66 protein-coding genes (2 of these 66 running past the window's edge) are annotated in these 53748 nt (G+C 66.2%); 19 read left to right on the top strand and 47 right to left on the bottom strand.

Features of this window, described 5'->3' with window-relative positions:
- From AC5JBD_RS06940 to AC5JBD_RS06930, 3 genes are all read left to right on the top strand, one after another.
- Nucleotides 1-1193 carry the 3' portion of an acetyl-CoA carboxylase biotin carboxylase subunit gene (locus AC5JBD_RS06940; RefSeq protein WP_495721021.1) on the top strand. The gene continues 805 nt to the left of window position 1, outside the view, so 1193 of the gene's 1998 nt are visible here — the last part of the coding sequence; its start codon lies off the left edge, out of view; it ends in the stop codon at nt 1191-1193.
- A 119-nt stretch (nt 1194-1312) separates the two neighbouring features.
- A complete protein-coding gene (locus AC5JBD_RS06935; protein WP_495721020.1) occupies nt 1313-1891 on the top strand; it encodes an LOG family protein in 579 nt (192 codons plus the stop codon).
- Between the two features lie 71 nt (nt 1892-1962).
- Nucleotides 1963-2193, top strand: coding sequence for a DUF6894 family protein (locus tag AC5JBD_RS06930; protein ID WP_495721019.1), 231 nt, complete (start codon nt 1963-1965; stop codon nt 2191-2193).
- On the opposite strand, the gene AC5JBD_RS06925 is transcribed toward AC5JBD_RS06930, so the two are convergent.
- The 34 genes from AC5JBD_RS06925 to AC5JBD_RS06760 all read right to left on the bottom strand — a co-directional run bounded on the left by AC5JBD_RS06925 (nt 2190) and on the right by AC5JBD_RS06760 (nt 25036).
- The gene (locus AC5JBD_RS06925; protein WP_495721018.1) at nt 2190-3407 is read right to left on the bottom strand and encodes a glycosyltransferase family 39 protein; all 1218 of its coding nucleotides are present in this window, start codon (nt 3405-3407) and stop codon (nt 2190-2192) included. The two genes, AC5JBD_RS06930 and AC5JBD_RS06925, sit on opposite strands and share 4 nt — an antisense overlap.
- 62 nt (nt 3408-3469) lie before the next feature.
- On the bottom strand, nt 3470-4828 hold the full coding sequence (gene gdhA / locus AC5JBD_RS06920; RefSeq protein ID WP_495721017.1) for an NADP-specific glutamate dehydrogenase: 1359 nt from the start codon (nt 4826-4828) through the stop codon (nt 3470-3472).
- 243 nt (nt 4829-5071) lie between these two features.
- On the bottom strand, nt 5072-5335 hold the full coding sequence (locus AC5JBD_RS06915) for a hypothetical protein (RefSeq protein ID WP_495721016.1): 264 nt from the start codon (nt 5333-5335) through the stop codon (nt 5072-5074).
- Between the two features lie 43 nt (nt 5336-5378).
- Nucleotides 5379-5636 carry a hypothetical protein gene (locus AC5JBD_RS06910; RefSeq protein ID WP_495721015.1) on the bottom strand — a complete coding sequence of 86 codons (258 nt, stop codon included), beginning with the start codon at nt 5634-5636 and terminating at the stop codon, nt 5379-5381.
- A gap of 80 nt (nt 5637-5716) precedes the next feature.
- Entirely contained in the window at nt 5717-6367 is a 651-nt protein-coding gene (locus tag AC5JBD_RS06905) for an adenylate kinase (protein ID WP_495721202.1), read from the bottom strand.
- Between the two features lie 32 nt (nt 6368-6399).
- The gene (gene secY, locus AC5JBD_RS06900; protein WP_495721014.1) at nt 6400-7767 is read right to left on the bottom strand and encodes a preprotein translocase subunit SecY; all 1368 of its coding nucleotides are present in this window, start codon (nt 7765-7767) and stop codon (nt 6400-6402) included.
- 111 nt (nt 7768-7878) lie between these two features.
- Nucleotides 7879-8409 (bottom strand): 50S ribosomal protein L15, encoded by a 531-nt coding sequence (gene rplO, locus AC5JBD_RS06895; protein ID WP_495721013.1) that lies wholly within the window; start codon nt 8407-8409, stop codon nt 7879-7881.
- Between the two features lie 46 nt (nt 8410-8455).
- Nucleotides 8456-8632 carry a 50S ribosomal protein L30 gene (gene rpmD / locus AC5JBD_RS06890; RefSeq protein ID WP_495721012.1) on the bottom strand — a complete coding sequence of 59 codons (177 nt, stop codon included), beginning with the start codon at nt 8630-8632 and terminating at the stop codon, nt 8456-8458.
- A gap of 5 nt (nt 8633-8637) precedes the next feature.
- Entirely contained in the window at nt 8638-9390 is a 753-nt protein-coding gene (rpsE, locus tag AC5JBD_RS06885; RefSeq protein WP_495721011.1) for a 30S ribosomal protein S5, read from the bottom strand.
- Between the two features lie 3 nt (nt 9391-9393).
- The gene (gene rplR / locus AC5JBD_RS06880) at nt 9394-9747 is read right to left on the bottom strand and encodes a 50S ribosomal protein L18 (protein ID WP_495721010.1); all 354 of its coding nucleotides are present in this window, start codon (nt 9745-9747) and stop codon (nt 9394-9396) included.
- A 3-nt stretch (nt 9748-9750) separates the two neighbouring features.
- Nucleotides 9751-10284 carry a 50S ribosomal protein L6 gene (gene rplF / locus AC5JBD_RS06875; RefSeq protein WP_495721009.1) on the bottom strand — a complete coding sequence of 178 codons (534 nt, stop codon included), beginning with the start codon at nt 10282-10284 and terminating at the stop codon, nt 9751-9753.
- Nucleotides 10284-10679 carry a 30S ribosomal protein S8 gene (gene rpsH / locus AC5JBD_RS06870; protein ID WP_495721008.1) on the bottom strand — a complete coding sequence of 132 codons (396 nt, stop codon included), beginning with the start codon at nt 10677-10679 and terminating at the stop codon, nt 10284-10286. The genes rplF and rpsH overlap by 1 nt, the downstream gene beginning before the upstream one ends.
- A gap of 9 nt (nt 10680-10688) precedes the next feature.
- Complete coding sequence (gene rpsN, locus AC5JBD_RS06865) at nt 10689-10994, bottom strand: 30S ribosomal protein S14 (protein ID WP_495721007.1); 306 nt, start codon at nt 10992-10994, stop codon at nt 10689-10691.
- A 39-nt stretch (nt 10995-11033) separates the two neighbouring features.
- On the bottom strand, nt 11034-11618 hold the full coding sequence (gene rplE / locus AC5JBD_RS06860; protein WP_495721006.1) for a 50S ribosomal protein L5: 585 nt from the start codon (nt 11616-11618) through the stop codon (nt 11034-11036).
- Nucleotides 11611-11931 (bottom strand): 50S ribosomal protein L24, encoded by a 321-nt coding sequence (gene rplX / locus AC5JBD_RS06855; protein ID WP_495721005.1) that lies wholly within the window; start codon nt 11929-11931, stop codon nt 11611-11613. Before rplX ends, rplE begins: the two co-directional genes overlap by 8 nt.
- Nucleotides 11931-12299, bottom strand: coding sequence for a 50S ribosomal protein L14 (gene rplN, locus AC5JBD_RS06850; protein WP_044450113.1), 369 nt, complete (start codon nt 12297-12299; stop codon nt 11931-11933). Before rplN ends, rplX begins: the two co-directional genes overlap by 1 nt.
- Before the next feature lie 69 nt (nt 12300-12368).
- Nucleotides 12369-12638, bottom strand: coding sequence for a 30S ribosomal protein S17 (gene rpsQ / locus AC5JBD_RS06845; protein WP_495721004.1), 270 nt, complete (start codon nt 12636-12638; stop codon nt 12369-12371).
- Between the two features lie 11 nt (nt 12639-12649).
- The gene (gene rpmC / locus AC5JBD_RS06840) at nt 12650-12859 is read right to left on the bottom strand and encodes a 50S ribosomal protein L29 (RefSeq protein WP_495721003.1); all 210 of its coding nucleotides are present in this window, start codon (nt 12857-12859) and stop codon (nt 12650-12652) included.
- 1 nt (nt 12860) lies between these two features.
- Nucleotides 12861-13292 (bottom strand): 50S ribosomal protein L16, encoded by a 432-nt coding sequence (gene rplP, locus AC5JBD_RS06835; protein ID WP_495721002.1) that lies wholly within the window; start codon nt 13290-13292, stop codon nt 12861-12863.
- Nucleotides 13293-13317: 25 nt separating this feature from the next.
- Entirely contained in the window at nt 13318-14025 is a 708-nt protein-coding gene (gene rpsC / locus AC5JBD_RS06830) for a 30S ribosomal protein S3 (RefSeq protein ID WP_495721001.1), read from the bottom strand.
- Nucleotides 14026-14029: 4 nt separating this feature from the next.
- On the bottom strand, nt 14030-14407 hold the full coding sequence (rplV, locus tag AC5JBD_RS06825; protein WP_495721000.1) for a 50S ribosomal protein L22: 378 nt from the start codon (nt 14405-14407) through the stop codon (nt 14030-14032).
- A 3-nt stretch (nt 14408-14410) separates the two neighbouring features.
- Nucleotides 14411-14686, bottom strand: a complete 276-nt coding sequence (gene rpsS / locus AC5JBD_RS06820) for a 30S ribosomal protein S19 (protein ID WP_295370812.1) — start codon at nt 14684-14686, stop codon at nt 14411-14413.
- A gap of 2 nt (nt 14687-14688) precedes the next feature.
- Entirely contained in the window at nt 14689-15525 is an 837-nt protein-coding gene (gene rplB, locus AC5JBD_RS06815) for a 50S ribosomal protein L2 (protein WP_495720999.1), read from the bottom strand.
- Between the two features lie 12 nt (nt 15526-15537).
- Nucleotides 15538-15855 carry a 50S ribosomal protein L23 gene (locus AC5JBD_RS06810; protein ID WP_495720998.1) on the bottom strand — a complete coding sequence of 106 codons (318 nt, stop codon included), beginning with the start codon at nt 15853-15855 and terminating at the stop codon, nt 15538-15540.
- A complete protein-coding gene (gene rplD / locus AC5JBD_RS06805; RefSeq protein WP_495720997.1) occupies nt 15848-16477 on the bottom strand; it encodes a 50S ribosomal protein L4 in 630 nt (209 codons plus the stop codon). Before rplD ends, AC5JBD_RS06810 begins: the two co-directional genes overlap by 8 nt.
- A gap of 2 nt (nt 16478-16479) precedes the next feature.
- Nucleotides 16480-17358 carry a 50S ribosomal protein L3 gene (rplC, locus tag AC5JBD_RS06800; RefSeq protein WP_495720996.1) on the bottom strand — a complete coding sequence of 293 codons (879 nt, stop codon included), beginning with the start codon at nt 17356-17358 and terminating at the stop codon, nt 16480-16482.
- Nucleotides 17359-17590: 232 nt separating this feature from the next.
- Nucleotides 17591-17902 (bottom strand): 30S ribosomal protein S10, encoded by a 312-nt coding sequence (rpsJ, locus tag AC5JBD_RS06795; protein ID WP_028969184.1) that lies wholly within the window; start codon nt 17900-17902, stop codon nt 17591-17593.
- Between the two features lie 150 nt (nt 17903-18052).
- Complete coding sequence (gene tuf, locus AC5JBD_RS06790; RefSeq protein ID WP_495720995.1) at nt 18053-19243, bottom strand: elongation factor Tu; 1191 nt, start codon at nt 19241-19243, stop codon at nt 18053-18055.
- Nucleotides 19244-19280: 37 nt separating this feature from the next.
- The gene (gene fusA / locus AC5JBD_RS06785; protein WP_495720994.1) at nt 19281-21377 is read right to left on the bottom strand and encodes an elongation factor G; all 2097 of its coding nucleotides are present in this window, start codon (nt 21375-21377) and stop codon (nt 19281-19283) included.
- A gap of 63 nt (nt 21378-21440) precedes the next feature.
- A complete protein-coding gene (gene rpsG / locus AC5JBD_RS06780) occupies nt 21441-21911 on the bottom strand; it encodes a 30S ribosomal protein S7 (RefSeq protein WP_495720993.1) in 471 nt (156 codons plus the stop codon).
- A gap of 58 nt (nt 21912-21969) precedes the next feature.
- Nucleotides 21970-22341 (bottom strand): 30S ribosomal protein S12, encoded by a 372-nt coding sequence (gene rpsL, locus AC5JBD_RS06775; RefSeq protein ID WP_028969180.1) that lies wholly within the window; start codon nt 22339-22341, stop codon nt 21970-21972.
- 614 nt (nt 22342-22955) lie between these two features.
- Nucleotides 22956-23384, bottom strand: coding sequence for a cupin domain-containing protein (locus AC5JBD_RS06770; RefSeq protein WP_495720992.1), 429 nt, complete (start codon nt 23382-23384; stop codon nt 22956-22958).
- A 57-nt stretch (nt 23385-23441) separates the two neighbouring features.
- Nucleotides 23442-23771: a DUF3140 domain-containing protein gene (locus AC5JBD_RS06765; protein WP_495720991.1), complete on the bottom strand. Its 330-nt coding sequence runs from the start codon at nt 23769-23771 to the stop codon at nt 23442-23444.
- On the bottom strand, nt 23771-25036 hold the full coding sequence (locus tag AC5JBD_RS06760) for a NupC/NupG family nucleoside CNT transporter (RefSeq protein ID WP_495720990.1): 1266 nt from the start codon (nt 25034-25036) through the stop codon (nt 23771-23773). Before AC5JBD_RS06760 ends, AC5JBD_RS06765 begins: the two co-directional genes overlap by 1 nt.
- Before the next feature lie 100 nt (nt 25037-25136).
- Here AC5JBD_RS06760 and AC5JBD_RS06755 point away from each other — a divergent pair, with 100 nt between their 5' ends.
- From AC5JBD_RS06755 to AC5JBD_RS06735, 5 genes are all read left to right on the top strand, one after another.
- On the top strand, nt 25137-25796 hold the full coding sequence (locus tag AC5JBD_RS06755; protein ID WP_495720989.1) for a queuosine precursor transporter: 660 nt from the start codon (nt 25137-25139) through the stop codon (nt 25794-25796).
- A gap of 59 nt (nt 25797-25855) precedes the next feature.
- Nucleotides 25856-26149, top strand: a complete 294-nt coding sequence (locus tag AC5JBD_RS06750) for a YggT family protein (RefSeq protein WP_495720988.1) — start codon at nt 25856-25858, stop codon at nt 26147-26149.
- Between the two features lie 8 nt (nt 26150-26157).
- Entirely contained in the window at nt 26158-27051 is an 894-nt protein-coding gene (folD, locus tag AC5JBD_RS06745; protein WP_495720987.1) for a bifunctional methylenetetrahydrofolate dehydrogenase/methenyltetrahydrofolate cyclohydrolase FolD, read from the top strand.
- 116 nt (nt 27052-27167) lie between these two features.
- The gene (locus tag AC5JBD_RS06740) at nt 27168-27755 is read left to right on the top strand and encodes a Cif family virulence factor (protein WP_495720986.1); all 588 of its coding nucleotides are present in this window, start codon (nt 27168-27170) and stop codon (nt 27753-27755) included.
- Entirely contained in the window at nt 27752-28381 is a 630-nt protein-coding gene (locus AC5JBD_RS06735; RefSeq protein ID WP_495720985.1) for a MarC family protein, read from the top strand. Before AC5JBD_RS06740 ends, AC5JBD_RS06735 begins: the two co-directional genes overlap by 4 nt.
- On the opposite strand, the gene AC5JBD_RS06730 is transcribed toward AC5JBD_RS06735, so the two are convergent.
- Nucleotides 28353-30152, bottom strand: coding sequence for an AcrB/AcrD/AcrF family protein (locus AC5JBD_RS06730; RefSeq protein ID WP_495720984.1), 1800 nt, complete (start codon nt 30150-30152; stop codon nt 28353-28355). The two genes, AC5JBD_RS06735 and AC5JBD_RS06730, sit on opposite strands and share 29 nt — an antisense overlap.
- Before the next feature lie 254 nt (nt 30153-30406).
- Here AC5JBD_RS06730 and AC5JBD_RS06725 point away from each other — a divergent pair, with 254 nt between their 5' ends.
- From AC5JBD_RS06725 to AC5JBD_RS06715, 3 genes are read left to right on the top strand one after another with little or no spacing between them, the layout of a single operon-like run.
- Nucleotides 30407-30817: a GtrA family protein gene (locus AC5JBD_RS06725; RefSeq protein ID WP_495720983.1), complete on the top strand. Its 411-nt coding sequence runs from the start codon at nt 30407-30409 to the stop codon at nt 30815-30817.
- 49 nt (nt 30818-30866) lie between these two features.
- Nucleotides 30867-31883 (top strand): glycosyltransferase family 2 protein, encoded by a 1017-nt coding sequence (locus AC5JBD_RS06720; RefSeq protein ID WP_495720982.1) that lies wholly within the window; start codon nt 30867-30869, stop codon nt 31881-31883.
- Complete coding sequence (locus AC5JBD_RS06715) at nt 31883-32617, top strand: class I SAM-dependent methyltransferase (RefSeq protein ID WP_495720981.1); 735 nt, start codon at nt 31883-31885, stop codon at nt 32615-32617. The genes AC5JBD_RS06720 and AC5JBD_RS06715 overlap by 1 nt, the downstream gene beginning before the upstream one ends.
- Here the strand turns inward: AC5JBD_RS06715 and AC5JBD_RS06710 are convergent.
- Together AC5JBD_RS06710 and AC5JBD_RS06705 are read right to left on the bottom strand one after the other, a co-directional pair.
- On the bottom strand, nt 32545-34152 hold the full coding sequence (locus tag AC5JBD_RS06710) for a hypothetical protein (protein WP_495720980.1): 1608 nt from the start codon (nt 34150-34152) through the stop codon (nt 32545-32547). The genes AC5JBD_RS06715 and AC5JBD_RS06710 overlap by 73 nt on opposite strands.
- Before the next feature lie 32 nt (nt 34153-34184).
- A complete protein-coding gene (locus AC5JBD_RS06705; protein ID WP_495720979.1) occupies nt 34185-35504 on the bottom strand; it encodes a sulfatase-like hydrolase/transferase in 1320 nt (439 codons plus the stop codon).
- 110 nt (nt 35505-35614) lie between these two features.
- Here AC5JBD_RS06705 and AC5JBD_RS06700 point away from each other — a divergent pair, with 110 nt between their 5' ends.
- Complete coding sequence (locus tag AC5JBD_RS06700; RefSeq protein WP_495720978.1) at nt 35615-36283, top strand: nitroreductase; 669 nt, start codon at nt 35615-35617, stop codon at nt 36281-36283.
- Here the strand turns inward: AC5JBD_RS06700 and AC5JBD_RS06695 are convergent.
- From AC5JBD_RS06695 to AC5JBD_RS06675, 5 genes are all read right to left on the bottom strand, one after another.
- A complete protein-coding gene (locus AC5JBD_RS06695; protein ID WP_495720977.1) occupies nt 36280-36645 on the bottom strand; it encodes a response regulator in 366 nt (121 codons plus the stop codon). The two genes, AC5JBD_RS06700 and AC5JBD_RS06695, sit on opposite strands and share 4 nt — an antisense overlap.
- Nucleotides 36638-38593 (bottom strand): sensor histidine kinase, encoded by a 1956-nt coding sequence (locus tag AC5JBD_RS06690; protein ID WP_495720976.1) that lies wholly within the window; start codon nt 38591-38593, stop codon nt 36638-36640. Before AC5JBD_RS06690 ends, AC5JBD_RS06695 begins: the two co-directional genes overlap by 8 nt.
- Nucleotides 38594-38706: 113 nt before the next feature.
- Nucleotides 38707-39891 (bottom strand): dual-specificity RNA methyltransferase RlmN, encoded by a 1185-nt coding sequence (rlmN, locus tag AC5JBD_RS06685; protein ID WP_495721201.1) that lies wholly within the window; start codon nt 39889-39891, stop codon nt 38707-38709.
- Between the two features lie 46 nt (nt 39892-39937).
- Nucleotides 39938-40582 carry a histidine phosphatase family protein gene (locus AC5JBD_RS06680; protein ID WP_495720975.1) on the bottom strand — a complete coding sequence of 215 codons (645 nt, stop codon included), beginning with the start codon at nt 40580-40582 and terminating at the stop codon, nt 39938-39940.
- On the bottom strand, nt 40579-41073 hold the full coding sequence (locus AC5JBD_RS06675) for a hypothetical protein (protein WP_495720974.1): 495 nt from the start codon (nt 41071-41073) through the stop codon (nt 40579-40581). The genes AC5JBD_RS06680 and AC5JBD_RS06675 overlap by 4 nt, the downstream gene beginning before the upstream one ends.
- A gap of 135 nt (nt 41074-41208) precedes the next feature.
- On the opposite strand from AC5JBD_RS06675, the gene AC5JBD_RS06670 reads away from it, so the two are divergent.
- The 7 genes from AC5JBD_RS06670 (at nt 41209) to AC5JBD_RS06640 (ending at nt 49434) form a co-directional block, all read left to right on the top strand.
- Nucleotides 41209-41784, top strand: a complete 576-nt coding sequence (locus AC5JBD_RS06670) for an outer membrane protein (RefSeq protein ID WP_495720973.1) — start codon at nt 41209-41211, stop codon at nt 41782-41784.
- A gap of 263 nt (nt 41785-42047) precedes the next feature.
- Entirely contained in the window at nt 42048-42725 is a 678-nt protein-coding gene (locus AC5JBD_RS06665; RefSeq protein WP_495720972.1) for an outer membrane protein, read from the top strand.
- A gap of 137 nt (nt 42726-42862) precedes the next feature.
- Nucleotides 42863-43987 (top strand): DNA polymerase III subunit beta, encoded by a 1125-nt coding sequence (dnaN, locus tag AC5JBD_RS06660; protein ID WP_495720971.1) that lies wholly within the window; start codon nt 42863-42865, stop codon nt 43985-43987.
- A 2-nt stretch (nt 43988-43989) separates the two neighbouring features.
- Nucleotides 43990-44634 (top strand): hypothetical protein, encoded by a 645-nt coding sequence (locus AC5JBD_RS06655; RefSeq protein WP_495720970.1) that lies wholly within the window; start codon nt 43990-43992, stop codon nt 44632-44634.
- A 63-nt stretch (nt 44635-44697) separates the two neighbouring features.
- Nucleotides 44698-45768, top strand: a complete 1071-nt coding sequence (recF, locus tag AC5JBD_RS06650; protein ID WP_495720969.1) for a DNA replication/repair protein RecF — start codon at nt 44698-44700, stop codon at nt 45766-45768.
- Between the two features lie 50 nt (nt 45769-45818).
- The gene (gene gyrB / locus AC5JBD_RS06645; RefSeq protein ID WP_495720968.1) at nt 45819-48344 is read left to right on the top strand and encodes a DNA topoisomerase (ATP-hydrolyzing) subunit B; all 2526 of its coding nucleotides are present in this window, start codon (nt 45819-45821) and stop codon (nt 48342-48344) included.
- A 4-nt stretch (nt 48345-48348) separates the two neighbouring features.
- The gene (locus AC5JBD_RS06640; protein ID WP_495720967.1) at nt 48349-49434 is read left to right on the top strand and encodes a DUF3616 domain-containing protein; all 1086 of its coding nucleotides are present in this window, start codon (nt 48349-48351) and stop codon (nt 49432-49434) included.
- On the opposite strand, the gene AC5JBD_RS06635 is transcribed toward AC5JBD_RS06640, so the two are convergent.
- The 5 genes from AC5JBD_RS06635 to rpoN form a co-directional block, all read right to left on the bottom strand.
- Entirely contained in the window at nt 49403-50569 is a 1167-nt protein-coding gene (locus AC5JBD_RS06635; protein ID WP_495720966.1) for a DmpA family aminopeptidase, read from the bottom strand. The two genes, AC5JBD_RS06640 and AC5JBD_RS06635, sit on opposite strands and share 32 nt — an antisense overlap.
- A gap of 94 nt (nt 50570-50663) precedes the next feature.
- Nucleotides 50664-51536, bottom strand: coding sequence for a hypothetical protein (locus AC5JBD_RS06630; protein ID WP_495720965.1), 873 nt, complete (start codon nt 51534-51536; stop codon nt 50664-50666).
- 62 nt (nt 51537-51598) lie between these two features.
- A complete protein-coding gene (locus tag AC5JBD_RS06625; protein ID WP_495720964.1) occupies nt 51599-51739 on the bottom strand; it encodes a hypothetical protein in 141 nt (46 codons plus the stop codon).
- Nucleotides 51740-51772: 33 nt separating this feature from the next.
- On the bottom strand, nt 51773-52567 hold the full coding sequence (locus AC5JBD_RS06620) for an NTP transferase domain-containing protein (protein ID WP_495720963.1): 795 nt from the start codon (nt 52565-52567) through the stop codon (nt 51773-51775).
- Nucleotides 52568-52607: 40 nt separating this feature from the next.
- Nucleotides 52608-53748 carry the 3' portion of an RNA polymerase factor sigma-54 gene (rpoN, locus tag AC5JBD_RS06615; RefSeq protein ID WP_495720962.1) on the bottom strand. It continues 377 nt past the right edge of the window, so 1141 of the gene's 1518 nt are visible here — the last part of the coding sequence; its start codon lies off the right edge, out of view — the gene reads right to left on this strand; it ends in the stop codon at nt 52608-52610.

Genomic DNA, 53748 nt, shown 5'->3' with positions numbered 1-53748 from the left:
ACAGCGCCGGCACGGTCGAACTGATCGTCAGCGGCGCCGACCCGAGCGGCAAGAGCTTCTACTTCCTCGAGATGAACACCCGGCTCCAGGTCGAGCATCCGGTCACCGAGCAGGTGACCGGCCTCGACCTTGTCGAGCAAATGATCCGCGTGGCCGCCGGCGAGAAGCTCGGCTTCACGCAGGACGATGTGAAGCTCAGCGGTTGGTCGATCGAGAACCGCGTCTATGCCGAGGACCCCTATCGCGGCTTCCTTCCCTCAACCGGCCGACTGGTCCGTTACCAGCCGCCGCGCGCCAAGGAAGGCGTCCGCGTCGATGACGGTGTGTTCGAAGGTGGCGAGGTGTCGATGTTCTATGACCCGATGATCGCCAAGCTGATCACCTGGGGGGACACGCGCGGGGCCGCGATCGATCGGCAAATCGAAGCGCTGGACCGCTTTGTCGTCGAAGGCATCGGCCACAACGTCGATTTCCTCTCCGCGCTGATGCAGCATCCGCGCTTTCGCGAAGGGCGGCTCACCACCGGCTTCATCGCCGAGGAATATCCGGAAGGCTTCCAGGGCGCGCCCGCCGACCCGCAGCTGATCGAGGATCTTGCGGTCATCGCCGGCCTGATCGCGGTCGAGACGGCGCATCGCGCTTGCTCGATCGATGGGCAGCTCGGCACCGAGATCCTGCCGCCGGCGGAGCAGGTCGTCCGCATTGCCGGCGAGGAGCACCGCCTGCGCTTCGACGGCTTCGACGGCGGCCTGATCGCCTACCTCGACGAAGGCGAGGGACGCGAGCTGATCGGCCGCTGGCAGCCTGGGCAAAGCCTGTTCAAGGGCACGATCGACGAGCGCAGCCGCACTGTGCAGGTCGCCCGGGCGGGACGGCAGTGGCGCCTCACCACCCGCGGCGCCCAGCATGTCGTGGACGTGCTGCCGGCGCATGTGGTGGAGCTCAGCCGCCACATGATCGATAAGATCCCGCCCGACCTTTCCAAGTATCTGCTCTGCCCGATGCCGGGACTGCTGACGGCGCTCCACGTTGGCGAAGGTGACAAGGTGGAGGCGGGACAGCCGCTCGCCGTCGTCGAAGCGATGAAAATGGAAAACATCCTGCGTGCCGAGAAGGCGGGCACCGTCGCCATCGTGGTCGCCCAGCCCGGCGACAGCCTCGCGGTCGACCAGGTCATCCTCGAGTTCGAGTGAAGCTTTCCCACCCCACCCGTTCGGCCTGAGCTTGTCGAAGGCCCGCCCTTCTCTCTAGGAGCTGAAGGGAAAGACGGGGCTTCGACAGGCTCAGCCCGAACGGAAATTTGGATCGAAGCATGCGCATCTGCGTCTACACCGGCTCCCGCCCGGGCAGCCGGCCCGAATATGAGCAGGCGGCTGTGTCGTTCGGCACCCTGCTAGCGCGCGAAGGCATCGGCCTCGTCTATGGCGGCGGCCGCCTCGGATTGATGGGCGTGGTCGCCGATGCGGCGCTAGCGGCGGGCGGCGAGGTGACCGGGATCATCCCGCAGAAGCTGCTCGATCTGGAGGTCGCCCATACCGGCCTCAGCGAGCTTCACGTCGTCCACTCGATGCATGAGCGCAAGGCGATGATGGCAGATCTGTCCGACGGCTTCGTCGCTCTTCCCGGCGGCATTGGAACGCTGGAGGAATTATTCGAGGTCTGGGCTTGGCTCCACCTCGGCTATCATGACAAGCCGTGCGGGCTGCTCAACGTCTGCGGCTTCTACGACCCGCTGATAACGTTCCTCGACAGCATCGTGACCGAAGGCTTCCTGCGCGCCGATACGCGCGCGATGCTGTTCGCGGATGATGATGGGGAGCGGCTCCTGGGCGCGCTCCGCAACGCTCCCGATCGTGAAAGCTATTCGCTCCTGGATCGGGACGAGCTTTGAGTTTTCGCAGTTAACGGCGCGCTAACGCTCTTTATCCGCAACGATGCCGTGGCGGCCTGCGTTCGTCCCCCATGCCTAGATTCTTCTTTCATTTTCAGGACGACGCCGGCCGCTTGGCCGACCGCCAAGGTATGACACTGCCGGACGCGGAAGCGGCCTGGTATCAGGGTGTGCGCAGCGCCCGCGAGATTACGCTCATCGCCGGCCGCGCCGGTGCCGGTTGCCGGATCGAGATCGAGGACGAGAAGGGCGAAGCTGTCGCGGCCGTGCCATTCGAGGACCTGATCCGCGTCGGCGTCTAGCGCCAGCTGTCGAACCACATCCAGGCAAGGAACGCATCGTCGCCCGCCAGCGGCACGGCTGACAGGATTGGATAGAAATAAGCGAACAACGCCGCCGAAAGGGCAATGAAGGCGGGCGGGAGCAGGCGCAGACGGCCGCCGCGGCAGAAATGATGGAAGGCCGCGGCCAGTGCCAGCGGCAGGAACAGGGCCGGCAAATAGTAATAATAATAGAAGCCGATCTTCTTCGGGATCAGCGCCCAGATTCCGTAGGAGAAGACCCACAGGGCCGCGACCAGCAGCAGCCTCGGATCGCGGGCGCGTAAGCCGCCGACGATGCAGGCCAGCACGGCGATCAGACCGCCCCACATGATCGCAGGATTGCCGATCAGCAGCACGCCCCTCAGCACGTCCACCTTCTCGTAAAGGTACCAGATCGGCCGCCCGATCTGCGGCCACTGCCACCAGTCGCTCTGATAGGGATGGTGTGCGAGCGGCTGCGTCTGCCGCTCGTAGATGATCAATTGGTGCGGGATGAGCTGTCTGAGGCTGAGCGAGTTCTCTGCAACAAAGAAGGCGGGCGCAAAGGTCGCGAGGTAGACGATCGAAGATAGCCCGCCGAGCCAGAAGGCCCCTTCAAGCAGCGAGACGCCCCGCCACCCCCTTCTCTTCATCAGCACGAAGGCGGCGCCCATCGCGACCGCGTAAGGGATGACCAGCCACTTTGATCCGACCGCCAGTCCGAGCAACACAGCGCAGGCGATCAGCCGGATGCGAACACCCCGCTCTCTTCCGTAGCTGTCGATCAGGCACCAGAGCGCCAGCAGCAGGAAGGCGCTCATATAGACGTCCAGCATCGCGATCCGCGCCTGGACGAAGAGCAACTGGTTGAGGAGCGCGAGCAGCCCGGCCGTGAGGCTGACGCGAACGTCGCGGAACAGGCTCTGCGCGATCAGGAAGATGGCGGCGAGGCTGGCGCAGCCGAAGAATGTGCTCATCAGCCGCCAGCCGAGCGGCGTGTCGCCGAACAGCAGCATCGACAGCCCGATCAGCGTCTTTCCCACGAGCGGATGCTCGATGTTGCGGTAGGCGATCCCCTGGATCAGGTCCCGCGCGGCCGGGACATAATGGGTCTCGTCGAAATATGGCTGCAGCGGATGCTGCAGATTGACGAGGAAGAGCAGCTCGGCTGCGACCAGCAGGAAGACAAGCGCCTGCGCCGGGGTTGGTCGCACAAAGCGAAACGGCGCGGCAGAGCCGCGCCGTTCCTCAAAACCGGCCTTGTGCCGGCGAGCGTTCAAACAACCCCGTAGGCCAACATGGCATCGGCGACCTTTTTGAAGCCTGCAATATTGGCGCCCCTGACATAGTCGATGTGGTTGGTGCCGGCCTTGCCGCCATATTCGGCGCAGCGCTCGTGGATCCCCATCATGATGTCCTTGAGCAGCTGCTGGAGCTCAGCTTCCTTCCACGAGATGCGCGCCGAATTCTGGCTCATCTCGAGGCCGGAGACGGCGACGCCGCCGGCATTGGCGGCCTTGCCCGGCGCGTAGAGGATCTGCGCCTTCTTGAAGACGTGCACGCCGTCCAGGTCGGTCGGCATGTTGGCGCCTTCCGACACCGCGATGCAGCCATTCTTGACGAGCGTCTCGGCTTCCTGACCGTTGAGTTCGTTCTGGGTAGCGCACGGCACTGCCAGGTCGCAGGGCACGCCCCACGGCCGCTTGCCGGCGTGGAATTCCGCGCCCGTAAATTCCTGCGCATAATCGGAGATGCGGCCGCGGCGCTTGGTCTTGTGCACCTTCACCCAGTCGACCTTCTCCTGCGTGATGCCGTCCGGATCGTAGATGAACCCTTCGGAATCGGAAAGCGTCAGCACCTTTCCGCCGAGCTGCAGGATCTTCTCGGCCGCGTGGGTGGCGACATTGCCGGAACCGGAAATGACGGCGCTCTTGCCTTCCACCGAATTGCCGACGTGAGCCAGCATGTTCTGCATGAAGTAGACCGCACCGTAGCCGGTCGCCTCGGTGCGGATCAGCGAGCCGCCATATTCGAGGCCCTTCCCGGTCAGCACGCCTTCGAAGCTGTTGGTGATCCGCTTATACTGGCCGAACATGTAGCCGATCTCGCGGCCGCCGACGCCGATGTCGCCGGCCGGCACGTCGATGTTGGCGCCCACATGGCGGTAGAGCTCGGTCATGAAGCTCTGGCAGAAGCGCATCACTTCATGGTCGCTCTTGCCCTTCGGATTGAAGTTGGCGCCGCCCTTGCCGCCGCCCATCGGCAGCCCCGTCAGCGCGTTCTTGAAGGTCTGCTCGAAAGCCAGGAACTTCAGCACGCTCTCGGTGACCGAGGGGTGGAAGCGGATGCCGCCTTTATAGGGGCCGATCGCATTGTTGTTCTGGACCCGCCAACCGCGCTGGACGCGGATATTGTTGTTGTCGTCCTGCCAAACGACGCGGAAGCTGATCACCCGGTCCGGCTCGGCGATGCGGCGCAGGATCTGCCAGCGGTGATATTGCTCCTTATCGGCGATGAAATCGAAAATGTCTTCGGCGACTTCCTGGACCGCCTGGACGAATTCGGGCTGGCCCGGATTGCGGCGCTTTACGCCCTCGATAAAGCCGTTGAGATCGACGTGGTCCGACAATGCCATGATGACAACTCCCCCTTTGTTGCTGTGATGCGGCCCCGAAAAGCGACTCCGATAGAGGAGTCTTGCTGGCCCATGCATAGCACGTTTCGAAGCGAGGCTAGTGCCTTAAAGCTGCGCCTATGTCGTCTTGGTCGTCCCAAGCTGCGCCTTCGTCGAAGGCGCAGCCTCTATTTGGGGGCGTTTGCTGCGATCGACGAAGCGGCTCGGCGATCACTTGGCCAAGCCGGCTTGACGAAATCGACTCTAGCCGATCGGGCCGAGCGGGGACCGGCCGGGCCGCAGCACGGCGTTCCGTTCGAACTTCCACATTTCGTGCTTGGCCCTGAATTCAGCCCGTTGCCAATCGGCACGGGTGAGGCAGACCCGGTTGAAGCGGATCCGGGAGCCCGTCTCCTGAAGATCGCGGCACTCGAGCGCGTCCGTGCGCGACTGCTCCTTCGCGTAGATGGGCACGGCGCCCGCCAGGTTCACGTCGAGCAATGCAACCAACAAAGCGAGGCTCATCATGTGACTGCTCCCGTTGATGCGCGGGCCAGGCAGGTGTCGGAGGCTAGCGCGGCTCCCTGAGCTCGCTCGGCGTCACGCGGCTGCGCTCCATCTTCCAGGCCTCGTGCTTGGCGGCATTCTCCGCCCGCTCCCATTCCGACTTCGTCTTGCACACGCGATTGCTCCTCGTGCGGGAGCCGGATTCATCGAGAGTGCGGCAGACCATGCGGTCGCCGGAGGACTTTTGCGAGCTGTCCGCAGCGGCAGCCGCCGTGGCCGAGAATGTCGCGGCCGTTGCCACCGCCAGAACGAAACGCAGCATCAATTCGCTCTCCTCTGCCGAGCAGGGAGCAAATTACATCAATGCCCTGGCAACGGCAACCGGCAGTGCGGCGCCGACGGTCAGGGCTTGTCGAGGATCGCTTCGATCGCGCCGTTCACCTCGTCGATCGGGGCCATCCCGTCGACATGGGCAACGATGCCGCGCGCCTCGTAGATGGGGAGGATCGGCGCCGTCTTGGCGCGATACTCGGCGAGGCGTGTGCGGACCGCCTCCGCATTGTCGTCGGCGCGGCGCTTGAATTCGTCCGATCCGCAGACGTCGCAGACCCCTTCGATCTTCGGCAGCTTGAAGCTGTCGTGATAGCCGGTGCCGCACTTGGCGCAGGAGAAGCGGCCGGTGATGCGGGCGACCAACGCCTCCTCATTGACGGACAGCTCGATCACATGGTCGAGCGTGCGGCCCCGCTCCTCGAGCAGGCTGTCGAGCGACTGCGCCTGGGCCTCGGTGCGCGGATAACCGTCGAAGATGACGCCACTGGCAGTATCCGGCTCGTCCAAGCGGGCGCCCAGGATCTGGCTCATCAGGTCGTCCGGGAAGAGCTTCCCCGCCTTCATGATCTGGTCCGCCATGCGGCCGATCTCGGTGCCGGCCTTGACCGCGGCGCGGAGCATGTCGCCGGTCGAGAGCTGGACCATGCCGCGCTCCCGCATCAGCCGCTCGGCCTGGGTGCCCTTCCCCGCGCCGGGAGGCCCCAGCAGGATGATGTTCAAGGGCCTGCCTGCCATTGTGGCAGGGGCCGTGCTCACCTGGCTCTCCCGCCCTTGAGCTTCGCCTTCTTGATCAGATCGCCATATTGATGGGCGATCAGGTGGCTCTGGATCTGCGTCACCGTATCCATCGTCACGTTGACGACGATGATCAGACTGGTGCCGCCCAGATAGAAGGGAATGCCGGCCCGGGCGATCAGCCATTCGGGAATGAGACAGGTCAGCGTGAGGTAGGCCGCCCCAATCACGGTGATGCGCGTCAGGACGTAGTCGAGATATTCCTCGGTCCGCTTGCCCGGACGGATGCCCGGGATGAAGCCGCCATAGCGCTTCAGATTGTCGGCCGTCTCCTCCGGGTTGAACACAACCGCGGTGTAGAAAAAGCAGAAGAAGACGATCCCGGCGCCGTACAGGAACATGTAGAGCGGCGCACCGTGCTGGAGCGCGGTGGTGACGGTGATCAGGATGTCGCCCCAGGTGCTCTCGCCCTGCACGCGATTGCCGGCGAACTGCGCGATCGTCAGCGGCATCAGCAGCAGCGACGAGGCGAAGATCGGCGGGATCACGTTCGACGTGTTGATCTTGAGCGGAAGGTGCGAGCGCTCCGCCTGCATCTGGCCGCGCGCGGTCTGGCGCTTCGGATACTGGATGAGGACGCGGCGCTGGGCGCGCTCCATGAAGCAGATGAAGATGATCAATGCGGCGGCCAGGGCGAGCACGCCGATGATCACGACCGGCGACAGGGTCCCGGTGCGGCCGCCCTCGAACGCCTGGGCGATCGCCGTCGGCAGCTGGGCGACGATGCCCGCCATGATGATCAGCGAGACGCCGTTGCCGATACCGCGGCTGGTGATCTGCTCGCCGAGCCACATCAGGAACATGGTGCCGCCGACCAGGCTGATCACCGTCGTGACGCGGAACATCATGCCTGGATCGATGACTGCCGATCCGCCGCCCCCCTGCCCCCAGCCCTCAAGGCCAACGGCGATGAAGTAGCCCTGGATCGCGCAGAGGAAGACGGTGCCGTAGCGCGTATATTGGTTGATCTTCTTGCGGCCGCTCTCGCCTTCCTTCTTGAGCGCGGCGAGCGTCGGCGACATCGAGGTCGCGAGTTGCACCACGATCGAGGCGGTGATGTAAGGCATCACGCCGAGCGCGATCAGGCTCATGCGCTCCAGGCTGCCGCCCGAGAACATGTTGAAGAAGTCGAGCACGCCGCCGCGGGTCGTGTTGAAGAGCGCGTTCAGCGCGCGCGGGTCGATGCCGGGCAGCGGCACGAACGACAGCAGGCGGAAGATGATCAGTGCGCCAAGGGTGAACCAGAGGCGCTTCTTGAGCTCGGTCGCCTTGGCGAAATTCTGCAGGCTGATATTGGCTGCCAGTTGTTCGGCGGCGGATGCCATGGATCGTCGGACCTTAAAACGGATGCGGCGGCGGAAGGAGAAAATCCCGCCGCCGCCGTCTCATATAGTGATCGGCTTCGGCTTGTCAGCCATGGAAGCCGAGAAACGCAATCAGGCCTTGGCGGCTTTGCGGGCGGCCTTGGCCTGGCCCTTCTTGGCTGCGGCCTTCTCGGCGGCCGGCGTGACCTCGATCACCTCGACCGAACCACCCGCGGCCTCGACGGCCTGACGGGCACCCGCCGAAGCACCGGCGACGCGGAAGCTCAGCTTCGAAGTGATCGCGCCCTTGCCGAGCAGGCGGACGCCGTCCTTGCCGCCGCGCGCGACGCCGGCGGCCTTCAGCGCGGCATGATCGATCACGCCGTCCGTGGCAAGCGTTCCCGCATCGACCAGCTTCTGGATCGCGCCCAGGTTCACCTCGGCATAATCCTTGGCGAACGGATTGTTGAAGCCGCGCTTCGGCAGCCGCATGTGGAGCGGCATCTGGCCGCCTTCGAAGCCGAAGATGGAGACGCCGGAGCGGCTGGTCTGGCCCTTCTGACCGCGGCCTGCGGTCTTGCCGAGGCCGGAGCCGATGCCGCGGCCGACACGGACGCGACTCTTGCGGGCACCTTTGTTGTCGCGGAGGTCGTTCAGTTTCATTGTCTTTGCACTCGCTTTCGCTTTCGTCGCGCTGTGGAGGCGGGAGTTACTCCGCCACCGACACCATATGCTGCACCTTGCGGATCATGCCGCGGACCTCGGGAGAGTCCGTCAGCTCGACCGTGCGATGCATCTTGTTGAGGCCCAGGCCGATCAGCGTCTTGCGCTGATCGGGGGTCCGCCGGATCGGCGAGCCGGTCTGGGTGATCTTGATCGTCGCCATCACTCTTACTCCGTCACCGCCGCGGCGTCCGCCTCGGCAGTCTGCGAGCCGCCCCGGCCGAGCAAGTCGGCAATCTTCTTGCCGCGACGCTGCGCCACCGACTTCGGCGAGGTCTGCTCGCCGAGCGCCTCGAAGGTCGCGCGGATCATGTTGTAGGGGTTGGACGTGCCGACCGACTTGGTCACCACGTCGGCCACCCCCAGGCTCTCGAACACGGCGCGCATCGGACCGCCGGCGATGATGCCGGTGCCCTGCGGGGCCGAACGAAGGGTCACGCGCCCCGCGCCGAAATGGCCGTTGCCGTCGTGGTGCAGCGTGCGGCCTTCCTTCAGCGGCACACGGACCATCGCCTTCTTGGCGGCCGAAGTCGCCTTGGTGATCGCTTCCGGCACTTCGCGGGCCTTGCCTTTGCCGAAGCCGGCGCGGCCCTTGCCGTCGCCGACGACGACGAGCGCCGCGAAGCCGAAGCGCTTGCCGCCCTTCACGGTCTTGGAGACGCGGTTGATGTGGACGAGCTTCTCGATCAGCTCTTCGCCGCCATCCTCGTCGCGATTGCCACCACGGCGATTGTCGTCGCGACGGCCACGGCCGCCCCGCTGACCGTCACGGCCACCGCCACCGCCACCACGTCCGCCACGGGCACCGCGCTCGCGGCGCCCGCCGGGAGCACCGTCCTGCGCCGGAGCCGCATCCTGGCTCTGGCTCTCCTGGACCGGACCGTCCTGGACCGAAGCGCCCTGATTGTTTTCGTCAGCCATCACTTAAAACTCCAATCCGCCTTCGCGCGCGGCGTCAGCAAGCGCCTTCACGCGGCCGTGGAACAGGAAACCGCCACGGTCGAAAACCACCTGCGTCACGCCCGCAGCCTTGGCGCGCTCGGCGACGCGGCGGCCGACATCCTGCGCCGACGCGGTGGTGGCACCGGGCTGGCCCTTGACGTCCTTGTCGATCGTCGAGGCCGAAGCCAGCGTCTTGCCGGCGGCATCGTCGATGACTTGGGCGTAGATATGCTTGCCCGAGCGATGGACGCTGAGCCGCGGCCGGAGGCCGCCCCGCTTGCGAAGCGACGTGCGGACGCGCTGACGGCGCCGGTCGAAAAGAGAGAGCTTGGCCATGGCTTACTTCTTCTTGCCTTCTTTGCGGAAGATGAACTCGCCGCGATACTTGATGCCCTTGCCCTTATAGGGCTCCGGCTTGCGCCAGCGACGGATCTCGGCGGCGAGCTGGCCGACCTGCTGGCGGTCGTTGCCGCTGATCACGACCGTGGTCGGATCGGGCGTCGCCACCGTCAGCCCCTCGGGAACCGCGACGTTGACGTCGTGACTGTAGCCGAGCTGAAGGCGCAGGTTCTTGCCCTGCATCGCCGCGCGGTAGCCGACGCCGGTGATCTCGAGGGTCTTGGTGAAGCCCTCGGTGACGCCGGTCACCAGATTCTGCACGAGCGTGCGCTGCATGCCCCAGAAAGCGCGCGCCTTCTGGCTGTCGTTCGCCGGCTGCACCGAAATGCCGCCCTCGGCGATGTCGTAGTTGATGCCGTCGACCATCTGCAGGCTGAGCGTGCCCTTCGGTCCCTTGACCGAGAGGGTCTGCCCCTCCGTGGTCGCGGTGACGCCCGCCGGGATCGCGATCGGCTTCTTACCAATGCGTGACATCAGAACACCTCCGCCAGCACCTCGCCGCCGACATTCTGCTCGCGCGCTTCCGCGTCGGACAGAACGCCACGTGGCGTCGAGACGATGGTAATGCCGAGGCCGTTGCGGACCCGCGGCAGCTCCTGGCTGCCCGAGTAGACGCGCCGGCCTGGCGTCGACACGCGGGACACGTGCTGGATCGCAGGCTGTCCCTCGAAATATTTGAGCTCGATGCGCAGGCCCTTGGAGGGACCCAGCGCCTCTTCGCTGTAGCCGCGGATATAGCCCTCGCGCTGAAGCACGTCGAGAACGCGGACCCGGAGCTTGGACGCGGGCGTCAGCACGCTGTCCTTGCGGGCCTGCTGGCCGTTGCGGATTCGGGTGAGCATATCACCCAGGGGATCGGTCAATGGCATAGCTCTACCTTACCAGCTCGACTTCGTGAGGCCGGGGATCAGACCCTTGTTGCCCAGTTCCCGCAGCATGATGCGCGAGAGGCCGAATTTGCGATAATTGGCGCGGGGACGGCCGGTCAGGCCGCAGCGATTGCGGACCCGGGTCGGGTTACCGTTGCGCGGGATCTCGGCCATCTTCAGGCGCGCGATCAGGCGCTCGGTATCGTCCTTGGACTCGTCGTCCGCGATCGCCTTCAGCTTCGCATATTGGCCCGCATATTTCTTGACCAGCTTCTTGCGACGCTCATTCTTGTTGATGGAACTCAGTTTCGCCATGGACTTAAGCTCTCTTCTCTCTGCTTAGAAACAGGGGCCTCAGGCCGCCTGCTTCTGATCCTCTTCGGTGCGCGGGAACGGGAAGTTGAAAAGGCGCAGCAGCTCGCGCGCCTCGTCGTCCGTCTTCGCGGTGGTGGTGACGATGATGTCCATGCCGCGCACCTTGTCGATGCGGTCGTAGCTGATCTCCGGGAAGATGATCTGCTCCTTCAGGCCCATGGCATAATTGCCGCGGCCGTCGAACGACTTGGGGTTGAGGCCGCGAAAGTCGCGGACGCGCGGCAGGGCCACCGTCACGAGACGGTCGAGGAACTCGTACATCCGCTCGCGGCGGAGCGTGACCTTGACGCCGATCGGCATGCCCTCGCGCAGCTTGAACTGCGCGATCGACTTCTTGGCCTTGGTGATCACCGGCTTCTGGCCCGCGATCAGCTCCATCTCGGACGCAGCGACCTCGACCTTCTTCTTGTCCTGGGTCGCTTCGCCCACGCCCATGTTGATGACGATCTTCTCCAGCTTCGGAACCTCGAGACGGTTCTTGTAGCCGAATTTCTCGGTCATCGCCTTCGCGATGCGCTCGTCATAGTCGCGCTTCAGGCGCGGCGTATATTTGGCCTCAGCCATTGATCGTCTCCCCGGACCGCGCCGCGACGCGGACCTTGTTGCCGTCACGGACCTCGAAGCGGACGCGCGTCGGCTTGCCCGTCTTCGGATCCTCGAGCGCCACCTTCGACACGTGCAGCGGCGCTTCCGCCTTTTCGAGCCCGCCCTGCGGGTTCGTCTGCGTCGGCTTGCGGTGGCGCGTGATGATGTTCACGCCCGACACGATCACCTTGCCCTCCTTCGGAAGGCTCTTGGTGACCTCGCCGTGCTTGCCCTTGTCCTTGCCGGACAGGACGACGACCTTGTCGCCCTTCTTGATCTTCGCAGCGGCCATTACAGCACCTCCGGCGCGAGGCTGATGATCTTCATATGCTTCTTCGCGCGCAGTTCGCGGACGACCGGACCGAAGATACGGGTGCCGATCGGCTCCGCATTGTTGTTGACGAGCACGGCCGCGTTCGAATCGAAGCGGATCGTCGAGCCGTCGGCGCGGTGGATGTCCTTTGCCGTGCGGACGATGACCGCCTTGTGAACGTCGCCCTTCTTGACGCGGCCGCGCGGGGCCGCTTCCTTGACCGAGACGACGATGATGTCGCCGACGCCGGCAAAGCGGCGCTTCGACCCGCCGAGCACCTTGATGCACTGGACGCGCTTGGCACCGCTATTGTCGGCGACCTCAAGGTTAGACTGCATCTGGATCATCGATCCATTTCCCTTTCACTTCAACCGGGGCCCGCCCGGCGATCAGCTTACAAAAATCAGGCTCAAGCCTCAGGCGTTGTCGGCCCGTTCCGGCGTGGCGTGCGTGTCGACACGCTCGATCACCTTCCAGGTCTTCAGCTTCGAGATCGGCCGCGTCTCTTCGATGCGGACGGTCTCACCCTGCTTGAACTCGTTCGCCTCGTCATGGGCGTGATACTTCTTGGAACGCTTGATGATCTTGCCGTAGAGCGGGTGCTTCACCCGCCGCTCGACCTTCACCACGACGGTCTTGTCCGTCTTGTCCGACACGATCTGGCCGGTGAGAACGCGCTTCGGCATTCGTCTACTCCTTAGGACTTCTGAGCGGCGCGCGAGCGCTCGCCCTGAAGGGTCTTGATCTGCGCGATGCTGCGGCGAACCTCACGGACACGCGACGGCTTCTCGAGCTGGTTGGTGGCAGCCTGGAAGCGCAAGTTGAACTGCTCGCGCTTCAGCTCGCCGAGCTGCTCGCTGAGCTGGTCGTCGCTGCGGGTCTTCAGGTCGTCGATCTTCTTCGCCATCTTATTCCTCCCCGACCAAAGTCTCGCCGAGGCGGGCAACCACCTTGGTCTTGATCGGAAGCTTCTCCATCGCACGCTCGAACGCCACCTTGGCGATCGGGCCGGGCACGCCGTCCAGCTCGAACAGGATCCGGCCCGGCTTGACGCGGGCGACCCAGAATTCCGGGCTACCCTTGCCCGAGCCCATGCGGACTTCGGCCGGCTTGGACGAGACCGGCACGTCCGGGAAAATGCGGATCCAGAGACGGCCCTGGCGGCGGATGTGGCGCGTGATCGCGCGGCGGGCCGCCTCGATCTGGCGCGCGGTGATCCGCTCCGGCTCCATCGCCTTCAGGCCATAGGCGCCGAAGTTCAGGTCCGTGCCGCCCTTGGCATCGCCATGGATCCGGCCCTTGAAGGCCTTGCGGAACTTGGTGCGTTTCGGTTGCAACATTTCTCTTGTTCCTTAGCGGCGCCGATTAACGACGGTCGTCGCGGGCCGGACGGACGCCGGAGGTCTGAGCCTCCATCATCAGGCGGTCCTGCGACATCGGATCGTGGCCGAGGATTTCGCCCTTGAAAATCCAGACCTTGACGCCGCACACGCCGTAAGCGGTGTGGGCCTGCGCCTCGGCATAATCCACGTTGCCCCGCAGCGTGTGCAGCGGAACCCGGCCCTCGCGATACATTTCGCTGCGGGCGATTTCCGCGCCGCCGAGACGGCCGCCGCAGGCCACGCGGATGCCATCGGCACCGAGCCGCATTGCCGACTGCACCGCGCGCTTCATCGCGCGGCGGAACGCGATCCGGCGCTCCAGCTGATCGGCGATGCCTTGGGCGACGAGCCGCGCGTCGATCTCGGGCTTCCGGATTTCGACGATGTTCAGCGACACGTCGCTGGACGTCATCGCACCCAGCTGCTTGCGCAGCTTCTCGATGTCGGAGCCCTTCTTGCCGATGATCACGCCCGGGCGCGCGGCATAGATGGAGACGCGGCACAGCTTCGCCGGACGCTCGATCACCACCTTGGAGATCGCCGCCTGCGGCAGCGTCTTCATGATGAAGTTGCGGATCTTGAGATCCTCCAGCAGCAGCCGCGAATAGGAGTCGCCGTCGGCGTACCAGCGGCTGTCCCAGGTCCGGTTGATCTGCAGCCTGAGGCCGATCGGATTGCTCTTCTGACCCATGTCTTTACGCTTCCTGCTGCTCGCGGACGACGATGCGCACGCGGCTGAACGGTTTCACGATCCGGCTCGAACGGCCGCGGGCGCGCGGCGTGAAGCGCTTCATCGAAATCGACTTGCCGACCGACGCCTCGGCGACGACGAGCGCGTCGACATCGAGATTGTGGTTGTTCTCGGCATTGGCGATCGCCGAGGCGAGCACCTTGCGCACGTCCACCGCCATCGCCTTCTTGGAGAAGGTGAGGATGTTCAGCGCGTCCTCGGCCTTGCGACCGCGGATCAGGGCCGCGACGAGGTTCAGCTTCTGCGCCGAGCCACGAATGGTGGTGCCGACCGAGAGCGCCTCGTTGTCGGCGACCTTGCGGGGGCTCTTTTCCTTGCCCATGGCTTACCTCTTGCCCTTCTTGTCGGCGGCGTGGCCCGGGAAGTAGCGGGTCGGCGCAAACTCGCCGAGCTTCATCCCGACCATCTCCTCGTTCACCGAGACGGGAACGAATTTGCGGCCGTTGTAGACGTTGAACGTGAGGCCGACGAACTGCGGCAGGATCGTCGAGCGCCGCGACCAGGTCTTGATCGGCGCGCGCGCATTGGTTTCCTGAGCAGTCTCTGCCTTCTTCAGCAGGGACAGTTCGACGAACGGTCCTTTCCAGACGGAGCGGGCCATCTCTACCTCTTCTTCTTCGCGTGACGCGAACGGATGATCATCTTGTCCGTCGCCTTGTTGTGGCGGGTGCGCGCACCCTTGGTCGGCTTGCCCCAGGGGGTGACCGGATGACGGCCGCCCGAGGTGCGGCCTTCGCCGCCGCCGTGCGGGTGGTCGACCGGGTTCTTCGCGACGCCGCGGGTCAGCGGACGCTTGCCCATCCAGCGCGAGCGGCCGGCCTTGGCGAAGTTCTGGTTCTGGTTGTCCGGGTTAGACACCGCGCCGACGGTGGCCATGCAGTCGGAGCGGATATAACGCTGCTCGCCTGAATTGAGCCTGACGATGACCATGCCGCGGTCACGGCCGACGACCTGCACATAAGTGCCGGCCGAACGGGCGATCTGGCCGCCCTTGCCCGGACGCATCTCGACATTGTGGACGATGGTGCCGACCGGCATCTGCCCGAGCTCCATCGCATTGCCCGGCTTCACGTCCGTCTTCCTGCCGGCGACGATCGTCTCGCCCGGGGCAAGGCGCTGCGGCGCCAGGATGTAGGCGAGCTCGCCGTCCTCATACTTCACCAGCGCGATGAAGGCGGTGCGGTTCGGGTCATATTCCAGCCGCTCGACGGTGGCCGGCACGTCCCACTTGCGACGCTTGAAGTCGACATAGCGGTACCGCTGCTTGTGGCCGCCGGCGATGCCGCGCGAGGTGACGTGGCCCTTGTTGTTGCGGCCGCCGGTCTTGCGCTTGCCTTCGGTCAGCGCCTTGACGGGCTTGCCCTTCCACAGCGCCGACTTGTCGACGAGGATCAGGCCGCGCTGCGACGAGGTCGTCGGATTGTAGGTCTTGAGTGCCATCTTGTCCTAGCCTCAGATACCGGTGGTGACGTCGATCGAGTCGCCGTCCTTCAGCGTCACGATCGCCTTCTTGACGTCGGCGCGGGTGTAGGGACGGCCCTTCCAGCGCTTCGACTTGCCCTTCTGGACGATCGTGTTCACGCCGGTGACGTTGACGTTGAACAGGGCTTCCACCGCCGCCTTGATCTGCGGCTTGGACGCGGTGTTCGCGACCTTGAACACGACCGCATTCTGCTCGGAAAGCAGAGTCGTCTTCTCGGTAATGTGGGGGGCGAGCACGACATCATAATGATTGATGTCGACCGCCGCTTTGGCCGGCTTCTTAGCCATTGAAACGCGCCTCCAGCTTTTCGACCGCGGCGCGCGTCAGCACCAGGGTATCTGCCTTGAGAATGTCGTAGACGTTGGCGCCGACCGCCGGGAGCAGGTTGATCTCCCGGAGGTTGGACGAGGCCTGGGCGAAACCGACGTTGAGCGCGTCACCGTCGATCACCAGCGCCGTCTTGCCGAAGCCGAGCTTGCCGAGCTGCTCCTTGAGCGACTTGGTCTTGGCTTCGCTGACGTCCAGATTGTCCATAACGATCAGCTGACCGTCGCGAGCCTTGCTCGACAGCGCCATCTTCAGGCCGAGCGCGCGGACCTTCTTGTTCAGCGACGGATTGAAGTCGCGAACGCGCGGACCGTGCGCCTTGCCGCCGCCGACGAAGATCGGAGCGCGGCGATCGCCGTGGCGAGCCGTGCCGCCGCCCTTCTGGCGGCCGAACTTCTTGCCGGTGCGGGCGACATCCGAGCGCTCGCGGGCGGCGCGGGCGGTGCCGCGGCGCTTCTCGAGCTGCCAGGTGACGACGCGGTGCAGGATGTCGGCGCGCGGCTCGACGCCGAACACCTCATCGTTCAGCTCGATGTCGTTGCCGCCATTGGCGCCATCGAGGGTTTGAACCTTGACCTTCATGATCAGCCTTCCTTGCTCTCGTCGGCGGCCGGCGAGGCGCCAGTGTCCGCTCCGCCCTCGGCGGCGCCGGCGGCGTCAGCCGCGCCGGCCTCCTGCTGAGCAGCGATCGCGGCGACTTCCTCGGCGCCCGGCAGAGCCGGAACTTCATGGACCGCGGCCTCTTCGACCATGCCGGCCGGAGCTTCCTCGGTTTCGATCTCGCGGGCGATCTCGCGAATGCCGGCCGGATAGGGCGCAGCGTCCGGACGGGCGATCTTGACCGCGTCCTTCACCAGCAGCCAGCCGCCCTTGTGACCGGGCACGGAGCCCTTCACGAACAGCAGCCCGCGCGCGGCGTCGGTGCGGACGATCTCGAGATTCTGCTGGGTGCGGTTCTTGGCGCCCATATGGCCGGCCATCTTCTTGTTCTTGAAGACGCGGCCCGGATCCTGGCGCTGACCGGTCGAGCCGAGCGCACGGTGGGAGATGGAGACGCCGTGGGTGGCGCGCATGCCGCCGAAGCCCCAGCGCTTCATGCCGCCGGCAAAGCCCTTGCCCTGCGTGCAGCCCTGGATGTCGACGAACTGGCCGGCGACATAATGGTCGGCGGTGAGCTCGGCGCCGACGTCGAGGAGCGCATCCTCGGCGACGACGAACTCGGCGAGCCGCGCCTTCGGCTCCACCTCGGCCTTGCCGAAGTGGCCGCGCTGCGGCTTGGAAAGATTCTTGGCCTTGGCGCTGCCGGCGCCGAGCTGGACGGCGACATAGCCGTCACGGTCGCTCTCGCGGCGTGCCACGACCTGGACATTGTCGAGCGCCAGGACGGTGACCGGCACGTGGCGGCCGTCTTCCTGGAACAGGCGGGTCATCCCCATTTTCTTCGCGATCACGCCGGTGCGCATGACCATACTCCTATGACAGAGGCCCCGCGGCACCATTGCCGGGGGCATGTAGCCCAAATTGTGATGCGTGCCCCGCCTGGGCTCGTGCTCCACCCGAAGGCGAAACGGCGGGGACGCAGTCCGGAAGCTAGGCTCCCGCGGTATCCCATGTGCACCCCACCAAGTGATACTTGGCGGGGACCCCACATTTTCGTTGGCTCGGCGCGTCCAAATCGCGCGCCGTGCCGGGCTCTTAGGCCAATTTGATCTCGACGTCCACACCCGCTGCGAGATCGAGCTTCATCAAAGCATCGACCGTCTGCGGGGTCGGCTGGACGATGTCGAGCAGCCGCTTGTACGTCCTCACCTCGAACTGCTCGCGCGACTTCTTGTCGACGTGGGGCGAGCGGTTGACGGTGAACTTCTCGATGCGCGTCGGCAGCGGAATGGGACCGCGGATAAGAGCACCCGTGCGCCGAGCGGTGTCAGCGATATCGCCAGTGGCCTGATCGAGCACACGATGATCGAACGCCTTCAGGCGAATGCGGATGTTCTGCGTTTCCATAACCTGCTTACCGATTGCAAAGAGCCAGCTCCCGAAGGAGCAAACCAAACAAGACCATCCCGGGGCCAAGCGGCCCCGGACCGGCCAAGAACTCATACTGAAAGGCGAGCCGCGCGAATCCTTCGGACCCGCGCGGCTGACGGCCCTATATTACTTCGTGATCTCCGCGACAACCCCTGCGCCGACGGTCCGGCCGCCTTCGCGGATCGCGAAGCGCAGGCCCTGGTCCATGGCGATCGGAGCGATCAGCTTGACCTTCAGGTTCACGTTGTCGCCCGGCATCACCATCTCGGTGCCTTCCGGCAGAACCACTTCGCCCGTCACGTCGGTCGTGCGGAAGTAGAATTGCGGACGATAGTTGGCGAAGAACGGGGTGTGACGGCCGCCCTCGTCCTTGGAGAGGACGTAAACCTCGGCCGAGAAGTCGGTGTGCGGCTTGATCGTGCCCGGCTTGCAGAGAACCTGCCCGCGCTCGACTTCCTCACGGCCGACGCCGCGGATCAGCGCGCCGATATTGTCGCCCGCCTGGCCCTGGTCGAGCAGCTTGCGGAACATCTCGACGCCGGTGACGACGGTCTTGCGGGTGTCCTTGATGCCGACGATCTCGACTTCCTCGCCGACCTTGACGATGCCGGTCTCGACGCGGCCGGTGACGACGGTGCCGCGGCCCGAGATCGAGAACACGTCCTCGATCGGCATCAGGAACGGCTTGTCGAGCGGACGCTCCGGCTGCGGGATGTAGCTGTCGACAGCCGCCATCAGCTCCAGGATCGCGTCGTGGCCGATCTTGCGGTCGCTGTCCTCGAGCGCGGCCAGAGCCGAACCCTTGACGATCGGAATGTCGTCGCCCGGGAAGTCGTAGGACGAGAGCAGCTCGCGGATCTCGAGCTCGACCAGCTCGAGGAGCTCCTCGTCGTCGACCTGGTCGACCTTGTTCATGAACACGACCAGCGCCGGCACGCCGACCTGACGGGCGAGCAGGATGTGCTCGCGGGTCTGCGGCATCGGGCCGTCGGCGGCCGACACCACCAGGATGCCGCCGTCCATCTGGGCAGCGCCGGTGATCATGTTCTTCACATAGTCGGCGTGGCCCGGGCAATCGACGTGCGCATAGTGGCGGGCGGTGGTCTCATACTCGACGTGCGCGGTCGAGATGGTGATGCCGCGCTCACGCTCTTCCGGCGCCTTGTCGATATTGTCATAGCTGGTGAAGGTCGCGCCGCCGGTCTCGGCCAGCACCTTCGTGATCGCCGCCGTCAGCGACGTCTTGCCATGGTCGACGTGACCGATGGTGCCAATGTTGCAGTGCGGCTTCGTCCGCTCGAATTTTGCCTTCGCCATTGTGGTTTACCCTTCGTCTTTCTTCAAAATCAAAAAGTTACGCGAGCTTCGCCTTGACCTCTTCGGCCACGTTCGCGGGCACTTCGTCATAATGCGAGAAGTGCATCGTGTACTGAGCGCGGCCCTGCGAGAAGGAACGGAGCTCATTAACGTAGCCGAACATATTGGCAAGCGGCACCATCGCCTCGACGACCTGTGCATTGCCGCGGCTGTCGGTGCCCTGAATCTGGCCGCGCCGGCTGTTGAGGTCGCCGATCACGTCGCCCAGATAATCCTCCGGCGTCACGACCTCGACCTTCATGATCGGCTCGAGCAGCTTGATCCCGGCCTTCTGGGCCGCTTCGCGCATGCCGCCGCGACCGGTGATCTCGAACGCCAGCGCCGATGAGTCGACGTCGTGATAGGCGCCGTCATAGAGCGTCGCGGTGAAATCGATGATCGGGAAGCCAATCAGCGAGCCCGTAGCGGCGATCTCGCGGATGCCCTTCTCGACCGACGGGATATATTCCTTGGGAATATTGCCGCCCTTCACCTCGTCGACGAACACCACGCCCTGGCCGCGCTCGCCCGGCTCCACCGTGAACTTGATGCGACCGAACTGGCCGGAGCCTCCCGACTGCTTCTTGTGGGTGTAGTCCACGTCGGCCTTCTTCGCGAGCGACTCGCGATACGCGACCTGCGGAGCGCCGACATTGGCCTCGACCTTGAACTCGCGCTTCATGCGGTCGACCAGGATCTCGAGGTGGAGCTCGCCCATTCCCTTGATGATGGTCTGGCCGCTCTCATTGTCCGAGCTCACGCGGAAGGACGGGTCCTCGCGGGCGAGACGGTTGAGCGCGACGCCCATCTTCTCCTGGTCGGCCTTGGTCTTGGGCTCGACGGCGACCTCGATCACCGGATCGGGGAACTCCATCCGCTCCAGGATGATCGGCGCGTTGGCGGCACAGAGCGTGTCGCCCGTCGTGGTGTCCTTGAGGCCGGCCAGCGCGACAATGTCGCCGGCATAGGCCACCTGGATGTCCTCGCGGTCGTTGGCATGCATCAGCAGCATGCGACCGACCTTCTCCTTCTTGTCCTTGACCGAATTGGTCACGGACGAGGCGGTCTCCAGCTTGCCCGAATAGATGCGGGCGAAGGTCAGCGTGCCGACGAACGGATCGTTCATGATCTTGAACGCGAGCGCAGAGAACGGCGCGTCGTCGGACGGCGGACGGGTGTCGGTAGTCTCGCCGTCGAGCTTCAGGCCCTCCACCGGCGGGATGTCGAGCGGGCTCGGCAGATAGTCAACGACCGCGTCGAGCAGGGGCTGCACGCCCTTGTTCTTGAACGCGGAGCCGCACAGCACCGGCACGAACGAGAAGTTCAGCGTGCCCTTGCGGATCAGCTTCTTCAGCGTCGCCGCTTCCGGCACTTCGCCGCCGAGATACGCCTCCATGATGTCGTCGTCCTGCTCGACGGCCATCTCGATCAGCTCCATGCGGGCTGCCTCGGCCACATCGACCATGTCTTCGGGAATGTCCCGATATTCGAACTTCGCGCCGAGGCTCTCCTCGAGCCAGATGATGGCGCGGTTGTTGACCAGGTCGACCAGGCCCTTGAACTGGCTCTCGATGCCGATCGGGAGATAAAGGACGGCTGGACGCGCGCCGAGGCGGTCCTTGATCATGCCGACGCACATGTCGAAGTTCGCGCCGGTGCGGTCGAGCTTGTTGACGAAGCACATCCGCGGGACCTTGTACTTCTCGGCCTGGCGCCAGACGGTCTCGGACTGCGGCTCGACGCCGGCGACGCCGTCGAAGCAGGCGACCGCGCCGTCGAGGACGCGCAGCGAACGCTCGACCTCGATGGTGAAGTCGACGTGGCCCGGCGTGTCGATGATGTTGATGCGGTGCTCGGGGCCCTGGCCCTCTTCCGCCTTCCAGAAGCAGGTGGTGGCGGCGCTGGTGATCGTGATCCCGCGCTCCTGCTCCTGCTCCATCCAGTCCATGGTCGCGGTGCCCTCATGGACCTCGCCGATCTTGTAAGACTTGCCGGTGTAATAGAGGATGCGCTCGGTCGTCGTCGTCTTGCCGGCGTCGATGTGGGCCATGATGCCGATGTTGCGATAGCGGTCGAGCGTATGGCTGCGGGCCATGATCTTAAACTCCAATGTCGGGAAGCGGGCCCTTGCCCGCTTCCGACGATATAGGGACGATTTTTACCAGCGGTAGTGCGAGAAGGCGCGGTTAGCTTCGGCCATGCGGTGCGTGTCCTCACGCTTCTTGACCGCATTGCCGCGGTTGTTGGCCGCGTCCATCAGCTCGCCCGAAAGGCGTGCCGACATTGTGTTCTCGCTGCGCGCACGGGCGGCCGAGATCAGCCAGCGGATCGCCAGCGCCTGGGCGCGCTCGGGGCGCACTTCGACGGGAACCTGGTAGGTCGCGCCGCCGACGCGGCGGCTGCGGACCTCGATGCCCGGCTTGATGTTGTTGAGCGCGTCATGGAACACGCCGATCGGCTCGCGCTTGGCGCGGGTCTCGACGGTCTCGAGCGCGCCATAGACGATGCCTTCGGCGGTCGACTTCTTGCCGTCCAGCATCACGCTGTTCATGAACTTGGAGAGGACGAGGTCCCCGAACTTCGGATCGGGAAGGATTTCGCGCTTCTCTGGGCGACGACGACGGGACATTCTGGATTCCTTTCTCTTCAGCCTGTTCCGGAACCTGTCCGGGGCTTACTCGTGTCAGTTACTTGGGACGCTTGGCGCCGTATTTGGAGCGGCTCTGACGGCGGTCCTTGACACCCTGGGTGTCGAGCACGCCGCGCAGCACGTGGTAGCGCACGCCCGGAAGGTCGCGCACACGGCCGCCGCGGATCAGCACCACCGAGTGCTCCTGGAGGTTGTGGCCCTCGCCGGGGATGTAGCTGATCACTTCGCGCTGGTTGGTCAGGCGGACCTTCGCCACCTTGCGCAGCGCCGAGTTCGGCTTCTTCGGGGTCGTCGTATAGACGCGGGTGCAGACGCCGCGCTTCTGCGGGTTCTGCTCCATCGCAGGGACCTTGGACTTGGCCTTCTGCGGCTCGCGACCCTTGCGGATCAGCTGGTTGATCGTCGGCATGAAGCCTTCACTTCCTTATAAGTTACTTTGCAGGCACGCAAAACGCGCAAACGCCCCGGCGGCCGTAACGGCCCCCCAGGCCCTTGGTCGTGCTGCAATGTTCAAGCTCTTGCCCCTCGCGGGAACGGCATCCGGTTTCGCATGAAACCACCACCAGCCCCCGGGGCGACGCGGCCTATAACCGCGACTCCCATGTGGGTCAACGGAGGATGTTTACAAGCTCGCGGAGGTGCGATCCCCATCGATCGGCTCGGCCGCGCCGCCCGCCAGCGGGCTCGGCTTGGGCTTCGGAACCGCAGGGATCCCCTCCCCGCCCTCCGGCCGACGGGGACGTCCCGGCGGTCTCGGCGGCCGACCCAAACGAGCAGCCATGCGCGCCTCCATCTGGGCGAGCCGGAGCTCGTGCGCCGCGGCAGCGGCGGCCATCCTCTGCTCGGCCGCCCTTAAGGCGCGCTCGTCAGCGAGCGCCGACTGGCGCATCCGCGCTTCGTGCCTCGCGACGGCGGCCTCAGACCTTAGTCGAGCCCGCCTTCCACCGGGCTCCTCGTCCTGGTGGGGCATGCCAGTTCCTTCGGCGTGCCTGGCGCCGTTCTACCACTGGTCAGCGACGCCGCCTACTCCGTCGGCTTGCCGTCATATTCGTCGTTATCGTGGTCCTTCTCGGCCTGCTCCTTGGTCTTGTGGACGGTCTTGTCCTTGTGATCGGGCGGGCCGTAAAGCGTGTACATGGTCAGCGGATCGTCGCCGGTGTTACGGACATTGTGCTTGGCGCCCGCGGGCACGATCACAGCAATGCCGTCCTCGACCGGGTTGGACTTGTCGTTGATCAGCACCTCGCCCTGTCCGGACTCGAAGCGGAAGAACTGGTCCTTGTCCTCGTGGACCTCCTCGCCGATCTCCTCGCCTGGCTTCAGCGTCATCAGCACCAGCTGGATGTTCTGGCCGGTGTAGAGCACCCGCCTGAAATCCACGTTGTTGAGGGTCAGCTCCTCGATATTGTCGCGATAGCCCTTTTTGTTATTGCCCGTCTTGCTGCCCGCCATTGCTGCCTCCGCTTGGGTGAATTGCTCGCTCAACTGCCTAGGTGCGGCGGCGTTCCGCTACTTCAAGGGATCGTGGCCCCAATTCATCAGGGAGTAGCGCCAGCGCGAGGTGACCATGTTGGCGGGCTCCTGCGCCCGATGTCGGCGGACGAAGCCGACGACCTTGCGCATGTGGAGATAATCGTCGTCGCCGAGCCTGGCCTTGGGCGTCCGCAGGATGGCGACGATCCGACGCCCAGATGCATGGCCGACCGACTCCCCGCCTTGCTTCTTCTGCCCGACGCTGAGGCTCTCCGGCGTGGCGAGCCACTGCTCGAGTTCAGCGGGCGCCATGTTCACAGCCTCGTGAAAGGCCTTGTAGATCGCGGCGCGGTCGAGTTCCGGCATCAGCCCGGGAGCAGCAGGCTCGCCAACGCGGCGCTCATCAGATTGGCGAGCGAGCCGGCGATCAGCGCGCGGATGCCGAGCTTCGCGATCATCGGCCGCTGGTTCGGCGCAAGCCCTCCCGTCACCGCCATCTGGATCGCGATCGAGCTGAAATTGGCGAAGCCGCAGAGGGCGAAGGTGACGATGGCGCGGCTGCGGTCGCTGAGCGTGCCCGCCGGCAATGCGCCCAGATCGATGAAGGCGACGAATTCGTTGAGAACCAGCTTGGTGCCGAACAGGCCGCCTGCGGTGCCCGCCTCGGCCCACGGCACGCCGATCAGGAACATGATCGGCTGGAAGACGTAGCCGACGATCCGCTGGAACGTCAGGCCCTCGACCCCGAACCAGCCGCCGATGCCCGCAAGGATGCCGTTGGCGAGCGCGACGAGGGCGACGAAGGCGAGCACCATGGCGCCGACGGCAACGGCGAGGCGGACGCCGGTCAGCGCGCCCTGTGACGCCGCCTGGATGACGTTGGCGGGGCGCTCGCCTTCCTCGAAGGTCTCGGCGACGTCGATATGGTCGCCGCTGCCGCCCGGGAGCGGCAACTCACCCTCGCGGACCGGCTCGTCGGGCATCATGATCTTGGCCATCAGGATGCCGCCCGGCGCCGACATGAAGGCGGCGGCGAGCAGGAATGGCAGATACTGGTCGCCGAGCAGGCTTGCATAAGCGGCGAGGATGGTCCCGGCCACGCCCGCCATGCCGACCACCATAACGGTGAAGAGCTGCGTCGGCGGCAGCGCAGCGAGATAGGGGCGGATCACCAAAGGCGATTCCGACTGGCCGACAAAGATGTTCGCGGCGGAGCTCAGCGATTCAACGCGAGTGATCCCAGTCACCCAGCCGATCGAGCCGCCCACCCAGCGAACGATCCGCTGCATGATGCCGAGATAATAGAGGATCGCGACCAGAGAGGCGAAGAAGATGATCACAGGCAGCGCCGCGATCGCAAACGTATTGGCGAGCGGGTTTGTCGCCGATGGGCCGAACAGGAATTCGGTACCCTTGCCCGCATAGCCGAGCAGATTGGAGACGCCGCGCGCCATCGCCGCGATGGCGGCCCGGCCCCAAGGCGTATAGAGCACCAAAGCCGCAATGCCTGCCTGCAGCGCGAAGGCGGCGCCCACCACGCGCAGGCGGATTGCTCGGCGGTTGGACGAGAGCAGCACCGCAAGCGCAAGGATCAGGGCGATCCCGGCCAGCCCCAACAAGAGTCGTTCCATCACTCGCTCCCCCGGCACGCAACCTGCCCGGCTTGCCCGCTAAGCCGCGCCCGCCGCAAGCCCTTTTGTCGCGAAGAGAAAGCCAGTAGGACCGCGCTCCATGTCGACCAGTCCCGCGCCCGCAATCTCCCGCTCGCTCTTCACCTTCGCCATCATCTATGGCGGCATGGTCTGCATCGCCGGCGTGCTCGGCAACAAGCAGGTGGCCCTGGGGCCGCTGGCGGTGGAGGCGGGGATTTTCGCCTTCCTCCTGCTTGTCGTGCTGTCGAGCGCGGTCGCCGAGCTCCACGGCCGCGCCACCGCCAACCGGCTGGTCGTGATCGGCTTCGTGCCTTTGCTCATGTCGCTGCTGCTGACCCTGCTGGTGCTGGCGGTCCCCGCGGCGGACAAGATGGAGCCGGCGCGGCTCGGGGCGTTCGAGCGGATCATGAGTTCGACACCGCGGATCTGGCTGGGCGGCATCGTCGCCTATGGCGTTTCGCAGCTCCTCAACGTCACCATCTTCAGCCGTATGAAGCGCGAAGGCGGAAGCCTGCTCTGGCTGCGCTCCGCGGTGGCGGGGGTCCTCTCCCAGATCGTCGACACCCTGCTCTTCATCACCATCGCCTTCTACGGCGTCTTCCCGATCGGCGATCTGCTGCTCGGCCAGATGCTGGCGAAGGTGGTGCTCTCCGCGCTTCTGGTGCCGCCGCTCATCTACCTGGCGGTCGGCCTCGGACGCCGGCTGGACGCCGCCGCGCCGGCCGCGGCGGCGCACTAGCCGCATTGCCCCCTTCGCGCCGCTTCCCTACATGAACCCGCAGTCGCGGGGAGATTTTGATGCTGCAGGCCATTTTCGGTGTGTTCGATCTGCTGTTGCGGGTGCTGACCTACGTCATCATCGCGCAGGCGATCCTCAGCTGGCTGGTCGCCTTCAACGTGATCAACACCTATAACGATTTCGTCCGCTCGTTCCTCAACGCGCTCGACCGCATCACCGAGCCGCTCTACCGGCCCATCCGCCGCATCCTCCCCGATTTCGGCGGCATCGACTTCTCGCCGATCGTCGTGCTGCTGCTCATCTACATCGTCCGCATCCTGCTCAGCGGGCTCGCCGCCGACCTCGCTTATTGAGGCGGCACGTGAGCGCCGCGATCATCGACGGCAAGGCCTTCGCTGAACGGCTTCGCGCGCGGGTCGCCATAGGCGTCGAGAATTATAGAACCGTCACGGGCGGCAGGGCACCCGGCCTTGCTGTCGTGCTCGTCGGGGACGACCCTGCGAGCCAGGTCTATGTTCGCTCCAAAGGCAAGGCGACGCTGGAAGCGGGCATGGAAAGCTTCGAGCATCGCCTGCCCGATACGACCAGCCAGGGGGAGCTGCTGGCGCTGGTCGAGCAGCTCAATGCCGACGAACGGGTCGACGGCATCCTCGTCCAGCTGCCCCTTCCCTCCTCCATCGAGGAGAAGGCGGTGATCGCCGCCATCGACCCGGCCAAGGACGTGGACGGCTTCCACGTCGCCAATGCCGGCCGGCTCGCGGTCGGCGAGCAGGCGCTCGTCCCGTGCACGCCGCTCGGCTGCCTGATGCTGCTCAAGGACCGGCTCGGCGACCTCAGCGGCCTCGAGGCTGTCGTGCTCGGCCGCTCGAACATCGTCGGCAAGCCGATGGCCCAGCTCCTGCTCCAGGAGAATTGCACCGTCACCATCGCCCATAGCCGCACCCGGGACCTGCCCGCGGTGGTGCGCCGCGCCGACATCGTGGTCGCCGCGGTCGGCCGTCCGCAAATGGTGTGCGGCGATTGGTTGAAGCCGGGCGCCACCGTGATCGACGTCGGCATCAACCGCATCGTCGTCGATAATGAGGGCAAGACGAAGCTCGTCGGCGACGTCGATTTCGACAGCGCCGCCGAGGTCGCGGGCGCGATCACTCCGGTACCCGGCGGCGTCGGCCCGATGACCATCGCCGTCCTCCTCCGCAACACCCTCGCCGCCGCCCACGCCCGCGCAGGCCTCTCGCCACCGGAGGGCCTGTGAGCATCCCCGACCTCCGTTCGTTTCGAGCGAAGTCGAGAAACGCTGGCACAGACTCACCACACGCGTCTCTCGACTTCGCTCGAGACGAACGGGTTTTGGTGCTTGCATTGAGCTCATTGCTCCTGATCGCAGCTTCTCCCCAGACCGCCGTCGAAGCCGAACGCGACTTCGCCGCGCGGGCACAAACCGAAGGCATGTGGACCGCCTTCCGCGCCACCGCAGCGCCGGGCGCGATCATGTTCGTGCCACAGCAAGTCGGCGCCCACGACTTCCTCAAGGATCGCAAAGATCCTTTACTCGGCTACATGTGGTGGCCCGCTGAGGCCTTCGTCTCCTGCGACGGCAACACCGCCGTGACGACGGGCCCGTCCGTACTCGGCGGCTCACGCGGTTATTTCACCACGGCCTGGCAGAAGCAGCCGGACGGCGAATGGAAATGGCTTCTGGACCATGGCGATACTCTAACGAAGCCAAGGAACGCGCCCGAACAACCTAAGCTGCTAACAGCCTCTTGCACGAAGACGCCCGGGCAACGACCGATCGTCGTCCCAGTAGGCGGTGGTGCAGGGTTTTCAGATGACGGAACTCTGGTGTGGATTTGGCATGTGAATACGAACGGCGGCCGCACGCTGACGGTCTATCTGTGGGATGGCAACGAATATGACCGTGTGATCGAAGACAAAGTAGACTCCACCGCGCCATGATCGAGCTGTTCGTCTCGGCCCTCGTCACCTTTTTCGTGGTGATCGACCCCCCCGGCTGCGCCCCGATCTTCGCCAGCCTGACCAGCGGCGCGACGGCGGCGCATCGTCGGTCGATGGCGATCCGGTCGGTCGCGATCGGCTCAGGCATCCTGCTCTTCTTCGGGCTGTTCGGAGAGGATCTGCTGCGCGCACTCGGCGTCGGCTTGCCCGCCTTCCGGATCGCGGGCGGCATCATGCTGTTCCTGATCGCGCTGGAGATGGTGTTCGAGAAGCGCCAGGCCCGCCGCGAGACCCGCGCCAACGAGGTCAACGCCACGCCGGAGATCGAGGACATCTCCGTATTCCCGATGGCGATCCCGATGATCGCCGGCCCGGGGTCGATCGCGTCGATCATGCTGTTGATGGCGCGCAGCAACGGGCTCGATCAGTCGCTGGTCGTTCTCGGCGCGCTGGCGACGATCCTGCTGCTGACTTTGGTCGCGCTGCTTGCGGCAGGCCCGCTGATGCGGCTGCTCGGACACAAGGTGGAAGCGATGATCACCCGCGTGCTCGGCGTCATCCTCGGCGCACTGGCGGCGCAATTCGTGATCGACGGGATCAACTCGGCGTTCGCGATCCAGGTGTGACGACCCGCCACATCCGGTAGGGGCTGTCCTTCGGCAGCGCGACCGGCGCCAGCCACCCCGGCACCTGCCCCCTGACGAGCTGCGCGTAGAAGCCCTTGGGCGCCTCGGCGGTGTAGACCGTGCTTTCGGAGAGGCCGGGGCAGATCAGCACATAATCGATGCCGCGCCTGGCGATCGTGGCCCGCGCCGCCTCCGGCGTTCCGCGAAAGCCCTTCATCACGTCCAGGATCGCCTGCTGGTTGCGGTGATAGGGCCCCGCGACCGCGTCGTGATGGGTAACGGTGATCAGCCGCGGTCCGAGGTCGACATGCGTCAGCACATAGCCTCGCGGCTGCTGTGCGATCGGCCGCAGCGCCGCCAGCGTCGGGCATTTGCCGTTCGCCTGGTTGACCGCCTGCTGCCGCTTGTTCGGCTTCTCCCGGTCGATCTGCTGCACCGCATTCTGCACCGCGAAGCCCGACACGACGTAGAAGGCCAGCACCGAGCCCAGCACCCGGACCAGCATCAGCCGCTGTTCCTGCGCCTTGAGGATCAGCGCCCAGGCCAGCGCCGCCGCCCCCGGGATCGAGAGCAATTGCGCCGCCGGCCCCGCCCGGGTCTGCCAGAAGAGCAGCGCCGCCGGTAAGATCGCGAGGAAAGCCAGCGCCACCCAGGGAAGCGCCGCCTCGACGTCGCGGCGCCGCTGCCACAGCATCAGGCCATAGCCGATCAGCCCCGCCGCCGGCAGCGCCAGCACCGCCGCCATCACCAGTGAGCTGTGCGTATAGATCGGCCGCGCCTCCCGCACCCGGCTCAGCCACATCTCCTCCAGCTCGGGCGAGCTGCCTTCGAGCCGGCCGAGGCAGTGCGGCCAGGCCAGGGCGTAGAATGCCGCCACCGCGACGCCGGCCGCGGCGCCTACTGTCAGGCGCTTCATCCAGCTGTCGGTGCGCAACCGCGACAGCAGCACCGCCGCGGCTCCGGCGGCGCCGAGAGTGGTCAGCCAGACCGGCGACAGGGCATCGCAGACCGCGAAACGGTTGTCGTTGGAGGCGAAGAGCAGGAAGCCGAGGCCGCAACCGGCAGCGAGGCTCGCACCATAGGCGGCGAGGCGCGGCGCCTCGCGCCCGTCGCGCACCCACATCAAGGCGACGACCGAGCCGGCGGCCGCGAGGTAGAGCAGCATCTCCAGCCCGATCGTGATCGACACCGCCGTCGCCGCCCCGAGCAGCAGGCCGCCACGCGCCGGCCTGCGGTCGGTCAGCGCGAGCGCCGCAAGGCTCAGCATCGCCAGCTGCCAGCCATGGTGATCGATGCGGAGCGGCATCCACATGCCGCGCACCGAATGCGCGCAGAGCAGCAGGCCCAGCCCGACCGGTATCGCGTTGGCCGAGAGGATCCTGCGGATCGCCACTGCCGTAGCGCCCATCGTGACGAGCATCGGCAGCAGCGGCGCCGCAGCGACCGCCACCTTCTCGGCCATTGCGCCGCTCATGAATGGTGTCAGGGCAAGCTTGATGCCCGCGATGGGCAGGTCGACGAGGCGCGACCAATGCACGCTCGCGCCGAACGGCGGGTCGAGCCGGTATTGCCTGAGATCGAACCAGCCCTGCCCCGTGAGCAGGCCCCGCACCTGCATCATGCGCAGATTGTCGTCGGTGTCGCCGAGCGCGAACCAGCGGATCGGAAGCCAGCGCTGGTAGAGGAGCAGCGCCGCGGCGCCGAGCCAGACGAACAGGATCAGCAAGCGCCAGTGCCGCTCGAACCAACTGGCGCCCTGCCCCCTCGTCACCTGCTTCTTTCGCCCTTTTCAACCCCTTGGCCGGGCTTAGGGCCTGTACTCGACCCTCGCAATGGCCGTGACGGAGCGGATTTTGGCGCACAGCGAGGAGTGAGGAGGGAGCGATGCTGACGCATCGTGACCGACGAAGGACGCGGCTGCGCGTCAAAAGCCGCCCGCCGCATAGCGGTCGCCCGGATCACGACCATTGCGAGGGTCGAGTACAGGCCCTAGTCGCTGGCGCGAAAAGGACAAGCCGCACCCTCATGAGCCCGCACGCGCTGTTGAGGCGCCATTCCGACATATTGAGCCAGTTCGGCCGCTATGCGCTGACCGGCGGCCTTACCACGATCGTCAATATCGGCGTCTACTGGGTGCTGGCGGCGCGCGGGATGGACCCCAACCTTGCGTGGGCGTTCGGCTACGTCGCCGCCGTGCTCGTCGGCTACGTCGTTCACAGCCGCTGGAGCTTCCGCGGCCACGGCACGCGCGACAATCTCGCCAGGACAGGCAGCCGGTTCGTCGTCGTGTCGCTGATCAGCTTCGGGCTCAACCAGCTCTGGGTTTGGTTGCTGGTGGTCCAGCTCGACCTACCCCTTTGGGCACCCTATCCTCTGGTGCTCGGCGTCACGCCGCTCGTCGTTTTCGGGCTCAACCGCCGCTGGGTGTTCGGGTGAGCCTCTTGACCTTTCCGCCGAACAGGCATCGGGTGCTTGGCTGAGACCCATGTCCATCCTGTTCGCCCCCGACCAAATGACCGGCGCCCGCAGCGAAGCGGGCGAAAGGCCGACGCTGACCCTCATCGTCCCGGTCAAGGACGAGGAGATGGGGGTGGCGCCCTTCGTCGCCGAAGTGGCGCCCCTGCTCGACCGGCTGCTGCCGAGCGCCACCGGCGCCCCGACCTGGGAAATCCTGTTCATTGACGACGGCAGCGAGGATGCGACGCTCGCCGCGATCGAAGTCGCCAACGCGCGCGATGCGCGGGTCCACGGCCTCTCCCTGTCGCGCAATTTCGGCAAGGAGGCGGCGCTCACTGCAGGTCTCGACTATGCCCGTGGCGCCGCGGTCGTTCCAATGGACGTCGACCTGCAGGACCCGCCGCAGGTGCTGGGCGAAATGCTGGCCAAGTGGCGCGAAGGCTTCGAAGTCGTCTACGGCGTCCGCCGCAACCGCCGCGCAGACAGCCTGCCCAAGCGCCTGACCGCCGACCTCTATTACCGCGCGCACAATTACATCTCGCATGACAAGATCCCTGAGCATGCCGGCGACTTCCGGCTGCTCGATCGCAAGGTCGTCGACACGATCAAGCGGATGCCGGAGCGCAACCGCTTCATGAAGGGCATGTTCGCCTGGGGCGGCTTCAAGCAGACGGCAGTCGAATATGACCGCGCGCGGCGGGAAGTCGGCAAGAGCAAGTTCAACTACTGGAAGCTGTGGACACTCGCGCTCGACGGCATCACCTCCACCTCCACCCTGCCGCTGCGGGTCTGGAGCTATGTCGGGGTGGTGATCGCCCTGCTCTCGATCGTCTACGCCGGCTTCCTGGTGGTCCGCACGACAATCCTCGGCATCGACGTCGCCGGCTATGCATCGATGATGGTGGCGACCCTCTTCCTCGGCGGCGTCCAGCTCATCTCGCTGGGCGTGCTCGGCGAATATATCGGCCGCATCCTGATCGAGGCCAAGCAGCGCCCGATCTACGTCGTCAGCCGCCGCATCGGCATCGAAGAGGAGCAATCCTGATGGAGCGCGCCGTCTTCGACCGCATGGCCGAGATCGACGCCGAACATTGGTGGTTCGCCGCCCGCCGCGACATCATTGCCCGCCTCATTGAGCGGCAGGCCGGACTCGGGCCGGGCGCGAGCATCCTGGAGGTCGGCTGCGGCACCGGCTCCAACCTCGAACTGCTCCAGCGCTACGGGAGGGTCGACGCGATCGAGCCGGACGAGCCCGCCCGCGCCCTCGCCTCGGCCCGGAGCGGAATCGCCGTAAAGGGAGGCCTGCTTCCCGACGGGGTGCAACTCGACGACGGCGCATACGACGCCATCGTCCTGCTCGACGTGCTCGAGCATATTCCGGACGACCTGGGCACCCTCAAGGCGCTTCGCCCGAAGCTGGCGAAGGGCGGGCGGTTTCTCGTCACCGTTCCGGCGTCGCCCTGGATGTGGAGCAGCCACGACGCCGCGCACCACCATCACCGGCGCTACACCGCCGCCTCGCTAACCAAGGTGTTCGAGGAGGCCGGCTACCGCATCCGCTACCGCAGCCACTTCAACACGGTGCTGTTCCCGCTGATCGCCAGCGCCCGGATCGCGGGCAAGCTGCTCAAGCGCGAAGGCGGCGACGACGCCATTCCGCCCAAGCCGGTCAACAGCCTCCTCAAGGGGCTGTTCGGCCTGGAGCGTCACCTCGTCGGTCGCACCGCCCTCCCGTTCGGCGTCTCGCTCGCGCTCGTTGCGGAGCCGGCCAACCGGTAGAGGATCCCGCTCGCGCCGCCGTTCCAGACCGGCACCAGGCGCGGGTCCTCGGGCCAGAGGCCGCGCGGCAGATCGATGAACCAGACATAGTCGAAGGCGCGTTCCGGCAGCACGCGAAGCGTTCGGGCAAGGGTCGTCTCGCCATAGCCCATGCAGCGCGGATTGATGCGCAGGATCTGCGAAGGATCGCCTACGAACGGGGCGCCGTCCTTGTATCCGACCCCGATCAGTTGCGCGCCCGGCATCGACCACTGATCGTTGGTGAAGGCGTCGCGCCGGGCGATCGCGAAGCTGCCCACGTGCTCCATTCGGTTGGTGTGCCAGGTGCGCGAGCAGGGGACTGCCGCCTGCACCAGCACCCGGGATCCGCGCGTGACATGGTCCAGCGCGACGAGCTGCCCCCGCCACGCCCGGTCGATGTCCGCGAAGGTCGAGGTCGTGACCGCGAGGCGAGAGGCGAAGAACAACAGGGCCGCGACCGCGATCGCCCCGGACAATCGGCGCTCGAACCAGCCTTTGGGCGCGATGCCGAGCAGCGCCACCGCGACCAGGAACGGCACCAGCCGCATGTCGGCATAAGCGGATCCGAAGACGATCCGCGGCAGCACCACGAACAGGAGCGCCAGGAAAATCGTCGCGAGCGCCATCGCGTGCCGGAACTTCAAGCCGAGCCGGATCACCGCCAGCACCGGCAGCGCCAGCAGCAGCACCGCGCCCGCCTTGTCCCAAGTCACCCAGCGTTCCTTCAGCATTCCGATCAGCCAGCGGCCCTTGGCGTCCCAGTTGAACCAGTCGGCGGTGACGCCCGCCACCCCGCCGCTGCGCCAGGCCAGCATCAGCAGGAAGGGCAGCGCCAGCGGCAGGCAGTGGAGTGCGCCGTGGAAGAAGGCCTGGATGCGGGTCGCGCCGTGCCGGTCGCGCTGGTCGGCGCTGTCGGCGGCGAAGGCGAGCAGACCGAGCAGGCCCCAGCCGAACGTGTGGCAGAGCCAGATGAAGCAGGACAGCGGCACGAAAATGACTGCTCTGAGCCGCCACCGCCCGGTCCGCCCCAGCCGCAGCCACAGAGCGAAGGCGAGGAACGCCAGCGCCATCGACAGCGCGAAGTTGGCGAAGCCGAACTGGAAGGGATAACCATACGCAAGCGGCAGCGCGAAGAAGGCGGTTGGCGGCACGCGCCCATGGATCTCCCGCGCCACCATCAGGAAGCCTGCGACGGTCATCGGCGGGATCGCCAGCACGATCAGCTTCACCCCGAGCTCCAGCCCGAAGATCGGCGCGAGCAGCTCGATCAGCAGGTCGACGCCGAGGTTGCCGATGATTGCCCAATCGAACGTGTAGAAGCGCGCGAGGAACGGGGATTCGTCGATCCCGAGCTGGACCCGATAGCGGCCGATATGCCCCGGCAGGTCGACGAGCGGCGGCGTCTGCGGCCAGAGCAGCGGCACCGCCGCTGCCAGCACCAGCAGGATGAGGAGCCACCGCCGGTTCCACCACGGCTCGGAGGTCTGGGCTTCGGGAGGTACGGCGGGCGGCATCGGAGCGCGCCTTCGCCGAACCGGCGCAAAATTCAACCGGTAACTTGCGCGCTCCGGCTCTTGCGGTGCTTCAGCAGCACCCATGGAACCCGGGCGGGATCGAACTGGGTGCGCTGGCTGCGGTCGAAGAAAGGCGGCGCATGGTCGCCGACGATCAGCACGTCCGTCGGCGGCAGATCGGGATCGGTCAGCATCCGCGCCAACCCGTCATTGGTGTCGCCCCACAGGCTGAACAGGCGGCAGATCATCGCGTGATCGCGCGCCAGCGCCGGATCGAATTTGGCGCAATTCTTGGTTTGCAGCTGCTCCGACGCGGGCACCGGGATGTGCGAGTTGAGCGTCAGCCAATAGACGAACTGCTTGCCCTCGGCCCGCTTCAGCCGTTCCCCGATCATCGTCGGCACATCGCGGTCGCAGGCGCCGGGGAAGACGCCGCCGCACGTGCCGGCGCCTTTGCCGACCAGCTCCTCGCGGAAGACGAGCTGCTGGAAGCCGATATGGGGATACCATTCCTTGCGCTTGAAAAAGCCTTCGTCGAAGCCGTGGATCGCGGTCGTGCGATACCCCTGCCGCGCCAGCCGCGCCGGCAGGCAGCCCTGGTCCCTTTTCTCAATCAGCTCATGATAATCGCCCCAGCGGCCGCACAATTCGCGCATCTCGCCATAGGTCGTGGATCCCCAGAACGGGGTGCTGCCGATCCGCATGTCGTAGATGCGGCCGATGTCTCCCTCGCGCCAGCGGCGCATCAGCTTGGCCCGCAGCGCGGGGTCGCGCGGCACGCCCATTGCCTCGACCATCACCACGAGCAGGTGGTTCCCGTCCCCGGCAAGCGCGTCGAAGCCTGTCTGGCTCGCCGCGGAGGAGAAAGGTTCGTCGGCCGCCGGCACGCCGCGATAAGAGCCCCGCGTGCCTGCCGAGACCGCAAGATCGGCGCCGCACAGGGCGAAGATCATGGCGCCGGCGGCGACGATCTGCATCGGCGCATCGAAATCCTGCCGGCGGCGGAGGCACTTCCATGCGAGCGCCAGCGTCAGCGCGAGGCTGCCACCGACGACGAGATATTCGAGCGACGCCGACGGCCGCAGCTCCAGGATGAAGCGCAACGAGTAGAACATCGCCTTGGGCGAGAGGCTGAACAGCGCCGAGACGAACATCATCGCCGACACCGTGAGCAAGGCGACGAAGACCGGAAACTGGATGCGGAAGCGGGCGCGGCGGATGACGAGGCCGACCATTCCGGTGACGAAGATCTCGATGACGCGCGGCGGCCCGCCGACCAGCCACATGGCGGCGAAGGGCAGGTTCGGGAGCAAGATCCAGCAGAGCGCCCAATTGGCCAGCAACGGGGGCAAGCGCAGGCGCTCCCTGTAAGCTCCGGCGGTCGCGGCGATCTGCATGGACAAGGCTGTTCGCAGCTTTAGGTTAACGAGGTCTAAAGGCCGGCCGCGGCCAGGGAGAAAGCGTGCTCACAGTCACCGAGGCCGTCCGCCGACGACACTCCGTCCGCGCCTTTCTTCCGACGCCGGTGGGACGAGAAACGGTGGAGCAGATCCTTGCCGCCGCCGCCCGCGCGCCATCCGGCGGCAACCTCCAGCCCTGGCGCGTGGAAGTGGTCGCCGGCGAGGCGCTGGAGCGGCTGAAGGCGCAGGTGCGGGATCGCCTGGCCCACGGCCTCGAGTCGACCGAGTTCAACGTCTATCCGCTCGCGATTTCCGAAGCAGACAATGGGCGCCGCCGCGCCTGCGGCGAGGCGCTCTACGATTCGATCGGCATCACCCGCGCCGACAAGCCCGGGCGCTGCTCGCAGTTCCTTCAGAATTACGACCTGTTCGGCGCCCCGGTCGGCCTCTTCTTCTCACTCGACCGCGCGTTCGACCGGCCGCAATGGGCGCATCTCGGCATGTTCATGCAGACGATCATGCTGCTCGCCGAGGAACAGGGTCTCGGCACCTGCGCGCAGGAGAGCTGGGCCGCGGTCCACGGCACGGTCTCCGATTTCCTGGGGCTACCGGACGTCCGTATCTTCTACGCCGCCATCGCCCTGGGCCTTCCCGATCGCAACCACCCGATCAACGGTTTCAGAACATCGCGGGAGGCGCCGGAAGCCTTCGCCCGCTTTCACGGATTCTAGACGGCCTTCAGCTCGATCCTGTCAATCGCCTCGCCGAGGTCGCGGGTGCGGAAGGGCTTCTGGAGGACGGGCCGGTCGCGATAATCCTCGGCGATGCCCTTGATGCCGTAGCCGGTGGCGAACAGGAACGGGATGCCGCGCGCGATCAGCACGTCGGCTACGGGGAAGCTCTGCTGGCCGGCCAGGTTGACGTCGAGCATGGCCAGATCGAACGCCCCTTCTCGCGCGAGCGACAAGGCCGGTTCGAGCCGGCTGGCCAGCCCGGCCACCTCGTGGCCGAGATCGAGCAGCATGTCCTCGATGTTCATCGCGACGAGCATCTCGTCCTCCACGACCAGGACCCGCAGTCGACGATCAGCCATCCGCCTCCTCCGCACGAACCGCCTCCAGTGAAGCGGTGATCACGCAGCGCAGCCCATCCGGCTCGAAGGCAAGCGCGGCCGTGCCGCCGAGATCGGCCTCGAGGCCTCGCTCGATCAGCCGCGAGCCGAAGCCCCGACGCGACGGCTCGTGGACGGGCGGTCCGCCCCGCTCCTTCCAGTCCAGCCGAAGCTCGTCGCCAACGATCGTCCAACGGACCTCCACGCGGCCGCCGTCTCCCGACAGCGAGCCATATTTGGCCGCATTGGTGCTGAGCTCGTGCAGCGCCAGCGACAGCGCCAGCGCGGCGCGAGGCGCAAGCCAGAGGCTCTCGCCCTCGACCACCATTCGCGCCGGATCGGCGAGATGGTCGGTCGCCTCGATCACCACCCGCCGCAGCTCTGCGCCTTCCCAATTCTGCTCGGTCAGCATGTTGTGCGCGTTGGAAAGCGCCAGCAGCCTCGCCTCGAAACGGGCCCGCCCCTCGGCCAGCGGGATGTCGCCCTTCAGCGTCTGGAAGGCGATCGCTTGCACGGTGGCAAGCGTGTTTTTGACCCGGTGGTTGAGCTCGTTGATCAGCAGCCGCTGCCGCTCCTCGGCGAGCTTGCGGTCGTGAATGTCCTCCGTCGTACCGTACCAGAGGAGGATCTCGCCCGCCTCGCCCCTGCGCGGAAAGGCGCGTGAGCGCGCCCAGCGATAGCTGCCGTCGAGGAACTTGACCCGATGCTCGATGTCATACGGCTCCCCGGTCGCAACCGAATGCCCCCATACCGCAAAGGTGCGCTCACGATCGTTCGGGTGGAGCCCGTCGGCCCATGTCGAGCCCAGGCCGGTGGTGCCGGTCCAATCCTCCCACCGCTTGGAAACGTGGTTGAGCTGGCCGTCGGGCCAGGAGGTCCAGCTCACCTGCGGGTTGAGCTCGACGGCATTACGATAATGGTCCTCGCTGAGGCGCAGGCTCTGCTCGGCGACGGAGCGCTCGACCGCCGCCCAGCTCCGCTCCGCAACGTCGCGGGCCATCGCGGCTTCGGACCGTTTCCAAGGCCGCGGTTCGATCTCGTGCACATAGAGCATCGCCCGCAGCCGCCCCTCGCGGACCAGCGGCACCGTGATCACCGCCCGCACGTCGAGCTTGCCGCCGAGCGCCGCATCCTCATCGCTGCTGCCGGCAGCGATATCTTCCACGTCACCGAGCGCGAGCACCTGCCCCGTGCGCAAGTAATCGATCGCGGCCTTGGGTAGATCGGACAGTTTGGCAATGCGTCCCGTCAGCGAAGGCACATCGGGACCGCGGGTCCAGTCACTGCGAAGAATGATGGCGTCGCTCGCTTCGTCCACTTCAACGAAGCCGACCCGGGCCGCGCCCAGATATTCGCCGAGCATCGCGGCCGCGGCGCGCTTCACCTCGACCGGTTCGGTAATGTGGCGCAGCCGGTCGGCGATCTTGACCTGGAAGGAAAGCCGCCGCTCATTGAGCACCGTCTGCGTGATGTCGGCGCCCTGGAGGAATATCCCGCCGGCGCCGTCGCCCTCCTTGATAGGGGTCAGGGTATAGGACCAATAGGTCTCCTCGACCGTGCCGTTGCGCGCGAGCGGGAGCATCTGCGCTTCGAGCGTCCGGGCCCGGCCGCTCGCCATCACCTGCTCGAAATCGGAGGCGAGAAGGTGCCAGACGTCCTGCCATACCTCGCGGGCGGGGCGCCCGAGCGCGGCCTGGTAGCGCTCGGGGAGCACGTCGGCCCAAGCCTGGTTGTAGATCAGGCGAAAGTCCGGACCCCAATAGACCGCAGCGACCGAGCTGGAGGCGAGACAGAGATCGGTGGCTACGCGCAGGCTGGCGGGCCAGTTGCTGATCGGGCCGAACGGCGTCGCCGCCCAGTCGAAGCCGCGGGCGCTCACGTGGACACCCGCGGCCTCCCCGTCCCGGTTTTCCACTGGATTGGTCGACATCTTAATTGAACAGCCTCCGGCCGAACGAGCGCCTATAGCGTCCGCAACATCGCCGACAAAGTCGTAATAATGCTGGAGAAGTTAACCGCCGGCTTCGGACGGGACAGGGCGCGTCAGGCGAGCGCCGCCTGCTTTTCCTCGGCGAGCCGGTCGAGCTCGGCGCGGCTCTTCTTCTCGGCGGCAGACTTGAGCTGGCCGCAAGCGGCCATGATGTCCCGTCCGCGCGGGCGCCGCACGGGGGCGGAGATGCCGGCTTCGAAGATGATGTCGGAGAAACGCTGCACCCGCTCGGCATCCGAGCATTCATAGGGAGCACCCGGCCACGGGTTGAACGGGATCAGGTTCACCTTGGCCGGCAGCTTGTATTTCCGGATCAGCCGGACGAGCTCCCGCGCATCCTCGTCGCTGTCATTCTTGTCCTTCAGCATCACATATTCGAACGTGATGCGGCGGGCATTGTTGGCACCGGGATAGGCCGCGCAGGCCTCCAGCAGCTCCTCGATGCCGAACTTGCGGTTGAGCGGCACGATCTCGTCCCGCATTTCCTTCGTCACCGCATGGAGCGAGACGGCGAGGTTGACGCCGATCTCCTCGCCGGCGCGGGCCATCATCGGCACCACCCCCGAAGTCGATAAGGTGATGCGCCGCTTGGAGAGAGCAAGGCCGTCGCCGTCCATGACGATCCGGAGCGCGTCGCGCACATTGTCAAAATTGTAGAGCGGCTCGCCCATGCCCATCATGACGATGTTGGAGAGCATCCGCCCCTCCGGCTGCGACGGCCATTCGCCGAGCGCGTCGCGCGCCAGCATCACCTGCCCGACGATCTCGCCGGCGGTGAGATTGCGCACCAGCCGCATCGTGCCGGTGTGGCAGAAGCGGCAGTTGAGCGTGCAGCCGACCTGGCTCGACACGCAGAGCGTGCCGCGGTCCGCATCGGGGATGAAGACCATCTCGAAATCATGGCCGTCCGGCGTCTTCAGCAGCCACTTGCGGGTGCCGTCGGTCGAGACCTGCTGCACGACCACGTCCGGGCGTCCGATCACGAACCGCTCCGCGAACCATGCACGCTGTGGCTTGGCGATGTCGCTCATCGCGTCGAAGCTGGTGGCGCCGCGATTGTAGATCTGGTGCCAGATCTGCTTGGCGCGCAGCTTGGCCTGCTTCGGCTCCAGCCCGGCGTCGGTCAAAGCCTCGCGGATCGCGTCGCGCGACAGCCCGACCAGGTCGACGCGTGCGTCCTCGGCCGCGAACGCGGGACGCGGGACGGGAACCGGGTCGATATGCCCGGGGATCGGCATTGCAGCTGTCATATGGGCGCTATGTAGGTGAGCCGGGCCGATTTTGCTAGGCGGAGAGGGATGCGGCCGCGGCGCCGCCGCCGCCCGTGCCGAGGTGGATCACCTGCTCCACCCCGTCTTCGATGCAGGTGAGCGAGCCTTGCGGCAGGTTCGCCGCCACCGGCGCTCCGCAGTCCGGCCGGTGCGGCGCGCCGGTCAGGACGCCGCGTAGCACGCGCGAGGACACGCCGTGCATGATCACCAGCCGGTCCCCCTCTTCGCCCGCCTGCTCGTCGAGCCAGGCGCCGACGCGCGCGGCGATCTCGTCAAAGGATTCGCCGCCCGGTGGTATTTTGAACAGTCCGGTCGAAGCGTCGACAAAGGTGCCCACCGCCGCGCGGATGTCGCGATGGTAGAGCCCGCCCCACTCGCCCATGCGCATCTCGGCCAGCCGAGGATCGGTGCGCGCCGCATGCCAGTCGAGCCCGAGATGCTCGGCGACGATTGCCAGCGTCTGCAGCGCCCGGTCCGTCGGCGAGGCCCACATCGTCAGCGGCGGCGCGGGCCCGAGACGATCTCGCAGTGCCCGCCCCATCTCCTCCGCCTGCGCGAAGCCGGCGCGGGTCAGCGGCGTATGCGGCGCCTCGCCCTGTATCCGACCGACTGCGTTGAACACGGTCTCGCCATGCCGCGCAATGAAGTAGCGGCTCATGCGCCCCTGGCGCAGGCGATGGCCGCCGCGTCGATCGCGGTCGCGGCGCCGCGCAGCTGGTAATAGTCCCGCACGCGCAGCCCTCGCTCCGATCGCGTCTCGATGGTCATGTCGACGCCGCTCCGCATCGCAGTGACGATCTCGGCATCGGCGCGCGCATCGGGCGCCCAGGCGTTGGCGCCGCCGCCGACCAGCTGAAATGTGCGGTCGTCGATCCTGAGCAGCACCGCCGAGCCGGGGCGCTTCTCACGGCTGAGCCGGAAGTGGACCTGTCCCCGCACCTGCCGGGCCGGCCAATAGGCGACCGAGGCGAAAGGCTGCCACCCTTCGGCCTTGGGAGAACGGCTTGGCTCGGTGATCGCGAAGCAGCGCGGCGGCTGTTCGTCGCGAAAAGCACCCCACTTGGAAAAAATTCCGAGCGAGGCACGCTGCGCCGCAGCAGGATCGGCAAGTATCAGTAAGCAAAAGAAGAAAGCAAAAAGGCGAAACAAGCCGTTAATCTCCTGTAAATCCAGCCGATCTGTTTTCGCCACAATTCGTTTATCCGGCATTCAGCAGCGTTTCTGCAGCGCAACGAGCAGGGATGCCTTCAATCGGGATGTCCCACAGATCAGGGAGTTTCTTCAATGCGTAATTATCTTCTCGTTGCGTTGCTTTCCGCTACCGTCGCCACCCCCGCTTTCGCGCAGGACGCCGCGCCCTTCACCGGTCCGCGTGTCGAAGCGATCGTCGGGTACGAGACCACTGACGTCGAGAATGAGAATAGTGGCGGCGTCACCTATGGCGGCGCCATCGGCTACGACTTCCAACTCGGCGGCGCCGTTGCCGGTATTGAGGCGGAGTTGACCGACTCCACGGTCGATGAGTGCATCTCCGGTGTCGACGTGACTGGCGACGAGCTCTGCGCCCAGCTCGGCCGTGACATCTATGTCGGCGGCAGGATCGGCGCGGTTCTCGGCTCCAGCACCTTGCTCTACGCCAAGGCAGGCTATGTGAACGGCCGCGTCAACCTCCAGTATGACGCGCCGGGCAGCGCCGACGACTTCGACGACGGCGTCAACCTGGACGGCGTGCGTGTCGGCGCGGGCGTCGAGTTCGCGCTCAGCGGCAACGCCTACGCCAAGACGGAGTATCGCTACTCCAACTACGAAGCCGGTTACGACAAGCACCAGGTCATCGCCGGCATCGGCTTCCGCTTCTGACGCACAGGCAAGCGGGCGGCGGGCGCGGGGTCTCCTCGCGCCCGCTTTGCTGTACGAGGAAGTCGTTGCATCGCAGCAGAGTGCAAGATCGAGGCTATTCGCGAACGACTTCGGCCATCGTCGATCAACAATGGCTGATCGAGCCATGTTGCTGTTCGGCAACAGGGCTGCCCCGTTTATCTGAGGTTCATGAAACTTCCCGCCGACACGGGAATTGAGCCTCCCGTTCCCTGACGGGTTCCAAAATGAAATGGAGTTTTTGTATGCGAAAGTTGCTTCTCGCCACCCTTCTTGCTGGCACCGTTGCCGCTCCGGCCTTCGCGCAGGAAGCGAGCCCCTTCACCGGCTTCCGCGTCGAGGCGATCGGCGGCTATGACTCGCTGAAGTCCGGCGAGCGCGACGATGACGGCGTCGACACCGGCGATAACGAAGGCGACGAGTCCCTGGAGGGCGTCGTGTTCGGCGTCGGCGCAGGCTATGACTTCGATCTCGGCGGCGTCGTCGCCGGCATCGAGGGCGAGTTCACCGAATCGACCGGCGAGCAGGAGTCCGACGAGAGCCTCGACGGCATCAACTTCACGTCCAGCGTGGAGACCGGCCGTGACCTCTACATCGGCGGCCGCCTCGGCTTCCGCGTCGCCCCGTCGACCCTCGTCTACGGCAAGGCGGGCTACACCAACACCAGCATCGAGGCGGGCTTCGAGACCGCGGACGACCGCTTCGAGTTCGACACCAACGTCGACGGCTACCGGCTCGGCGTCGGCATCGAGCAGCTGTTCGGCCCGAACGCCTACGGCAAGGTCGAATATCGCTATTCGAACTACAGCAACCTCGACTTCAGCGACGACTTCGATCTCGACGATTTCGACGCCGAGGATTTCGACACCGATATCGACCTCGACCGTCACCAGGTCGTCGCCGCAGTCGGCTTCCGCTTCTAAGCGGCCAGTCCATCCGGACAGGGGAAAGGGTCGGAGCGGCAACGCTCCGGCCCTTTTTTCATGCGCCCTGACAACCCCCTAGCCCAGCCGCATAAGGGGCTCTACAACTCCCCCAAAGTACCACTTTGGGGGATACAATGAAGGCGACGATCGAACGGGCTACGCTCCTCAAGAGCCTCGGCCACGTCCAGTCCGTGGTGGAGCGCAGGAACACGATCCCGATCCTCTCCAACGTCCTCATCGAGGCGTCGGAGGAGGGCAATCTCCGCCTCATGGCGACCGATCTCGACCTCCAGATCAACGAGACCGTCCAGGCCAACGTCAGCCAGGCCGGCGCCACCACCGTCTCCGCCCACACCTTATTCGACATCGCGCGCAAGCTCCCCGAAGGCAGCCAGGTCGAACTCCACGCCGCCAGCGGCAAGATGCAGGTCAATGCCGGCCGCGCCCGCTTCAACCTCGCTACGCTGCCGCGCGACGATTTCCCGGTGATCGCCGAGGGCGAGTTGCCAACCGCCTTCGAGCTCCCGGCCGCGACACTCCGCCAGATCATCGACAAGACCCGCTTCGCCATCTCCACCGAAGAGACGCGCTACTATCTCAACGGCATCTTCCTGCACGTGACGGACGGCGAAGGTCCGGCCGGCGCGAGCCTCTTGAAGGCCGCCGCCACCGACGGCCACCGCCTCGCCCGCGTCACCGTGCCGCGCCCCGAAGGCGCACAGGGCATGCCCGACGTGATCATTCCGAGAAAGTGCGTGGCGGAGCTTCGCAAGCTGCTCGACGAGCTCGACGGCACCGTCGCCGTCTCTCTCTCGGAATCGAAGGTCCGCTTCGGCCTCGGCAGTGCGATCCTGACCTCAAAGCTGATCGACGGCACCTTCCCCGACTATAACCGCGTCATCCCGACCGCGAACGACAAGTTGCTCAAAATCGACCCGCGCAGCTTCGAGGAAGGCGTCGACCGCGTCGCCACCATCGCCAGCGAGAAGACCCGCGCCGTCAAGATGAGCCTCGACCGCGACCGCATTACGCTGTCAGTCACCTCGCCCGAGAACGGCACCGCCGCCGAGGAAGTCCCCGGCGACTATGCCGCCGACGGCTTCGACATCGGCTTCAACGCCCGCTACCTGCTCGACATCCTCAACCAGATCGAAGGCGACACCGTCGAAGTCCACCTCGCCGACGCCGCGGCGCCGACCCTGCTCCGCGAAAACGACAAGGCCGCAGCCCTCTACGTGCTGATGCCGATGCGGGTGTGAGGATGCGGCTCGCCGGCCTGGCGCTGGCGATCCTTGTCTTAGGCCATCCGGCATCAGCCGAAAACCCGCGCAAGGTCGCGATCGCCCCCGGGTCGAAAAAGGGCGCGCTCTTGTTCGAGGTGCCAGCCTGGCCGGCACATCAGATGATCGCCTTTTCCCGCAACGCGGCCGAGCGGCGGGCCGCAGAAGAAGAGCTGGTCGGCATCAAGCCGCGTCCCGCTGGAGAGGGCCCCTCCTTCGAGGTCATGGCTCTGCCGCCGGGCGAATATCGCCTGGTTGCCGTTTATCAGCAGAGCAAATGGGCGGCATGTCTTGCCAGCCGCACCATCCACGTGACCGTCAAGCCGGGGGCGATCTCCTATTTGGGAACTCTCGACACCCGGCCCACCCTGGCCAGCATCCAACGCAATGCGCAGGCGAACAAGCATGGCTACGCCGAAACCTTCCAGTGGCACCTTTATCGAACAGACGTTGTTGCCCCCCGGCTCACCGACCGGGATCCGAGCGGGCTTGCGCGGGCGGAACTCTTCGTCCGTGAAAACATGCCCCGAAGCTCGGCACCGGTCGGCTTGGCCGATCTCAAATGGGGCACCTTACCAAGTGATCGCCAGGAGCGGGCGCCCGAACAAATGCGACTGACGGCGTAGAGCCGGCCATTGTCGTGCCGAACATGGTTGACCTCGCCCGGCTTCTGCTGGCCTGAGTGCGAAGTGGTCCTTTCGCGCCTCTCCCTCACCGACTTCCGCTCCTATGCCGATGCGCTGATCGCCCCCGGCCCGGGCCTGGTCGTGCTCACCGGCGAGAATGGCGCCGGCAAGACCAACATATTGGAGGCAGTCTCACTGCTCTCCCCGGGCCGCGGCCTGCGCGGTGCGGCGCTGAGCGAGATTGCCCGCAGCGACGGCGCCGGAGGCTTCGCCGTGGCGGCACGGCTCGAGACGCCCCTCGTCGACATCGGCACAGGCACCCTCGCCTCCGCCCCCGAGCGCCGCCAGGTCCGCATCAACGGCGCCCCCTCCTCCGCCACTTCGCTTGCGGAATGGGTTTCGATCCTCTGGCTCACGCCGGCCATGGACCGCCTCTTCCTCGAAAGCGCAGGCGGGCGCCGGCGCTTCCTCGACCGGCTGGTGCTCGCGTTCGCCGCCGACCATGCCATGCACTCGGCCCGCTACGAGGCGGCGATGCGGGCGCGCAACAAGCTGCTTGCCGACGAAGGCCCGCCCGACAAGGGGTGGCTTTCGGCGCTCGAGGCACGGATGGACGAGCATGGCGCCGCCATCGCATCCGCGCGGGCGGCCGCCGTCGCTGCGCTGGGGGAGCGCCTTGCCCTGGTCCCCGACGGGCCTTTCGCCCGCGCCGGCCTTCGTCTCGAGGGCTGGACGGAGGGCGATCTCGCGCAGGAGCTGGCGCAGGGCCGTGGCCGTGACGCCGCTGCCGGCCGCACGCTCGCCGGCCCCCACCGCACCGATCTTGCCGTCACGCATCTCGGCAAAGGCCAGCCGGCGGAGCGCTGCTCGACCGGCGAGCAGAAGGCCCTGCTGCTCGGCATCATCCTCGCACATGCCGATCTCGTCGCAGATCGCTCCGGGCGCCGCCCGATCCTCCTCCTCGACGAGGTCGCCGCCCATCTCGACCCCAGCCGAAGGGCCGCCTTGTTCGACCGCCTCGCCAAGGCCGGGGGCCAAGTGTGGATGACGGGAACCGAGCCGTCGCTTTTCAGCGGCGTCACAGGCGCAAGCAGCTTTTTCGACGTCGCGGGCGGTGTGATTTCACCCGCCTGAAAGCGGCTTATTTCCTTGGGTTTCCGCCCTCTCGTCGCTATATAATCGACATGGCAACATCCCCCAGTGAAAACGCTTACGGCGCCGATTCCATCAAGGTGCTGAAAGGCCTCGACGCGGTTCGCAAACGGCCCGGAATGTATATCGGCGACACCGACGACGGCTCTGGTCTCCACCACATGGTGTTCGAGGTCTCGGACAACGCGATCGACGAGGCTCTGGCCGGTCATTGCGACCGCATCCTGATCACGCTCAACCCCGACGGCTCAGTCTCCGTCGAAGACAATGGCCGCGGCATCCCGACCGGCATCCACGCCGAGGAAGGCGTTTCCGCGGCCGAGGTCATCATGACCCAGCTCCATGCCGGCGGTAAGTTCGAGAACACCTCCGACGACAACGCCTACAAGGTCTCCGGCGGCCTCCATGGCGTCGGTGTGTCGGTCGTGAACGCGCTCAGCGAGTGGCTGGATCTCACCATCTGGCGGGACGGCGAGGAGCATTACATGCGCTTCCGCCTTGGCGATGCGGTCGCGCCGCTGAAGGTCGTCGGGCCCGCCGGCGACAGGAAGGGGACGAAGGTCACCTTCCTCCCCTCGCCGGCTACCTTCAAGATCGTCGAGTTCGACTTCGACAAGCTGGAGCACCGCTTCCGCGAACTGGCCTTCCTCAACAGCGGCGTCCGCCTGATCCTGACCGATGCGCGCCACGAGGAGGAGAAGTCGGTCGAACTATTCTACGAGGGCGGCATAGCCGCGTTCGTGCGCTATCTCGATCGCACCAAGACCGCGCTCATCCCCGAGCCCGTCTCGGTCACCGGCCAGCGCGAGGATATCGGCATCGACGTCGCCCTGGAATGGAACGACAGCTATTACGAGCAGGTCCTCTGCTTCACCAACAACATCCCCCAGCGCGACGGCGGCACCCACCTCGCGGCGTTCCGCGCCGCGCTGACCCGCACGCTCAACAATTACGCGGACAAATCCGGCGCGCTGAAGAAGGAGAAGGTCAGCCTCACCGGCGATGATATGCGCGAGGGCCTGACCGCGATCGTCTCGGTCAAGCTGCCCGATCCCAAGTTCAGCTCGCAGACCAAGGACAAGCTCGTCAGCTCCGAGGTCCGCCAGCCGCTCGAAAGCCTGATCGCCGACAAGCTCGCCGAATGGCTGGAGGAAAATCCGCAGCACGCCCGCACGGTCATTCAGAAAGTGATCGACGCCGCCGCCGCTCGCGAAGCGGCCAAGAAAGCGCGCGAGCTGACCCGGCGCAAGGGCGTGATGGACATCGCCTCCCTCCCCGGCAAGCTCGCCGACTGTCAGGAGCGAGACCCGGCCAAATGCGAGCTCTTCCTGGTCGAGGGTGACTCGGCCGGCGGCTCCGCCAAGCAGGGCCGCAATCGCGAGGTGCAGGCGATCCTGCCCTTGAAGGGCAAGATCCTGAACGTCGAGCGCGCCCGCTTCGATCGCATGCTGGGATCCAAGGAAGTCGGCACGCTCATCCAGGCGATGGGCACCGGCATCGGCCGCGACGACTTCAACGTCGAGAAGCTGCGCTACCACAAGATCGTGATCATGACGGACGCCGACGTCGACGGCGCCCATATCCGGACGCTCCTGCTCACTTTCTTCTACCGCCAGATGCCGGAGATCATCGAGCGCGGCCACCTCTACATCGCCCAGCCGCCGCTCTACAAAGTCGCCAAGGGCCGCTCCGAAGTCTATCTGAAGGATGACGCCAGGCTGGACGAATATCTGGTCGAAGCCGGCATCGGCGCAATGCGGCTCGACACCGCCGAAGGGGCGCGCTTCGGCGACGACCTCCGCTCGCTTGCCGACCACGCCCGCCGCGTGCGCGCGCTGATGCGATACGTGCCCAAACGCTACGATCCGGCGATCATCGAAGCGCTCGCGCTGACTGGCGCGCTCGACCCCGAGCTGAAGACCGAGCAACGGGCCGGTGCCGTCGCGCGCGCCGCCGCCTGGCTCCAGGCCGGCGATTCCGAATCCAGCTGGACCGGCGAGATCGGCGAGGACGGCAATTACATCCTCAAGCGCCTGTGGCGCGGCGTCACCGACTGGCACATCGTCGACCACAAATTCCTGGTCTCGGCCGAGGCGCGCAAGCTCCACAGCCTCACCCAGGAGCAGGCCCAAGCCTATGCGACCCAGTCGCGGCTCGTCTCGATGAAGTCGGCCGCCGCCGAGCAGGCGGAGGAAGAGGACCCGAACCCAGACAGCGACACGCCGCACGAAAAGGTGGAGGGCGTCCCCTCCGCCGACCGCGCGCCGGACAGCGGCCGCGGCGTCCTCGTCCGCCGTCCGACAGAGCTGCTCGAAGCGATCCTCGCCGCCGGCCGCAAGGGCCTGTCGATCCAGCGCTACAAGGGCCTGGGCGAGATGAACGCCGACCAGCTTTGGGAAACCACCCTCGACCCGGAAAACCGCTCCCTCCTCCAGGTCGAGATCGCCCAGGCCGATGTCGCCGACGAGATCTTCACCCGCCTGATGGGGGACGTCGTCGAACCCCGCCGCGACTTCATCCAGGAAAACGCCCTCAACGTCGCCAACCTGGACGTCTGACCCGGTGGCTGGCTTTTCCGCACAGGGATGGCCGGTACCCGCGAAGCCCCGCGCGACGATCCGACTGGAATGCGGCGCGTCGATCGATGACTCCAAGGCGCTGAAGAATTTCTCCGCCGGCTCCCGTGTCGGCGACACGCTCTTCCTCGGCGCGGACGAGCGGGCGGCGATCGATCGTCTCGTCCAGACCGGCCGCCATGCCTGGGGCAAGCATGAGCGCTTTGAGCTCAAGGACCTGCTCGACCTTGCAGATCCCGAGGCTGAGGCGGACGTGGAGGGGCTGGCGGCGGACGAGGACTGGCTGTGGGTGCTCGGCAGCCATGCCCGGACCCGTAACAAGCCGGAAAAGGCCGAGGACGAGTGCATCGACCTGACGCTTCTCGCCGATCTCAAGGACACGCGGCCGCGGTGCCTTCTGGCCCGCATCCCTCTTGCCGCGGACGAGAATGGACTGCGTACGCCGGTGCGGAAGGATGGGAAGCGCAAGGCGGGGCTCGTCCAGCAGACCAAGCATGGCAGCCTCCTGTCGAAGGCGCTCAAGCACGACGCACTGCTCGGCCCTTTCACCCGCCTTCCGGCCAAGGAGGGCGGGCTCGATATCGAGGGGATCGCCGTCTGCGACGATCGGGTTGCGCTCGGCCTCAGGGGACCGGTGATCGCCAGCCATGCCGTGCTACTCGAGCTCCGGATCGAGCCGAAGGCTTCGGGGCGGCTGCACATCAAGGGAGAACCGGTGAAGCGGCTGCTGGCGATGGAGGGGCTCGGCCTTCGCGATCTCAAGCGGTGCGGCGACGATCTCGTCATCCTCGCCGGTCCGACCACCGGCCTCAGCGGCCCCTGCGCGCTCTATCGCTGGCGCGGCTGGGCAGACGATCCGCCGCAGGACCCCGAGCGTGTCCGCCTCCACCGGCCTGAGCGCATCCTCGAGCTTCCCTTCGGCCGCGGCGAGGACCATCCGGAGGGGCTGGCGCTTTGGGGCGACAACGGCGAGGCGCGGCAGATCCTGGTCATCTACGACAGCCCGTCCAAAGGCCGCCTCGACAAGAAGAGCGGCGCGATCACCGCCGATCTGTTCGACCTGCCCGCTTAGAGTTGCGGTAGAGTTCCACCACCCGATCGACCGGCAGCGCCTCGATGCGGGCGCCGTTGCTCTCCATCGTCTCGGCCTTGAACTTCGAGTTCAGCACCGCTTCCTCAGTCGCCTCCACGACCGCCTGGAAAAGCGGCGTGATGCGGTCGTTGGGGAGTTCCTCGACTGCGCTAACGGCGCTCCGACGCGCAGGCGTTCGCCGCACCGCCTCGCTGGTGGAGAAGGCCACCGCATAGTCGCCGGAGCCGTTGGTGATCGGCGATCCGGTGCGGGCAATGCCGAGGAAGGTGCGGGCCGCGAGCCGCTTCAGGTTGCGGTCGGAGAGCGGGGCATCGGTCGCGACGACGATGATCACCGATCCGTCGCCGCTGCCGCCGGCCAGCTCGTCCTTCAGCATGTATCGGCCGAGCGCCTGCCCGACCGGCACGCCGGCGACGCTCAGCACGCCGCCATAATTGCTCTGGACGAGCACGCCTACGGTCCAGCCGCCGAGGCTAGCGGGGAGGCGGCGCGAGCTGGTGCCGATGCCGCCCTTCCAGCCGAAGGCGACGGTTCCCGTCCCCGCGCCCACCGCGCCTTCCGCTACGGGCCCAGACTTCGCCGCCGCGATCGCAGCCAGCCCATGCGCCTTTGTCACGTGCCGCGCGCGGATGTCGTTGAGGAAGCCGTCATTGGTCTCGCCGACCACGGCATTGACCGAGCGCACCTGCTCGTTGCCCGGGCGGTTGATCGTCCACTCGATCGCCGCCGCCGCGGCTTCCGGAACGGACATGGTGTTGGTGAGCAGGATCGGCGTCTCGATCTCGCCCAGCTCCTCGATCTGGGTGGAGCCCATGAACTTGCCGAAGCCGTTGGCGAGCGCAAAACCTCCGGGCACCTTGTCCTGGAACAGGTTACCGCCATGCGGCAGCACCGCTGTCACGCCGGTGCGGACGTTCGTTCCCTCAATCAGCGTGACGTGGCCGACCGTCACGCCCGCCACATCCGTGATCGCATTGAGCGGACCTGCGGGGAGGATGCCGATCTCGATCCCCGCCTCCCGAACACGGTGACGTTGAGCGGCGGCATCGGCGGAAGTCGGCATGGCAAGCAGCATAGCCAGCCCGAGGCCGACCGGAAGAGCGCGCAGGGTCATGAGCCGAGGCTGCGGCAATCCGGCGCACTCCGCAAGCGTCAGAAAACCGGCGACTTGGCGAGCGACCTAGCGGTTTCGAGCATCATCCTCTCTCTCAATGCGGCGGCAGCATCCCCTGGACGATGTCAATCGCCGCGGGACGTTCTGCGCCCGCGATCCTCACCATGTAGAGGCTGTGCGTGCCCGACGCGTCGGGGTCGTGATATTCCACGGCGATACACTGCCCTTCGGCGAAGCGGGTGAGGTCGCCTTCGCACGGCGTGCTCATGACGCGCTTGATGAGATCTGGCGTCAGCCGGCGCAGGATGCCGCGGGCATCGGCGCAGTCCGCTTCGGACATGTCGCCCGTGCGCTCGTCGATGCGCATCTGGCGGCAGGTGAGGCGAAGCGGGCCGGGGTTTCGCTGCGCCTGCTCCGTCAACCGCGCCGCTCGATGGAGCACCTCGGCGGATGGCGCCTCGCTCCAGCCCCAATAAGGCTGGCCGACGCGGCAGGCCCGCGGAACACCGCCGCTCAGGGTCGAACCGACTACCCGGAAGCGGCGCTCCGGCACGGTGAAGACGGGACGCAGCGGCGGATCGAGGCGCTGCGTGTCGCTGAGGCTGTTCTCATTTTCGATCCGAAAACCGACGCCCCAGCCGACGATCCCGCAGACGCCCGCTGGCCCGGCCGGCCGCGGTGCCTGCCACAGATAGGCCGAAGTGAGCACGCCCCAGCGAGCCGGGAACAGCTCGGCCGCAGCGATGCCCGGCGCCTCGGCCGGCAGGATCCAGCCTGCCAGATCGGCCGCCGACATGGCTTCGATCTGCCGCTGCGGCCGCGAGGTGGGCTGCAGCGAAGGCAGCGGCGTCGGCTCGGCGGCGGTGCTGCCGGTGAAGGCCGCATCGCTTGCCGAGCGAACGCTGGGACTGACGGGGTTATCGGATTGAGTGGCACAGGCGCCGACCGACACGCTACACAGCAACACTACGCAACCGCGCATAAACCTCTCACGCCACAGGAGAAGCATCCCTTAGGCTGCGGCGGGGCTCAGTCCCGCCCGCCGCCGCCGCTATTCTGCTTGTGGCCGGTGCGGCTGTTCTCGTTGCGGTCGTCGCGCTGCTTCTTGTCGCCGCCTTTGTCCTCGCGCTGCCACTGGTCGAAATCGCCCTTCTTCTTGTTGTCGGTCATGCCTGGTCTCCTTCGCCAGGCTCAACGGACGGCTCAGGCAGCGGTTGCGCGCGACAGGATCTCCTCGGCAACGCGGTGCGTCCGCTCATTGTCGACGTCGATGGCAAGGCGTCCGTCCCTCATCACCAGTGGCTTGATGCGCACCTTGAAGCGCCTCGAGACGTGGCCGAAAATCTGCTCGATCGTGTTGCGGCCGAGCTTGAAGCGGATGAGATTGAGGATGCCGAACGCCTTGATCACCCGCTCCGGCTTCTTCGCAAACTGGCCGCCGTGGCGGAACGCCTCCGTTGCCTTCAGCGCCGTCTTGCTGCCGATCCAGAACATGTTGCAATTGGAGAAGCCGCCGTCCCGGAATTCGTAGAAGCGGCGCTGACCGTCCGGATGAGCGGCGCGGATATCCTCCTTCTTCGCCATCACCGCCCAGGCATGAGCCTGGTCCTGCGATGCCGTCTCGGCGAGCGTGCGCAGCGAGTCCGGCGTCATCAGAACGTTGTCGGCGGTGGTGACGATCAGCGGAAAGCCCGCCGTCTCGCTCGCCGCGACGATGCTGTCGACGATATGCTCCTGCGCCTCGACCGCCTTCAGGCGCCGCCGCTCGATCAATTTGCGCACGATCGGCTCGCCCTCAATGATCGAGAAATCCTCGATCGAGACGAAGATCGGCGCCTCCGGAAAGGCGCGATCGACGATCTCCAGCACCCGGGAAATCATCGCCTTCCCGAGCACCGGCACCAGGCATTTGTGGCTGACGCCGAACGCCTCGGCGAGCGGATCGAGACCGGCATTGCGGCGGCCGGCCAGCACCAGCACATTGGGTGAGCTACTCATGTACGCCTGCGTAACGTCCTCAGCCGGTTTGGGAAGAGGCTCAGGCGGCGCGGCCCTCGATCGCCTTCTGGCGACGGCGCTGGACCGAGGAGCCGATGCCCATCGCCTCGCGATATTTGGCGACGGTGCGCCGGGCGATGTCGAAGCCCTTGGCGCGGAGCAGGTCGACCAGCTGATCGTCGGAGAGGACGGCGCGCGGGCTCTCGGCCATGATCAGCGCCTTGATGTGGCTCTTCACCGCCTCCGCCGAGACGGCATCGCCGCCGTCGGCGCTCTGGATGCCGCTGGTGAAGAAATATTTGAGTTCGAACATGCCGCGGTCGCAGGAGACATATTTGTTCGAAGTGACGCGGCTGACCGTCGATTCGTGCATGCCGATCGCGTCGGCGACGGTCCGCAAGGTGAGCGGCCGCAGATGCGCGACGCCGTGGCGGAAGAAGCCGTCCTGCTGCTTCACGATCTCGGTGGACACCTTGATGATCGTCCGGGCGCGCTGGTCGAGCGCCTTCATCAGCCAGTTGGCGCTGGCGAGGCAGTCGGACAGCCATGCCTTGGACTGCTTGTCCTGCGGGCCTGACGCAAGCTCCGCATAATAAGAGCGGTTGACGAGCAGCCTTGGCAGGGTCGCGCTGTTGAGCTCGATTGCCCAGCCGGTGCCGCGGCGGCCGACGAATACGTCCGGCACGATTGCGTCGACCTGGTCGCCCTGGCCGAAGCGGCAGCCGGGCTTGGGATCATAGGCGCGAAGCTCGCGGATCATGTCCGCCAAATCCTCGTCGTCGACGCCGCAGATGCGCCGCAGCGCGCCGAGATTGCCCTTGGCGACATAGTCCAGATTGTCGATCAGCCGCGCCATAGCCGGATCGTAGCGGTTCGCCTCCTTCGCCTGGATGGCGAGGCATTCGGACAGCGATCGGGCGCCGACCCCGGCCGGATCGAAGCTCTGGACGATGGCGAGGACACGCTCCACCTCGGCAAGCGGCACGCCAAGTCGCTGTGCGAGCTCGAGCAAGGAATCCGCGAAATAGCCGGTCTCCTCGATGGCGTCGATGATCTGGCCCGCGATGATGAGGTCGGTGCCGGTCAGCACCGCGCCGGCCTGCGCGCTCAGATGCTCGTGCAGGGAGACGCCGCCGCTGGCGAACTCTTCATAGTCGGGACCGTCGCCGCCCGCGCTCGCG

The organism is Allosphingosinicella sp. (assembly GCF_059502505.1).
This window is presented reverse-complemented; position numbering and strand designations above follow the sequence as displayed.

What these genes read in the sequence shown, in the direction of transcription:
- AC5JBD_RS06750 (WP_495720988.1), top strand. Translation starts at nt 25,856, where the DNA reads ATGCTGCAGGCCATTTTCGGTGTGTTCGATCTGCTGTTGCGGGTGCTG.
- rplC (WP_495720996.1), bottom strand. Translation starts at nt 17,358, where the DNA reads ATGCGCACCGGCGTGATCGCGAAGAAAATGGGGATGACCCGCCTGTTC.
- AC5JBD_RS06710 (WP_495720980.1), bottom strand. Translation starts at nt 34,152, where the DNA reads ATGCCGCCCGCCGTACCTCCCGAAGCCCAGACCTCCGAGCCGTGGTGG.
- AC5JBD_RS06935 (WP_495721020.1), top strand. Translation starts at nt 1,313, where the DNA reads ATGCGCATCTGCGTCTACACCGGCTCCCGCCCGGGCAGCCGGCCCGAA.
- AC5JBD_RS06930 (WP_495721019.1), top strand. Translation starts at nt 1,963, where the DNA reads ATGCCTAGATTCTTCTTTCATTTTCAGGACGACGCCGGCCGCTTGGCC.
- tuf (WP_495720995.1), bottom strand. Translation starts at nt 19,243, where the DNA reads ATGGCGAAGGCAAAATTCGAGCGGACGAAGCCGCACTGCAACATTGGC.
- AC5JBD_RS06655 (WP_495720970.1), top strand. Translation starts at nt 43,990, where the DNA reads ATGCGGCTCGCCGGCCTGGCGCTGGCGATCCTTGTCTTAGGCCATCCG.
- AC5JBD_RS06670 (WP_495720973.1), top strand. Translation starts at nt 41,209, where the DNA reads ATGCGTAATTATCTTCTCGTTGCGTTGCTTTCCGCTACCGTCGCCACC.
- rplO (WP_495721013.1), bottom strand. Translation starts at nt 8,409, where the DNA reads ATGAAACTGAACGACCTCCGCGACAACAAAGGTGCCCGCAAGAGTCGC.
- rplE (WP_495721006.1), bottom strand. Translation starts at nt 11,618, where the DNA reads ATGGCTGAGGCCAAATATACGCCGCGCCTGAAGCGCGACTATGACGAG.
- AC5JBD_RS06915 (WP_495721016.1), bottom strand. Translation starts at nt 5,335, where the DNA reads ATGATGAGCCTCGCTTTGTTGGTTGCATTGCTCGACGTGAACCTGGCG.
- rplP (WP_495721002.1), bottom strand. Translation starts at nt 13,292, where the DNA reads ATGTTGCAACCGAAACGCACCAAGTTCCGCAAGGCCTTCAAGGGCCGG.
- rlmN (WP_495721201.1), bottom strand. Translation starts at nt 39,891, where the DNA reads ATGCCGATCCCCGGGCATATCGACCCGGTTCCCGTCCCGCGTCCCGCG.
- AC5JBD_RS06810 (WP_495720998.1), bottom strand. Translation starts at nt 15,855, where the DNA reads ATGGCTAAGAAGCCGGCCAAAGCGGCGGTCGACATCAATCATTATGAT.
- rplV (WP_495721000.1), bottom strand. Translation starts at nt 14,407, where the DNA reads ATGGGCAAGGAAAAGAGCCCCCGCAAGGTCGCCGACAACGAGGCGCTC.
- AC5JBD_RS06665 (WP_495720972.1), top strand. Translation starts at nt 42,048, where the DNA reads ATGCGAAAGTTGCTTCTCGCCACCCTTCTTGCTGGCACCGTTGCCGCT.
- rpsJ (WP_028969184.1), bottom strand. Translation starts at nt 17,902, where the DNA reads ATGGAAACGCAGAACATCCGCATTCGCCTGAAGGCGTTCGATCATCGT.
- rplN (WP_044450113.1), bottom strand. Translation starts at nt 12,299, where the DNA reads ATGATCCAGATGCAGTCTAACCTTGAGGTCGCCGACAATAGCGGTGCC.
- rpsQ (WP_495721004.1), bottom strand. Translation starts at nt 12,638, where the DNA reads ATGCCGAAGCGCGTTCTCACCGGCCAGATCGTGTCGGACAAGACGGAC.
- fusA (WP_495720994.1), bottom strand. Translation starts at nt 21,377, where the DNA reads ATGGCCCGCAGCCATACGCTCGACCGCTATCGCAACATCGGCATCATG.
- dnaN (WP_495720971.1), top strand. Translation starts at nt 42,863, where the DNA reads ATGAAGGCGACGATCGAACGGGCTACGCTCCTCAAGAGCCTCGGCCAC.
- AC5JBD_RS06725 (WP_495720983.1), top strand. Translation starts at nt 30,407, where the DNA reads ATGAGCCCGCACGCGCTGTTGAGGCGCCATTCCGACATATTGAGCCAG.
- AC5JBD_RS06620 (WP_495720963.1), bottom strand. Translation starts at nt 52,567, where the DNA reads ATGAGTAGCTCACCCAATGTGCTGGTGCTGGCCGGCCGCCGCAATGCC.
- AC5JBD_RS06910 (WP_495721015.1), bottom strand. Translation starts at nt 5,636, where the DNA reads ATGCTGCGTTTCGTTCTGGCGGTGGCAACGGCCGCGACATTCTCGGCC.
- rpsS (WP_295370812.1), bottom strand. Translation starts at nt 14,686, where the DNA reads ATGGCCCGCTCCGTCTGGAAAGGACCGTTCGTCGAACTGTCCCTGCTG.
- rpsN (WP_495721007.1), bottom strand. Translation starts at nt 10,994, where the DNA reads ATGGCGAAACTGAGTTCCATCAACAAGAATGAGCGTCGCAAGAAGCTG.
- gyrB (WP_495720968.1), top strand. Translation starts at nt 45,819, where the DNA reads ATGGCAACATCCCCCAGTGAAAACGCTTACGGCGCCGATTCCATCAAG.
- rpsC (WP_495721001.1), bottom strand. Translation starts at nt 14,025, where the DNA reads ATGGGTCAGAAGAGCAATCCGATCGGCCTCAGGCTGCAGATCAACCGG.
- gdhA (WP_495721017.1), bottom strand. Translation starts at nt 4,828, where the DNA reads ATGGCATTGTCGGACCACGTCGATCTCAACGGCTTTATCGAGGGCGTA.
- AC5JBD_RS06760 (WP_495720990.1), bottom strand. Translation starts at nt 25,036, where the DNA reads ATGGAACGACTCTTGTTGGGGCTGGCCGGGATCGCCCTGATCCTTGCG.
- AC5JBD_RS06715 (WP_495720981.1), top strand. Translation starts at nt 31,883, where the DNA reads ATGGAGCGCGCCGTCTTCGACCGCATGGCCGAGATCGACGCCGAACAT.
- secY (WP_495721014.1), bottom strand. Translation starts at nt 7,767, where the DNA reads ATGGCATCCGCCGCCGAACAACTGGCAGCCAATATCAGCCTGCAGAAT.
- AC5JBD_RS06680 (WP_495720975.1), bottom strand. Translation starts at nt 40,582, where the DNA reads ATGAGCCGCTACTTCATTGCGCGGCATGGCGAGACCGTGTTCAACGCA.
- AC5JBD_RS06765 (WP_495720991.1), bottom strand. Translation starts at nt 23,771, where the DNA reads ATGCCGGAACTCGACCGCGCCGCGATCTACAAGGCCTTTCACGAGGCT.
- AC5JBD_RS06735 (WP_495720985.1), top strand. Translation starts at nt 27,752, where the DNA reads ATGATCGAGCTGTTCGTCTCGGCCCTCGTCACCTTTTTCGTGGTGATC.
- rpsL (WP_028969180.1), bottom strand. Translation starts at nt 22,341, where the DNA reads ATGCCGACGATCAACCAGCTGATCCGCAAGGGTCGCGAGCCGCAGAAG.
- rpsE (WP_495721011.1), bottom strand. Translation starts at nt 9,390, where the DNA reads ATGGCTGACGAAAACAATCAGGGCGCTTCGGTCCAGGACGGTCCGGTC.
- rpsG (WP_495720993.1), bottom strand. Translation starts at nt 21,911, where the DNA reads ATGTCCCGTCGTCGTCGCCCAGAGAAGCGCGAAATCCTTCCCGATCCG.
- AC5JBD_RS06635 (WP_495720966.1), bottom strand. Translation starts at nt 50,569, where the DNA reads ATGACCCTGCGCGCTCTTCCGGTCGGCCTCGGGCTGGCTATGCTGCTT.
- AC5JBD_RS06770 (WP_495720992.1), bottom strand. Translation starts at nt 23,384, where the DNA reads ATGGCGGGCAGCAAGACGGGCAATAACAAAAAGGGCTATCGCGACAAT.
- rplD (WP_495720997.1), bottom strand. Translation starts at nt 16,477, where the DNA reads ATGAAGGTCAAGGTTCAAACCCTCGATGGCGCCAATGGCGGCAACGAC.
- rplF (WP_495721009.1), bottom strand. Translation starts at nt 10,284, where the DNA reads ATGTCACGCATTGGTAAGAAGCCGATCGCGATCCCGGCGGGCGTCACC.
- AC5JBD_RS06755 (WP_495720989.1), top strand. Translation starts at nt 25,137, where the DNA reads ATGTCGACCAGTCCCGCGCCCGCAATCTCCCGCTCGCTCTTCACCTTC.
- rpsH (WP_495721008.1), bottom strand. Translation starts at nt 10,679, where the DNA reads ATGCCATTGACCGATCCCCTGGGTGATATGCTCACCCGAATCCGCAAC.
- AC5JBD_RS06720 (WP_495720982.1), top strand. Translation starts at nt 30,867, where the DNA reads ATGTCCATCCTGTTCGCCCCCGACCAAATGACCGGCGCCCGCAGCGAA.
- rpmC (WP_495721003.1), bottom strand. Translation starts at nt 12,859, where the DNA reads ATGGCGAAGAAGATCGACGACCTGAAGACCCGCAGCGACGACCAGCTC.
- rplR (WP_495721010.1), bottom strand. Translation starts at nt 9,747, where the DNA reads ATGGCCAAGCTCTCTCTTTTCGACCGGCGCCGTCAGCGCGTCCGCACG.
- AC5JBD_RS06690 (WP_495720976.1), bottom strand. Translation starts at nt 38,593, where the DNA reads ATGTCGACCAATCCAGTGGAAAACCGGGACGGGGAGGCCGCGGGTGTC.
- rpmD (WP_495721012.1), bottom strand. Translation starts at nt 8,632, where the DNA reads ATGGCGACGATCAAGATCACCCAGACCGGCTCGCCGATCCGGCGGACC.
- AC5JBD_RS06625 (WP_495720964.1), bottom strand. Translation starts at nt 51,739, where the DNA reads ATGACCGACAACAAGAAGAAGGGCGATTTCGACCAGTGGCAGCGCGAG.
- rplB (WP_495720999.1), bottom strand. Translation starts at nt 15,525, where the DNA reads ATGGCACTCAAGACCTACAATCCGACGACCTCGTCGCAGCGCGGCCTG.
- rplX (WP_495721005.1), bottom strand. Translation starts at nt 11,931, where the DNA reads ATGGCCGCTGCGAAGATCAAGAAGGGCGACAAGGTCGTCGTCCTGTCC.
- AC5JBD_RS06695 (WP_495720977.1), bottom strand. Translation starts at nt 36,645, where the DNA reads ATGGCTGATCGTCGACTGCGGGTCCTGGTCGTGGAGGACGAGATGCTC.